The organism is Protofrankia symbiont of Coriaria ruscifolia, from assembly GCF_900634745.1.
Lineage (GTDB): Bacteria > Actinomycetota > Actinomycetes > Frankiales > Frankiaceae > Protofrankia > Protofrankia californiensis.
On the sequence record NZ_CAAAFR010000013.1, the window covers coordinates 1,678 to 46,209 of the forward strand.

Sequence of the window (44,532 nt, forward strand, 5' to 3'; positions counted from 1 at the left end):
CGGCTCTCCCGCAACCTGCGCGACACCGTCACCCTGCTCGAAGAACTCGACCAGGCCGGCGTCGTGTTCCGCTCGGCGACCGAGCCGTTCGACACCGCGACCCCGATGGGCCGCATGCTGCTCCAGATGCTCGCGATGTTCGCGCAGTTCGAGCGCGACACGATCATCGACCGGGTCATCGCCGGCATGGAACGCAAAGCCGCCAAGGGCCTGTGGATGGGCGGCAACCGGCCCTTCGGCTACCAGGTCGACCGCGCCAACTGGAAGCTGCTCGTCGACGAGAAGGAAGCGCCCGTCGTCCGTCTGATCTTCAACCTCTACGTCAAGGACCGGGTCGGCACCCGCGCCATCGCCAAGACCCTCAACGAGCGCGGCCATCGCACCACCACCGGCGGCCCCTGGTCCGGACACCAGGTGCTCCGCGTCCTGGACAACCGCATCTACCTCGGCGAGCTGACCTTCCGCGAGATCACCGTCACCGACACCCACAAGCCGATCATCGAGGCCGGCCAGTTCGCTGAGGCCGAGAAGATCCTCACCATCCGCAGCGACGGACACACCCACCGAGCCGCCAGCGACTCCGACTACTACCTCACCGGCCGGATGCGCTGCCCACAATGCGCCAAAGCGATGCTCGGCTCCAACGCCGGAGGACGCACCCGCACCTACCGCTACTACACCTGCTTCACCCGCCTGCGCTACAGCCGCGACCGCTGCGACGCCCCCCGCCTCGACGCCGACGCCCTCGACCAAGCCGTCCTCACCGCACTCGCCGCCTTCTACCGCGACCACCAGCAGCTCATCGCCGACGCCGTCCACCACGCCCGCCAGCGCCACCACGACGCCCACTCCGACCGCACCGGCGAACTAACCACCGTCCAAGCCGACCTCACCCAGACCGACCAGGCCATCGACCGCTACCTATCCGCCTTCGAGCGCGGCACCCTCGACGAAGAAACCCTCGCCACCCGACTCGCCGCGCTGCGCACCAAGCAGAAGCAGCTCCGGCGCCGACAGACCGAACTCACCGCCCAGATCGACGACGAACCCGTCATGCCCCCACGCGCCACCCTCAGCAAGATCGCAGGCCACATCGATACGATCGTCGAGGTCGGCACCGACCTTCAGCGCAAGGCCCTCGTCGAAGCCCTCATCCACGAAGTCAAGATCCTCGGCCCCGGACGGCTCCAACCAGTCTTCAAAGTCCCCAGACCCGAGCCGACCGAGGCCGCCGCAGCCGCCCTACCAGCCACAACGCCCCCGAAGGGAGCGGTTCGTACAATGCCAAACATGGTGGGCCGCCAGGGGCTCGAACCCTGAACCCAGAGATTAAAAGTCTCTTGCTCTACCTATTGAGCTAACGGCCCGCTGCCCCTGATCGTACCTGCCGCGGCAAGCTCCCACGAAGGCAGGACCCGTGCGCTCGACTCGATCTGCCCCCGTCTGTCGATGGCACGTAATAGCCCCGGTTTACTAGTACTACAGTGCCTACCTTGCGATCATCCTGTTCCGACGCGTCGGGTCGACTCCCCCGGACACCGATGGGGCCCGGCCCGGTTGCCCCGCCGGCCCTGACGCGCGACTATTTCATGCCCGCTGCTGCCGACGACGGGCGGGAACCGGCATGACGTTCGCGATACATGCGGATGGTCTGACCAAACGCTACCGGAGCCGGACCGTGGTGGACTGCCTTGACCTTCAGGTGATGTCCGGTGACCGGTTCGGGTTTCTCGGCCCCAACGGCTCGGGCAAGTCCACGACCGTCCGCATGCTGCTCGGGCTGGTACGCCCGAGCGCCGGAAGTGTCCGGCTGCTCGGCCGGAGCATGCCCCGCCATGCCCGGCAGGTGCTGCCAAAGATCGGCGCACTCGTGGAGGCCCCCGCGTTCCACACCTTCCTGCCCGCCCGGGTCGAGCTGGCTGCGCTGGACTCGGCCGGGCGTGGGGGTGTCCGGCGCTCGCGCCGCAAGCGGATCGAGGAAGCTCTTGAACGGGTCGGGCTCGGCGACGTCGACGACCGGCCCATCAGCAGGTTCTCGCTGGGGATGAAACAGCGACTTGCCCTTGCCGCGGCACTGTTACGTCACCCCAAACTACTCATTCTGGACGAGCCGACGAACGGGCTTGATCCGCAGAGTATCCGGGAGATTCGTGACCTGCTGCTCGAACTGAATGCCGCGGGAACGACCGTCTTCATGTCCTCGCACCTGCTCGCGGAGGTCGAGATGCTCTGCACCGAAACGGCGATCATCTGCGATGGCCGTCTTGTCGCCCACGACTCGCTTGACGCGCTGTGTGGTCCGACCGGCCGGGTGACGCTGCGCACCCCGGACTCCGACCTTGCCGCGCACCTGCTCGAGCGCGTGCTGGAGGCCCGGGAGGGACACTCCCTGATCGCGCGGACGCGGAACCCCATGGCGCTCAACGCCGCGCTGGTCTCGGCCGGTGTGCGGGTGCACGAGCTGGTGGTGGAGCGGCGAACTCTCGAGGATGTCTTCCTCGAGCTGACCGGTAGCGACGGAAGCAGCGGAAGCGACGACTGGGATTCCGCCGTGGGTGAGCGATGATCCGGGTCGAGTTACACCTCCTGTTGATACGGCGGCGGACGTGGGTGTCGGTGTTGATGCTTGCGACGCTCCCGGTCATCGTCGCCGTCTTCATGAAGATCAGCGGGGTCGGTTCGAAACCGGTGGGCCCGGCCTTCCTTGCCGAGGTCGTCCGCAACGGCACGTGGTTCCCGGTCGCGGCCCTCGCTCTCGTCCTACCGTTGTTCCTGCCGGTGGCGGTGCTTCTGCTGGCTGGAGAGGCAATCGCGGGCGAAGCGAACGCCGGTACCCTCCGTTATCTTGTGATACGCCCGGTCGGACGAGGGCGGTTACTGGCCGCCAAGATGATTTCGATCATCGCCTACCTGCTGATCGCGGTGAGCGCGGTGACCTCGACCGCGTTCACGGTCGGATGGGGGCTGTTCGGGCTCGCTCCCATACAGCCGCTGTCCGGTACAGGTCCGCCCTTCTCCCTGCCGGAGGCGGCGGCCCGCATCGGGTTGTCTGCGCTGTTCGTGGCCGCCTCCATGCTCGGGATCGCCGGATGCGGGCTGTTCCTGTCAACGATCGCATCCACACCGCTCGCGGCTACCCTCGGCGCGCTCGGCATCCTGGTCACCGCGGGCGTGCTCGACCAGCTCCCGTCCGCCGAGATCATCCAGCCCTACCTGCCCACGCACTACTGGATGGCGTTCGTCGACCTGTTCCGCGAACCGGTCCCCTGGTCCGGCATGAAACATGGGCTGATGCTCGAGGGAGGCTACGGCACGGCCATGCTCGCCCTGGCCCGGATCGTGTTCGCAACCCGGGACATCACGAGCTGACCCGGAACATCACGAGCCGGTCCAGGAGACCATGAGCCGGTCAGGCCAGGGACGTCACGAGCTGGCCCGGCCCGCGGCGACCGCGGCACGGCGGCTGCCGGCGCGGGTCCGTAGCGGGTCCGGTGCAAGGGCCAGCGCGAACCGCCGCAGGTATTCGTACTCGAGGCTGAGCATCCGTGAAGTGTGGGTGTCGAACGCCTCCCTGGTGCCGTGCAGGAACGTCTCGTGCCGGGTCTCGTGCAGGTGTTCCACTTCGCGGACGAGGTCCTCGTCGGACAGCTCGCCCGGCGGGACGCCTTCAGGACGATGCTTCATACCATCCCCGGTACCCGCCTGGCCTGCTGCGGTCACCTACCGCCAGTCACCACCAGAACGGATCGAGGTCGTCCAGGACGACACCCGCGAGCGCTTCAAGATCATTTTCGACGTGGCTGTGGCGCAGGTAGAAACCAAGGTCCGCGACACGCCGGGCGTAGCCACGGTCGGAGCACAACGGACCCGGGCCGAGCGCGCGCCCCACCAGGTCGATCACCTCCGCCGCACCTGCCTCGATCGTGGCCCGCACCTGCAACGCACGCCGCCGTGCCGACCCGCCGGCATCGTCCGGATCGGCATCGATTTCCCGTGCCGCCGTCTCCAGGACGCAGCGCCCGGCCATCAGCAGTGCGTCCACCCGGCCCAGGTGGGCCAACGCGCGCGCGTCCAGCGGCCGCCCGGGTTGACCGGCGGGCCCATGGTTACCGGCGGAGCCGTATTGGCCGGCGGAATGGTCGGCCCAGCCTTCGTGGTCGGCTCGGCCGAGACGGCCGGCGGCGAACAGCGGACGGGCCACTCCTATCGCGCCACCGAACCAGCAGGCCGCAACCCCTGCCGCGGCATGCCAGAAGACAGGCCGGTCCGTGTACGTCGCGACCGCACCGGACCGGCCGGGCGTCCCGACAGGTCCACCCACCGGGACGGCCTGCGCCCCGTCGAACAGGACGGTCGCGGTGTCGGCACCGGTCATCATCTGGGACGCTCGCCCGCCCGCAGCCACCGCGATGTTGCGATCGTCCAGCCGCACGGCGAACAGCTGGCGTGCCTCCCCGGTCCTGACGGCAGTGATCTCGGCTGTCACCAACGCGTGGGTGAGCAGCCGCGCCCCCGAGCACGATGACCTGGCGCCATGCAGCGTCCAGCCGTCCGGACCCCGGCGGGCAACCAGTGGGCTCACCGCAGTGTCGACGTCCCACACTCCCCATCGTTGATCGCGCTCCGGTGCCGGCCCGCCCAGGTCGTCCAGGATCGTCACTGCGCCGGCGTGCGCGTCCGCCAGCCGTGCCAGCGTGACATCGTTGACAGCGAGATCAGCAAGGGCACGCCAGCGCGTGGCGGTGGAACCCGCCGCGGGCAGCGGAAGATCGAGCCGGCCAGACTCGATGAGCGCGCCGAGCGCCGCGCCCACCAGGGTCGGATCCGACAGATCCGCGGGCAGCGCCCGATCAGGATCCGCGCCCGGCGGAACGTCAAGCGGGATGTCGAACGGGCTGGCCATCGTGACGCTCGTTGTCATCAGGTCCACCTCATGCCATGTGCGTGTGCGGACGGGTGCCCGACGCCGCCGCACGTCCTGCCACCGCCGATCGTGTTACTACAGGTAGCTGTAATGCGGCGAACGGTAATTGATTTGTGTCCCGTCCTGCGGATACCAAACGTGACCCACCCCAGGAGCGCCTACGGTCGGTGACACAACATCCACGCTTGCCCAACGCGTGGCGACAGCACTACGCATGGCAGCAGAACCGGTTAGCGTACCGCTTATATCAGCTAAAACCATAGCAACAGGCCAAGATATGGGGGTGCCACACGATGTCGTGTGATGCCACCATGAATGTGGGCTACCGTCACGGCAGCTACCGTCACGACAGGAAAGGTAACCGCATCGCTTCAGGTCGCCGTGCCCTGCGACAGGCGCCGGGACGGATGTTCCGACCAGTTCTCCACACCCGCGTGGGACACAGCACCACGCTGGTTGTTCAAGCGCTGATCCTTGCAATGGCTGTCGCGGTGGGTGGGCCGATTGCGATGTTGTTCAGGGCAGCGGATCCTGTGAGAGCCGCCCTACAGCTTGGCTCCGCCATCGCGGCGGATACCGGCGACCGCAGGGACGCGGTCATCGCGGACGCCTGCCGTTTCACGAGTGCGGATGACCCGCTCCCCATCGTGTTCACGGCCCGAACGGCCCCGCACCCGGCCGCGAAAACCTATCTGGCCGCAAGAACGAGCCTGACCACAACAGCGAGCCTGGCCGCGGGAATGATGAACGCCGCCGCCCCCGTCATCGCACCACCCACCGGGACGCAACTGGTGGTTGACAGTCATGGCGACGTCCCCGAGCCGGCATCCATGAAGACACCGAAACCCCCGGAGGCAAGCGGTTCCATCACCTTCCATCCAGCCGCTGACCTGCGGGCATCCGTCATGGCGACACGCCAGGCGAAGAGTCTTGCCGGCCCTGATCACTGAGAGCGCCCGAGGGTGCAAGTTGTCCGGTTCCGGTTCCGGCTCACGGCGCCCGGGCCGTATACCTTGCATATAATTACCAGTTTCGTGCACGCGTTACCTGCCCACCGCGGCCGTGCGGCGGACGAGCACCTGTCATCGCCGCTGGATCCGCACCGGCCACCGGCCACCGGCATGGACCGATCGTGGGCATGGACCATGACATCGGGGAGCAGCCATGGCGCCGGTCCGTATCCGGCGTACGACGTTGTGCGCGGTACTGCTGTGTTTCGCCGTTACGTCCTGCCTTGCGGCTGTCTCGTGCTCGGTCAACTCGACGAGCGATGACCGCGAACGCGCCGGCAGAGGTTCAACGAGAATCAGCCAGACCATCGCGCCCATAACCGGCGGTACGGTTCGGGGCGTACGCACCTCCCTGGGCACGTCCTTCTACGGAATCCCATATGCGGCACCGCCGGTCGGCGACCGGCGCTGGCGGCCACCCCAACCCCCCGAATCCTGGCAGGGCGTTCGGGACGCCACGCAGAAAGCACGCCCCTGCCTTCAGGGCAGCCCGAGCGACGGCGGCCTGGGCGAGCAGTCCGACGAGGACTGCCTCTTCGTCAACGTCCACGTTCCTGACACAGGCGCTGATATCGACATCGACGGCGGCCACGATACGAGCGGCAGGACAAGCAGCGGCAGGACGAGCAGCAGCCTGCTGCCGGTGATGTTCTGGATCCACGGCGGCGGTTTCGTCAGCGGCTCCGCAAACGAATACGACGAAAGCGTGCTCGCCGCGGCGGGCAGGGTTGTCGTCGTCTCGGTCGAATACCGCCTGGGCATCCTGGGATACCTCGCCCTGCCAACGCTGAACGCCGAGAGCGGGCAATCGCGGACGGACGACTCCGGAACATACGCGATTGGGGACATCACGGCCGCGCTGCACTGGGTCCACGACAACATCGCAGCATTCCACGGCGACGCCGGAAATGTAATGGTCTTCGGCGAGTCAGCCGGTGCGATCAATACCTGCGCCCTTCTCTCCTCCCCGCCCGCGTTCGGCCTGTTCCATCGTGCGATCGTGCAGAGCGGCCCGTGCACGTGGCCGTTCCCGACAATGCAGGATGCCGAGCGGACCGGGACCGATGTCGCACGCAGACTCGGCTGTACCGATCCCGCCCGGACAGCTGCCTGCATGCGTGCCATACCCGCTCGGACCGTGCTGGCCGCAGCCGACCGGCAGGCCGACATCCTCAGTCCGTTTCCGTGGGCGCCCGTGGTGGGTGGACGGACACTGCCGACGCCGATATCCACAGCCATTGTCACGGGCGCCTTCGCGAGAGTGCCGGTCATCATCGGGACGGTGAAAGACGAGGGACGCGGCTTCACCACCGCCTGGAACGACCGGCCCGGGACAATCACCGACCGGCAGGTGGCCGAAATCCTCGATCGGCATTTCCACGACATGATCGATACCATCCTCAGGGGCTATCCGGCGGGTTCGGCGCCACCGACGGAACGGCTCGCCCGCGTCATCACCGACGCGATGTTCACCTGCCCGAGTGCGACCTCGGCGTCCATGCTGGCCCAGGCCGGTGTGCCGGTCTTCTCCTACGAGTTCGACCTGCCCGACATCGCCCCGTCCATGCCGGACACCCTTGCCGGCGCCTCGCACGGATGGGAAATCGCTTACCTGATCCCGAAGGCCAACCAGAAATGGACCAGCACCGCGCACAGGAAACTGTCCACCACGATGATCGAATACTGGACGCGGTTCGCGGCCACCGGAGACCCGAACATGCCGCCAAACGAAAAAGGTGGCACAGGTGCGGCGGACCGGACAGCCCCCACAGCATCGCCTCCCGTATGGCCGACCCATACCGGGGAGCAGGCACGAACACTGACGATCACGCCGGGCGACATCCATCCGATCAGCACCCTCGCCAGCGAACATCACTGCGAGATCTGGCGGTAGCGCCGGGCCAGGTGCGGCCAGCGACAGCCCCTCCTGCCGCCAGAGGCACCAGGGCGGCCAGGGGCAATAAGCAGCGCAGGTCGAGGACTTCCGGCTTCGGCCGACTTCTGCCTACTCCGTCCGGATGAGACCCTGGACGCACATACCGGTCCCAGGCGAAGGGAGACGATGATGGTCGACGCCCACGCCGTCGTGGACGGGTTCCTGCCGAGCAACCAGGCCCTTCCCTTCACCAACGACTTTCCCAGGCAGCCCGTCCTGAAGATCATGATTCCGGGCATCGGCCGGGTCGCGATCGGGGATGCCAGCCGCGGGTTGTGTGGCGGCATGGTCTACACCACCCGTGATCTTTTCGAGGCGAAACTACTCCCACCCGCGGTGAAGGAACCGCCGTCACCCGGGTCACCTCTTTACCGCTACATCGTCCGCCGGCTGTTCGACAGTTTCGACATCCCGCGTGGCGTCGCCCGCTTCTACCGGCTCATGGCCACGCCGGACGCGGACACCGCCCGATCATCGTTGACGCTGCGCGGCGCCGGGCGGATCACCGTTGTGAACGAGTGGCCGCAGGTGCGGCTCGACCTTGACCGTGGCGTGCTGTCCCCTCTTGGCGTCATCACCTTGCGCTCCTACGACCCCTTCCAGCTCGGGCACAACCACCAGGTGCTCGCCTACGCCTACGAACAGCGGCAAACCGCAGTCACACTGCGGGTCTACGACCCGAACACACCACTGGACCGAGCTGACGCCGTGACGCTGTCGTTCGACGTTGTGCGCCCGAGCGGCCCGGTCCCGATCACACACAACCTGGCCATCGGTGGGCGTCCAGTGCGAGCGTTCTTCCGCACCGGATACCGCTGGACGAACCCGCTGCCAGCGATCACGGCCGGTTGACCTCACGACCTCACCGGATGCGGCGCCGACCCACTCTCCTGGCACGAACGAAACGACCAGCTGACCTGCCGGCTGGCCGACCGATCACCCCCCGACCGCTCGACCCCCCGACCGGTCGACCCTCCGGCTGGTCGACCCTCCGGCTGGCTGGCCGCCCTGACGAACGACCAGCTTGACCGCCCTGCCCCGGCCCACTTCGGTCCGGTTCGGTGAGCCGTGGACGCGAGGCAGTTTGTCGCGACGGCCCACCGTCCCCTATGCTCGACTTGCCTTGCCGACGACAGACACGCTGCGTCCGAGTTGTGAGTCCAGCCCGATCGTTGCTGCCCGCCCCCATCGTCTAGCGGCCTAGGACATCGCCCTTTCAAGGCGGTAGCACGGGTTCGAATCCCGTTGGGGGCACCACGCAGACCCGTGCATGGTCATCTTCCTCCGTTACTACAGGTCAGCTTGTCATCGCAGGCGAGTTCGATCTGCCGGCCCAGCGGAGCGAGCGGTGAACCGGGCGCCCAGCTACGCCAGCCCCACCGTCAAGATGATCATCTTTCTGATCGGCACGGTCGTGGCGCTGAGCTTCCTCTTCGCCTTCGGCAACGTCTGGGCGCTGGGGATCAAGATCGGCGTCCCCATGTACGTGGCTTCGCTCGTGGCGCCGGCCGTCGACCTCTCCGTGATCGCTGGTCTCCTCGCCACCCGCGAACTCGCACAACGAGGGGCGAACGCCGAGCAGATCCGGCCCGTACGCCGGCTCCTGCTCTTCGCGAGTCTGGTTACACTCGCGCTCAACGTAGCCGAGCCATTGATCATAGGCGAGTACGGAAAGGCCACATTTGACAATGTCGGTTCTCTCCTACTTGTCGGGTGGTCGGAAGACGCCATCGCCGCCGCAGTCTCGCTCAACGTGAAGGCGTATGACGTCGAGGCCGCATGGAGGTATGCGTCGCACTTCTCGGGCTCGACCCTGCTCGGGACGACCACGACAGCCCCTACTCCAGTAAGCACATCTATGTCAGAAGTCGGTTTTTCACCAAGACACTTCCGGAGCTGGCTGAACTCGCCCGCAGGATCATCAAGGAATACGGAAGCGACGAGCTGGAGACTATCCTCAATCAGCTTGGACCCACTGGCGTCTCCGGTGAACTCAAGAATCTCATCTTCGCGGCCAACGGCCCGAAACCTCGCCTCGTTCTTCGTGACGCCATCAACAACGTGATCGAGATCGTAGAGAACGCTGAGCACTGCCTTGTCTACGACCAGCCGCTCGGGGAGATGGGACTGTCTTGGCGGGCGCTCACCAACTGGTGGACGCAGACCACGGCCTTTCTGGGTGATGGGAAGGAGAACGCACGCTCCACACGTCTGTGATCGGACCACACCGCCACGCGTGGGTAAGCCTGTCAGGAGGTGAGGATAGAGATACCGTCTCCGAGCAGTTTCAGTCCGAGAACGAAGAACAGGACTGCCATCACGGCGACATTATGCTGGGCTGCCCAGTCTTTCCAATTGCCGAGCGTGGTTTTGGCTCGCTCTCCCCCGAGGAGGAAGACTCCCAGTGGGGCCAGCAGGCCGAGGGTGGCGATCAAGACGAAGATTGCCAGCGATGCTATCTGCTGCCCGACCGGCAGTCCGGCTGAGCCAATCGCGGCGCCCGCGGCGATGGTCAGCGGGGCGTTCTTGGCGTTGAGCGCGGCCAAGGCCGTTCCGAGTCCGAATACCTTGACCGGTGTGAGGCGGTCGATCGCGCCCATCCACTTCGGCAGCTGGGCTTGCGAGGGATCCGCCGGGCGCCGGTGCCATTGCCGGGCGCCGAAGAGGACGAGGAGCACGCCCAGAGCGAGCTTGAGAGCTCCCACCCAGGTGGCCGGGTGATTGTGGGCGGAGGCGCCTCCGGGGGAGGCGATCGCCAGCATCACCGCGCCCAGTGCCGAGAGTCCCAGGATCCAGCCGGCGGCGAACAGCAGTCCGTTGAGGCGTCCCCGAGGCGTGGCGAGTATAAGGATGATCGCGATGATCGGGAGCGGGCTGATCGCGACGCCGGCCGCAAGACCCAGCACGTCACCGAGAACTTTGCCCATGGTTACCTCCAGAGGGAGTCAGGGTGGCGGTCCAGTTGAGCAAGGCTTGGCGGAAGTGGGTGACCCGACCGGCCTGGGCGGGCAGCCGTGGGACTGTCGTTGGACGTGCCCCGGGCCTGCAGAAGGACCCTGGACGTGGGCCGCTGCCTTCCCGAAAACGGTCCTTCTGAACAGCGAGCTCCTCGGCGGTCGGCACCCGTCCAGCAGCTTGACCAGACGTTCCGGACTGCTGAGCGCCTCGTCGCTCAAACCGGCTGACGGTGCAGCCGGGACGGCGCCTGGGCGGAGCGGCGGGTTGTTACGCGGTCGGCTGCGCGGCTGTCTTCTCGGCCACGCGGAAGGGCTGACCGAGAACTGACGACGACGTACTCGGCAGGTCCGCATTCCATCTTCCTGCGCCTTTCCGGATCTGTCCTCGGGAGCTTCTCAGGACGCGAGGACCTTGGCCCTGAGGTGAGGATTTCCGACGACGCCTGGAGTGGTGAGGGCATACGGAACCATGCTGGGAGCCCAGGAACACCAGCACGGCAAAAATAATCATGATATTGGGCGCGCTCAGCCCGTCAGGCATCCTCCACTACGGCCGCCACCGGGTCTACTCGGCGCGGGCCAGCCAACCGGTCCAGAACTACGGAAAGATCTCCTTCCCTCGGCTTGCGGCACACCAACGCACCGCCTGGGGAGGTCCTGTCACCAAAGATTCTGAGGTACGCGCTCACGGCAGCAGGACAGGATTCCTCAGGACCTCCGCGTCACACTGGCCTACGGGCTCACAGCACCACAGAGTGACGACGTCGGACCGGACGGCACCAACATCCTCATCGGGACAGGGTGCCGGCGCAAGCCGGCATGGTCACTGGCCTGCTCGTAGCCCGCCGTGACGCCTTCCCCGAACTCGACAGCAAGCCGGCACGCGAGAATACTCTCTTTCTCCGCACCGTGACGGACGACGCACACCTCTACGGCCTGTGGGGCATGGACCGTAGCCGGCCGGTGTCGGGGAATCGTGAACTGATCAGGCTGGACCCCGCAGTGCCGGAGCCTCTCGAGAATCCGCCCCGGGCAACCACATCACCCATGGCGAGAGATGCGAGGCGGCGCGTGCGCGGTCAGGATTAGTAGTGAGGGCGATGGCGCCCATATTCGAGCGCTTGGCGGCCCCTCGGACCGATCCGTGGCAGGAGAACCTCACGATGACTGCAACGACAGGTGCGGGCCAGTCAGCTCAGCCCGAGCGCCCGGGCATGAAGGATGGGGTCTGTGGCGAGTTCACCGTCTTTACCAAGATCAATCCGGGCCATGCAGATGCGTTGCGTGAGGATCTCGCCAAGATCGCCGGCGCGTCGGCTGACGAGGGGAACCGTGCGGCGATGCGTCAGATCGGCACCCTGCACGACGCACGCCATGTGATATTCGACAACGAGACCCGGTTTATGTTCGCCAGCGTCTTCGACGGCTCCTGGGACACGTACATCGACGACTTCGGCAAGACGGCAGTCGGGGCGAACTTCGACAGGGTCTTCTCACACAGCGAAGGGTTCCCTGGTGTCAGCGATCCAGGGGCGAAGGACTGGTTCGTCGCCCACCAGGAGCCCGCGGGGGTATTCGTCAGCTCCTATCCCGATCTGACCGTTCAGCAGATCTGGAAGGACCAGCGAGTGAACGAGGCGTTCCAGGAGGTGCTGGACACCCCTGAGTTCCGGGCGGCGCTGGAGAACCCGGCCAACGCGGAGTTGCTGGCCACGTCTGCCTTCCAGAAGCTGATGGAGGAAGCCGCGCGCTAGAACCAGGACACAACCAACCCTCAGAGCCGACCCAACATCGGTGGACCGCGTAGGCGGGCGTCGGCCAGCCGCTGCAGGGCTGCCCAGGCTGAGTCCGATGTGGAGGCACGACCGATCATGAACACGGCAGACAGCAGCAGCGCGACCAGCGTGGGCGTCGAGATCGACGACGTGCAAAGCGGGGCACTGCGTCCACGGCCGGTGCCGTACGAGGGAAAGTTCATCTTCCTGCGCGTCGATGACCGCCACGCCGGGCGTGCCCTGCTGCGACGGCTGCTCCCGGTGACCGCGGGTGGTCTGCCCAGCGTGGACCGGAGCCAGGACGCCTGGGTAGCTGTGGCGTTCACCTACCAGGGACTGGAGGCCCTGGGGGTACCTCAGGAGTCGCTGGAAAGCTTTCCGCAGGCGTTTCGTGAGGGCATGGCCGCTCGGGTGGAGCGGATCGGCGACGTGGGCGAGAGCGCCCCGGCCCACTGGGAGGCACCGTTTGGAACAGGCGATGTTCACATCGCGTTGAGCGCCCTCTCTTCCGATACGGCGCAGCTGGACAAGGAGCTGGAGCGGGCCCGCGTCGCCTACCAGGACACGCCCGGTGTCCAGGTGATCTGGCAGCAGGAGGTCCACCAGCTCCCGACCGGGCGCACCACCTTCGGCTTCCGCGACGGCATCAGCCATCCGAACATCGAGGGCGTCGGACTGCCCGGCTCCAACCCGCAGGAAGCCCCCATCAAGGCCGGCGAATTCATTCTCGGCTACCCCGACGAAACCGGCAGCCTGCCGCCCATGCCCAGCCCCGATGCGCTGGGGCGCAACGGGACCTATGCGGCCATACGCAAGATCCACACCAACGTGGCGGCCTGGCGCCGATACCTGCGCGCGAACACCTCCAGCGCCGAGGAGGAGGCACTCCTGGCGGCCAAGATGGTCGGGCGCTGGCCCAGCGGAGCGCCGCTCACGCTGACGCCGGAACACGATGATCCAGAGCTGGGGGCCGATCCGCACCGGAACAACAACTTCCTGTACCGGGAGAACGACGATCGCGGCTTCCGGTGCCCCACCGGTGCGCACATCCGGCGTAACAACCCCCGCGATGCCACCATCATCGGCGACGCACGGATGCACCGCCTCATCCGGCGCGGCACCACCTACGGCCCGCCGCTGCCAGAGGGCGTGCTGGAGGACGACGGCGCAGACCGGGGCCTGGTCGGAGTCTTCATCGGAGCCCATCTGGAACGGCAGTTCGAGTTCATCAAGGCCGAGTGGGTCAACGACGGCAACTTCATCGGCTACCCCGGCGAGAAGGACCCAGTAGCCGGGCATCACGACGGAACCGGAAGCGCCACCATCCCGGAGAAGCCGGTCCGGCGCCGCCTGCGGAACCTGCCCAGCTTCGTGGTCACCCGAGGCGGCGAGTACTGCTTCCTGCCAGGTCTGCGCGCCCTGCGCTGGCTCGCCGAACTGGAGGACTGAGAGCGATTCCTGCCCCCTAAGGCCCCACCACGCTCTCCGAGGAGAGGTCGAAGTCATGGCAGCACAGTTCGTCCCCTACACGCCTGACGTCGAAGACGATGACCCGCACTTCGACCAAAACCTGCAGACGGTGATCGAAAAGACCGAGAACTACATCACCGAGTCGCTCAAGGCCGGTAACACCGGACGGGCCCTCCGCGACGCCCATGCCAAGGGCTACGGGCTGGTCCGAGGGCAGGTGGAGATCCTGGCCGGGCTTCCCCCCGAGTACGCCCAAGGCATCTACGCGACTCCGGGAACCCACGATGCGCTCATCCGCTTTTCCAACGGCTCGCCTCACGCCGGAGCCGACGCGCGACTGGGCAGCGCCACCGGATTGGCGCTGAAAATTTTCGACATCAACGGTCCGACCCTGCTGGAAGACGAACCGGACACAGGCACATTCGACTACGCCAACATCAACGCACCGATCTTCTTCTGCAATACAGTCGAGCACTACCTGTTCATCCAGGAATTGTTTCTGAACGCGTCGGCCTATTTCTTCCAGGGACGACCCGGCGCGCACCGTTTCTTTACCGAGTTTGTGACCGGAAAGGGAACACTGGACCAGGACGACTGGGCCTGGGACGAGTTCCTGGCCTTCCTTCGCCTGTCAAAGATCCCCCCGGTCAACGTACTGCTGTCGAGCTACTGGACGATGGGCGCGGTCAGGCACGGGGACTACATCGCCAAGGTGCGCATCGCCCCCGACCCGCTCTCCGCCGCTGCGGTGGTCCGGCGTGCCATCGACCCGGCCTCCGCGTCGGAGGTCTTCCGACCGGCCCTGCAAGCCGAGTTGCAGGAGCGGCCCTACGCCTTCGACATCCAGGTCCAACTCTGCACCGACCTGGAGCGCATGCCGGTGGAGGACACCACCGTGGAGTGGACCGAACAGCTCTCGCCGTCCGTCACCGTGGCCAAGCTGCGGCTGCCACAGCAGGACATCTCCGACCCGGAAAATCTGGAGAAGATGGACGCGCTGTCCTTCACGCCCTGGCGGGTCACCGCCGAGCACGCGCCCCTGGGCAACATCATGCGGGCCCGCAAGGAGGTCTACCGGCACTCCTCCATCGAGCGCCACAAGCTCAACCAGCAGCCGCGCGCAGAGCCGCGCAGCGCCGACGAGGTACTTGGCCCGGCCCACCATAGCGACGACGCGTCAATCAAGGCGGCCGGCCCTCACGACCCGATGCCGTTCACAGCCTGACCACAGGTCTGGCGGGCATCAGATAGAAGGGCCAGCTAGAGCGCCGGTCAGGTAGCCGTATGTGACCTGTGGTAGGCAGCACGGGTCGGTGGGTGCCGGATGCCCGCCTGTGATCAGAAGGTGCTGTCTGATACGTCCTGGGGTGCGGCGTCCACCGGTGGAGCCCTCGACCGCGGAACAAACCGTGATCAGGCTGGTGCGGCGGGCGAAGCTGTTCGTGTTCCTGTGCCGGTATCGCCACGAGTTGTTCGACAAGGCGTTCCAGACCGAGCTCGCCGAGGTCTACCGCGACAGCCCGAAAGGCCAGCCCCCGGTCCCACCCGCGCAGCTGGCGCTGGCGCTGATTCTGCAGGCCCACACCGGTGTCTCCGACGACGAGGTGATCGAGGCCTGTGTGATGGGCCGGCGCTGGCAGCTGGTCCTGGACTGTCTGGACACCGACCGGGCCCCGTTTTCCAAGGGCGCCCTGTCGGTTTCCGCACCCGGATGATCAACGCCAGGTGGGATCGGCGGCTGATCGAACGCAACGCACCGCAGTCGAGCACACCCTGGCCCATGTCGGCCACTGGCAGGGCCGCCGCGCCCGCTACCACGGGCAGCGCAAGAACCTGTTCGACCTTCGCCGCACCGCGGTCGTCCACAACCTCCATGTCATCGCCCGCCACAGAAACGATCAACAAGCAGCCTGACTACCTGACCGGTGCTCTAGGCGAAGACGTCGGCGGCGGTGACACGGAGTACGTCGTCGGGTAGTTGTCCGGTCACCTCCTCGCGCGCGGCGATCACGTACAGCGGCTCCGGGTCATGTGGGCCAACCAGATTAGAGGCGTGCGCCTTGCGCATCAACGTGCGCAGGATACGGCTTCCTTCTTCGTGCCGGGCCCACTTCACCTCGGAGGCAAGGCTAAGCCGTCCTGCCGGCCCGCTGAGCATGGCGACGTCGATCTCTGCCGGGTCGGTTCCGTACTGGTGCCAGAATCGGCCGACCTCGATCACGGGCGCTACCCGAGGATCATCCGCCATGGTCTGTACGAGATGAGCGCGTACGGCCTCCTCCCACCGGTCGCCCATGAAGTTGTCGAACTCGCTTGCCATGATGTCCGCCACGGAGTTACCCAAGCCCTGGATGATGGCCGCCCGGCGAGGCTCCGCGATCGACAGCCAGAAGGCCAGAAAGTTGTCCGCCACCCGGTAGTACGCCCGCCGTGGGTCCGCATTGCGCCCGACCGGAAGCACCCGTTGGACCAGGCCGAGGTCCGCCAATGCGGCCAGCGCCCGGGTTGGGTCGATGCCCAACGCGTCCTTGATTTCGCCGAACCGGGTGCGCCCGACGGCTATCGCCCGCAGCACCTGCTCCGGGATACGTTCGCGGCGACCGCCGGCGAAGTCCTCGGTGGCGAGGATCAACTGGCCCTCGTTGAGAAAAAGCCCATGCTCGTTCGCGACAAGTCGCGCAAGATTGTCCCGGAATGATGACAACTGGTCCCACAGGTCCAGGTAAAAGGGTATGCCACCGCAGACACCCCATGCCCTGGCACGCTCGGCGGGTGCGAGGCCGGGCAGCATCAACGCCGCTTCGTTGGGCAGAAACGGCCGGACCTGCAGGCGAAGCGTAGCCCGCCCGTAGAGCGGGGCGCGTTCCTCCTGCAACGCCTCCATGGTGCGTACCGCCGAGCCGCACAGGACCAGGCGGACGGGATGGTCGCCCATGCCCTCCCAGATCGCGCGCAGGGCGCTCTCGATGCGCAGATCGCTCTTGATCAGTTCAGGAAACTCGTCGAGGATCACGACCAGCGGCGCTTCTGACGCAGTTTGCCGAAAAAGCTCGAATGCCTCGTCCCAGTCCCGAAACGGACGGCTGGCCAGGTCGCGATTGGCAAGCGCGAGCACCGGAGCCGCGGTCGCCGAGAGCGCGGCAAGCTCCTGGTCGGGCGCTCGGTTGCGTGAGACGTGATAGACAGCCCGCTTACCCGCTGCCCAATGTGCCAGCAGGTGCGACTTTCCGACTCGTCGACGCCCCCACACCACACCAAGCTGAGGCCCCGGTCGCCCGAACCACTCGTCCAGCAAGGACAGTTCCTTGACCCGGTTGACGAAGCGCACCAATATCCCACCCTCGGTAGCGGATCGACCGCTCCACCATACCTGCGACCATCGCAGCATGCGACTATCGCAGCCTGCGCGAGACGCGCTATGGTTTCGCTCCGTCGGTTGCCCAGGCCGTCGAGGGTGAACGTGAGGGTGCGTCGCCACCCGTCGTCTTCGACGCGAGCTACTCCGAGTTCCGCGCCGCGGCCTTCTCGCCCTCCGGGCGCAGCCTGGTCGTGGCCACCAGCGGCGACGTCACGCTGCTGATCCGCGACCTCCCCGACGAAACGTGTGTCTCCGTCCCATCGGTCTGATCAGCTGTGGTCGGGCTCGGGACGGCAGGTTGCCCGACGTGTCCGTCGGTGACGTGCGCGGGTTGCTCGAGGAGATGCGGGCCGCGCCGCCCGGCGGGTGGCCGCGTTACCAACCCCTGGGGCACCTCGACGAGCCGAATCGGTCGGAGGCCGCGGCGGCGTTGCGCGCCGTGCGCCGGCACGGCCCGGACCGGTTGCGGGCCGTGGCTCTGGACGCGTTGGTGCGCCTCGCCGGCCCCTCGGCGCTGGACCCAGCCGATCTCGTCGTGGTCGACCAGCTGATCGGGATTCGACAACGTACCGATCCGCCGGGTCCGGTGATGTCCTGCTGGACCCGCTGGTGGTGCATCCGCGGCGACGACCAGACGGCGGTGATGGCCTTCCTCGGCCTGGCCGGTCGCGCGCGACGGCGTGACCGTGCGCCGCTGCGACAGCGAGAATCCCGACCGGTCGACCGGCGGCCCGCTACCCGTCGAACGGGACTGGATGCTCACCCACGGCCTGCCCCTCCTGGCGCTGCTGCCAGGCGCCGCGGCAACCCCACTCCCACCCGGCCGCTACGAGATCTAGTAGGCCGAGCGCGCGACTGGCTGTCCCGCATCCAGCAGGGCTTGATCCATATCACGACGGTCACGATCCTGGAGGTCGGCTTCTCCGCAAGATCCACTCAGGATCTTCGCGGCAGACTACGCCGGCCACCGGTCTCGGCGATGCCCGTCGAGAACACCACACCCCGCATCGAGTCCAGAGCCGTCGAGGTCCAGGAACTACTCGCCGGCGTCGGACACCATCGCGCGCCGTCCGTCCCCGACCTGATCATTGCCGCCACGGCCGAACTCGCCGGGCTTGTGGTGCTACACGTCGACAAGGACTTCGAACTGATCGTCGCAATCACCGGACAGCCCACCGAGCGGCTCCGCCTGTCGTAACGGGCAGCGGCCGGCCGCGTCCGCGATCATCCCAACGACGGCACCGCGCACTTTGGCGCCTGGTTCACCGCTCGCGCCCAGGGGGACCGACCGTGAAGCTCCCTCAACGATCAATCTTCCCACAGCGAAACCCCCGGTCAGGAGCACACTATTCTGCAGCGAACCCCGTTGGGGGCACTCGGTTCGTCCTGCTCGCTGTGCTCGGCACGGCTTCCCATAAGCCTTGATGCCTGCCCGGGGGGCCGAGCCCCCGAACCCCCACGGCCAGATAGCGCTGCCCACCGGCCGTCAAGACTCCGAGGCCTGATCATGCCGACTACGTGCCCAAGTTTCGGGCGTGACTCCCGAACACACTGGCCGCGAGCCGCCGGTCATCGGCAGACCCGAGTGCGTGTTCACGAGTCACGGTAGTAGCGCCCTTCGGCCTCTGCGGGCTCGTGCCGACCCCACGCACGGTCAGGCTCCATGTTCGGAGCTCAGCTCCGGCATGAGCTGTTCGTCGCATGCCTCACCGAGCGCGTAGCGGCGCAACTCCTTGACCAACTCAGGATCGGCTCGCCGATTGGTGAGGACGACCCGCACGTAGGCAGCCTGTAGGCCGCGCCGGGTCTGCCGACCGAGTGTGGACGTCAGCGATAGACATCTCGGTGGTGGCCGACGGCGACGACCAGGACGATCAATTCCTCGTCCTGAATGTCATACATGATGCGGTAATCGCCAGTGCGCACGCGCCATTCGCCGGTACCGCCCACCAACTGCCGAGCAGCCGGCGGACGAGGATCGTCCGCGAGTAGATCGATCACAGCCTGCACACGGCGTCGTGCCGTGGGGGCGAGCTTGCGTAACTGGCGAAACGCACCGGGAGCGATACTGACCGTGTATCTCATATCAGGCCGAGGTCTGCCTTCACCTCGTCCCAGGGAACGGGTGTCTGCCCGGTGTTCTTCATCTCCTCGCGCGCTTGCTCGGCTTCACGTATGTCAGCCATGTCCTCGGCCAGGGCGAGGATGCGATCCAGATCATCGGCGTCGATGACAGCGGCGACTCGCTGTCCACGGCGGGAGAGGTAGATCGGCTTGTGGTCAGCACGGACCTGATCGATGATCGCAGCCAGGCGCTCCCGAGCCTCGGACACGCTCAGGTCGGGCGACGTAGTCATAGGTCAAAGGTACGGCAGGCCACTCTCCTGTACAAGAAAGGCTCCAAGCGTACATCTTCTGTGCCACCGACATACCTTCACCGCACGACGAGCAAGAAAATACAGAAAATAATCGAAAAACGATATAGACGTCATACACAACCGCTCGGCGAGGAATGCTGTGGCCAGGAAGCAGCTTGGACGGGGTGTGAAGGTACGAATCGGGATCGCGCCGGGAGCGAGCTCCGGCGAAGGCCTCGAGGAAATCGTCGGCCGGCTCGACGAACTCGGGGTCGATTCTCTGTGGCTGTCGGAGGTTGTGTCATCACCGGGCCCGGACCCGATCGTCGGCCTGGCCTACGCCGCCGCGCGGACCCGTCGGCTCAAGCTGGGTACCGGGGTGTCCGTGCTGCCAGGACGCAACCCCGTGCTGTTCGCCAAGCAACTCGCCACGCTCGCGCGCCTCGCCCCCGGCCGGATCCTGCCCGCCGTGGGCCTCGGTCCGGCGCAGCCTGCCGACCGCGATGCCTTTCCCCTTCCGCCTCCCCTTCCGGCGGGACGGCACGGCGGCCCCGGGCAGCGCGGCGCGGTGCTCGACGAGGCACTCATCCTGCTGCGACGCCTGCTGACGGAGCCGTCGGTCACGTTCCACGGCCGGTACTTCGTACTGGACGATGTCAGCATCGGCGCCCTGCCCGCGAAGCCCCTTGACATCTGGCTCGGCGGAGCCGCACCCGCTGCGCTGCGCCGTATCGGCCGGCTCGGCGACGGCTGGCTGGCGTCCCTGGTCACACCGTCCGACGCCGCCGAGGGGATCGCGACCATCACGGCGGCGGCCGATGCGGCCGGGCGGACCATCGATCCCGAACATTACGGGCTGAGTATCGCCGTCGCGCTGAGCGGCGACATCCTCCCGCCCGAGCTTGCCACCACGGTCCGGCGTCGACGGCCGGACGCCGACCCTGCCGCCCTCGTGCCCGTGGGCTGGGACGCGCTACGGCGCCGCATCGAGGACTACGTCGCAGTCGGGGTGAGCAAGTTCGTGGTGCGCCCGGCGACGTCCCCGCCGTCCTGGGCCGACTTCATCGACCAGTTCGCCACCGAACTGCTGCCGATCGAAACCTGACCGGATCCCGCCCCCGCGGAGCGGGGATGGTGGTGCACTGGCCAGTCGGGGTTTCCCCACGTCGTCGCCCTGCTGCGTCCGACGAGCACCACCGACATCACCGCCGGGCAGGTGACATCACACGTCGCACCGACCGCCCCGAACAGCCCTCAGGAACCTTCACGATCTGCCGAAAGGCAACCTTTGCCTACACCCTGCTCCCGGACCAGGCCTAAAACTGTCGTCTATATTCCAATGGTAGCTACTTGGTCGCCCACCGTAAGAGGATGCTTCTGGCAGAAGAATCACATCCAGGATGTGATCGACAATCGCCAGGAGGAATCATGAGTCGTTGGGAACTCGCAAGTCGGACCCGGATACGCGCCTTCCGCGAAGGTCCATTCGTGTTGATCGTCGCCGAAGGCGAGCTGCCCACCCCCGGCTTCGAGGTCGACATCACCAAGAGCCTGTTGCGCATCTTCCCGCAGCAGTTCAATCTCCAGCGCCGCGCGAAGCCCGGCATCTTCCCCCAGCACGTCACGCCGTACCGCTACGCCGAAGCGGTCCGCTATCCTGAAGATCAACATCAGATCACGGTCCATCACGTCGACGGCACCGACCACGTCGACATCGAGCCCGCCGGCAAGGAGCTGGCCGGCTACACCGAAGCCGTCCGCGGCAGCACCGACCGGCCCGCACCGCCGGAAGGAGCAGAGGAAGCCATCGGCCTGTCGCGCACCCTCAGCTTCGACGAGGCATTCGCCAACGCCCTGGCCAACCTGCCGCCCTCGGACGCCACGCACGCCGACGCACTGGCCCGCGTCCAGGTGCTCGAAACCGGTGGTCTGTTCGGCGGCTTCGCCGGTTTCCACCACCTGTTCGTCCGGGTCAGCCGAACCATCACCTGACCATCACCCGACCGTCGCCCGGACGGCAGCAGGCCATACGATCATGGCCCTTGCGCGCTGCCGGAGGCCCAGGTCCCCGGGTCGCTGAGAGCAAACGCCGTGGATCATCAGCTGCGCAGTGGGTCACAGGCGAAAGCGTTCACGCCGTCGCTGAAGGCGACCCGCGGCTGATATTCGAAAAAGTCCCGGGCACGGGCGGACGAGGCGACAACGTGCCGGACGTCACCGGCCCGATATGAGCCGGTGACGACGGGCATGGGCCCACCGAAAGCCTGAGCCAGTACAGAAGCCATGTCGCCGACGGTATGCGGCTCACCCGAGCCGATGTTGAGTGGGATGAGCTCGCCGGGTGCGCCCGGGTACCGCAGCGCGTGCAGATTTGCCTGCGCAACGTCGTGGACGTGGACGAAATCGCGCAGTTGCCCACCGTCTTCGAACACCCGTGGCGGCTCTCCCCGTTCCAGCGCGCTGCGAAAGATCGAGGCGACACCGGCATACGGGGTGTCCCGGGGCATCCGCGGGCCGTAGACATTGTGGTAGCGCAGAGCCAGGACGCTGCCGCCGGTGACAGCGGCCCACGCGGCGGCGAGGTGCTCCTGGGCGACCTTCGTGGCCGCGTAGACGCTTCTCGGATCCAGCGGCGCGTCCTCGGTGACAAGCGTCGACTCCAGTGGCCGGCCGCAGCACGGGCACGGCGGCTCGAACCGGCCGGCATCCAGGTCGGCCGGTAGCCGTAGCCCCGGGCACACCGGCCCGTCGACCGGGCAGCGGTAGCCACCTTCGCCGTAGACCACCATCGAACTCGCCAGCACCAGGCGCCGCACGCCGCGACCGGCCATGGCGGCCAGCAGCACCGCGGTGCCGAGGTCGTTGTGTGTGGCGTAGGCCGGCAGGTCGTCGAGATCGGCTCCCAGACCGACCATGGCCGCCTGGTGGCACACGGCGTCCACGCCGTCGAGCGCAGCCTCGACCTGGGAGCGGTCGGTCACGTCCGCAACTGTCAGCTCGGCGGCGTCGTTCACCTCGGGCCGTATCCGGTGCACCGCCGGCAGCAGGGCATCGAGGATCCTGACCGTATCGCCGGCCGCCACGAGCGTGTCGACCACGTGGGAACCGATGAACCCGGCGCCGCCGGTAACCAGGATGTGCATGTCCGGGAACGCTAACGTCTCCGGAGCACTCCGGATCTTACGAACCGAGGAAGCCGGAGGGAGCCGAGAACCAGCTTCCGGGCATACGTCTTCAGACAGCCGGAAGCGCTACGACGAAGCGGCAGCCGCCCCGGTGATTGTGCACGGTGACGTCACCGCCATGGGCTTCGACGATCCCACGGACGATCGCCAGCCCGATACCGGACCGCACCCGTAGCTGGTGGGGATGATCCCCACCGCCGGGGGTCCGCGCCGCCTCGCCGCGGAAACCGAGTTCGAACAGGCGGGGCAGGTCCTCGGTGAGGATACCGCCGCACCGGTCGGCCACCGCGAGCACCGCCCGGTCCCGCGCGGTGTCCGCCTCGGCGGTGACCTCCACCGTCCCGTCGTCCGGAGTGTGCCGGATGGCGTTGACGAGCAGGTTGGTCAGTGCCCGCCCGACCTCGGTCGCGTCGGCGACGACGAACACCGCGTGATCGGCGGTACCGGTGAAAGTGACACCCTTGGCCCGCGCGATCGGGTCCACGACGGCGATCGCGTCCGACACGAGGTCGGCGAGGCACACCTTCTCAAGGGTCAGCCGGAAGGCGCCGGCCTGCAGCCGGGCCAGTTCGAACAGATCGTCGACCATGCCGGTCAGTCGCTCGGCGTCGGCAAGTATCAGCCGATGGTAACGAGCCGTTGTCTCGGTGTCGGTCACCAAGCCGTCCTGCAGGGCTTCCGCCATCGCCCGGATTCCCGCCAGCGGAGTCCGCAGGTCATGGCTGATCCAGGCCACCAGCTCACGCCGGCTGGCTTCCAACGCCCGCTCGCGGTCACGCGCCTGCACGAGCCGGACGTGGGTCGTGTCCAGGGTGTGTGCCAGCGTGGCGAGTTCGGCCGTCGGGACGCGGCCCGCTCCGTGGTAGTCGGACTCACCGAGAGTGGCAGCGGCATGGGTCAGCGTGGTGGTGGCGGTGACGACCGGCCGTCCCAGCCGCACCGCGGCCGCGGTGGCGACCACCGCCGAGACAGCGACCACGATCAGCACGACCCGCAGGTCGTGGTCGGAGAGGAACATGGCCCGCGCGGTGCCGGCGACCCCCACCGCCACCGCGACCACCGGTACGACCGAGAGCGCCGCCACCGTGGCCCACAGCGGCCGTCTCCGCAGCATGCGCAGCAGTGGCACGCCCGTCAACGCGGCCACGGCTGAACAGGCAAGTGCGATCATCACGACCTGTAGTTCGGCGCTCATGGCATCTCCGGTCCGCCTGACCTCTCGGGTCCGTCGTGTCCCGCACTCACCGGCGCGTTGTCGGCGGGCTGCGGCGGCGCCTGGTCGTACCGGTAGCCGACACCCCACACGGTGACGAGCATCCGGGGGGCGGTCGGATCGTCCTCGATCTTCTCCCGTAGCCGGCGGATGTGGACGGTGACCGTTGAGGGGTCGCCGTAGCTCCACCCCCACACCTGTTCCAGCAGCTCGGCACGGGTGAAGGCGCGGCCGGGATGGCGCAGCAGAAAGGCCAGCAGATCGAACTCACGCACCGTGAGGGATAGGGTCACCCCGTGCCGGGTGGCGGTACGGGCGGCCGTGTCCACGACCAGCGTGCCGGCGCGCAGCACACCGGATGCCGGTGGCGGTGGCTCGGTCGCCCGCCGCAGCACGGACTGCACCCGCAACGTCAGCTCACGCGGTGAGAACGGTTTGGTCACATAGTCGTCGGCACCCGTTTCGAGGCCGGCGATACGATCCGCCTCCTCGTCCCGCGCGGTCAACATGATCACCGGGATCGGCCGGCGTTCCCGCAGCCGGCGGCAGACCTCGATGCCGTCGATGCCCGGAAGCATCAGGTCGAGCACGACGAGATCCGGCACGGTGGTCTCGGCCGCCCGCAACGCCGCAGGGCCGTCCGCGGCGCGGTCGACGTCGAAGCCCGCGTTACGCAGGTACCGGTCGACGACCTCGGCCACGGTCGGGTCGTCGTCGACGACGAGGACACGGGTCACGCCGTCACGATAAGGGCCTGACGACCGGTTGTAACCGGGTCGAACGCTGGCTTCTCCACTTCGTAATGTCGATGGTGCGGGCAGCGGCGGTGTTCCTTGTCCCGTAAGGGTCGATCAGACTCTTCCGTGCCTACAGTCGCGCTCATGCTTACGCAACGTGACAAGACGCGGCCCTCGGTGGACGTCGTCCTGCCATGCCTGAACGAGGCCGGCGCGCTGCCCTGGGTCCTGGAGCGGATGCCACCCGGATACCGGGCGGTCGTCGCGGACAACGGCTCCCACGACGGATCACCCAATCTGGCCCGCGAACGCGGGGCGGTCGTGGTCACCGTGCCCGAACGCGGCTACGGAGCGGCGGTACACGCCGGACTGCACGCCGCGGACGCCGAGGTGGTCTGCGTGTGCGACGCCGACGCATCCCTCGACCCGGCACAGCTGCCCCATCTTGTCGACGGACTGCTGGCTGGACGCGCCGAACTGGTGCTCGGGCGGCGGCGCCCGACCTCGGTGCGGGCCTGGCCGCCGCACGCCCGGCTCGGCAACGCGATTGTCGCCGGACGGTTGCGCCAACGTGGCGTACCCGTCCGCGACCTGGGTCCCATGCGAGCCGCCCGCCGCGAGGACCTCCTGCGTCTGCCGGTCGCCGACCGCCGGTTCGGTTACCCGCTGGAACTGCTCCTGCGGGCAGCACAGGCAGGCTGGCGGATCGTCGAGATCGACGTCGACTACCACCGGCGTGTCGGCAGGTCGAAGGTGACCGGTTCGCCGCTCGGCACAGCCCGCGCCGTGCGCGACATGTCCGCGCTCCTGGCGAGCCTGCGGTGAGGCTGCTCGTGGTGGTGAAGGAACCCGTGCCCGGTCGGGTCAAGACCCGGTTGACGCCACCGTTCAGTCCAGTGCAGGCGGCGGCCGTGGCCACCGCCGCGATCGCGGACACCCTGGCCGCGATCTGCGAGCTGGGCCGTCTTCCCGGCTTCGAGCGGCTGCGGCCCGCCCTCGTCCTCGACGGCGCCGTCGGTCCGTGGCTGCGGATACCGTGGTTGCCGGCTGCGCTCGAGGTGGTGCCGCAGGCGTCCGGGCCGTTCGACGCCCGCCTTGCCGCCGCGTTCGACGGGAGCAGCGGCCCGACGCTGCTGATCGGGATGGACACCCCGCAGGTGACACCGACGCTGCTGGCCGACGCCTGCCTCGCGCTGCGCTCCACCGACGCCGTGTTCGGCCCCGCCGCCGACGGTGGCTGGTGGGCGCTCGGTCTGCGACACCCCGACGGCGAGCTGCTGCGCAGCGTCCCGACGTCCCGCCCGGACACCGGCGCGCGGCAGCGAGCGCGCCTGTCCGAAGCCGGCCTGCGGGTCGCGACCCTTCCGGTCCTGCGGGACGTCGACACCGCGGCCGATGCGGCAGCGGTCGCACGGGTCGCACCAGGTGGACGGTTCGCCGCGACGTTGCGGGGCTTGCAGGCAGGTCACGCCAGCCCGGTGGCGATCCCGTGACCGGCGGCCAGGCGGTCACAACCGTCCACGGCCGGTGCTGTCCGACCGCCGTCTACGAAGCGGGACTACGGTCCGTTGCCGGACGACTATGGATACGCCACACCGACGGGCGGCGAGAATCCCTTCCGGTGGACCGCTGGCGCGGCGGTGTCAAACCGGGTGACGCATTTCTGCTCCGTCGATGTAACGGGCCGACTCTCGACGTCGGCTGCGGTCCCGGCCGCCTTGCCGCGGCGCTGACCGTCCGCGGAATACCCGCCCTCGGCATTGACGTGGCCCCGTTCGCGGTGGAACTCACCCGCCGCGCCGGCGCGGTGGCGCTGCGACGTGATGTGTTCGGCCGGCTGCCCGGCGAAGGACGGTGGGCCGCGCTGGTCCTCGCCGACGGGAACATCGGGATCGGTGGCGATCCGGCCCGGCTGCTGAGCCGCACCACCGAGCTGCTCGCCCCAACCGGTCGGGCGCTCGTCGAACTCGAACCGCCCGGGAGAGCAACCGGCGCGCACCTGATCCGGTTGGAGGGGCCGGACGGCCGGGTGTCGAGGGCATTCCCCTGGGCCTTCGTGGGCGTCGAGGAGATCGCCCACCTTGCCGCGGGCGCCGGCCTGCGCATCATGGAAATCTGGCGCAGCAAGGGCCGCTGCTTCGCCGCGCTGGGCAGCTGACTGTCGGCTGCTCCAGGTCCTGCCGGCTCGGGGAGCTGATCCGCGGGCAGAGCCCGCGGAAGATCCAGAATGTCACGACCCTGCCGGCGGATCAGAATGTGCGGAAGGTCATGGTCCTACCGGCGGATCAGACGGGATGCCGCTGCCTGCCCGCTTCCGCCTGGCACGAACCGCACGGTGGACGATGACGGCCGCGGCGCACGTCCAGACCAGGCCGAGGACGATCCCGAGGTTTCGTCCATACGGCAGTGGGTTGACCGAGGGGTTGTCGGCCGATCCGCCGTAGCCACGCCACAGTGGCAGCGACGCCAGGGCGACCGATCCGCTGACCAGCAACGCTGCCTGCAACACCGCCCGGTACGGTGCCGGGATCAGCCGGCTGAGCACGAAGCCGGCGGCCATCGTCACCGGGACGACCATCAGGTCGTGGGCCAGAATTCCGCCGATCAGCCACGCCGTCGTGTTCGGCGGGTTCGTAGCCGGTTGCCCGTTGATCAGGCCGTGGATTCCGTAACCGATCGCGGCCAGACCGGCGGCCGCCACCAGAGCGCGCAGCACGGCCGCGGCCGCCGTGCCGAGGGTGCGCCGGCGGCCGTCTGTGTACGACCGCCCGTGGGTGTGCGGCACAACAGCATCCCCGTTCACAGCATCACCACCCGGTGCACCCACTTGGTCTGCAGGACACCGGGCCGGTTCGGCGCGATCAGCCGCGCCGGATAGCCGTGATCGATGTCCAGGTCCGCTCCGTTCAGGCCGGTGGCGAGCAGGGTCAGCGGGTCCCGAGCGTGCGGCGGGTGCACCTCGCTGGTCCGGTAGGCCCCGCCCGCCTCCAGGGACTCCACCCGTACCGTCGCGTCCGCGGGGACACCGGCTGCATCCAGCAGGTCCCGCAGCCGAGGACCACGCCAGCTGGCGTCCGCGGCCCAGCCCTCCACACACGTGATCGGCAGCTTCGATTCATGGTGGTGGAACACCCGCAGTTCGTCGAGGGTGAGGACGAACGGACGCGGGCCGACCACCGCCAGCCGGTAGCCCGGGTCACGGGCAACCGCGGTGACCCGGGCCGCCACCGCGGTCTTGTTGACGGGCAGCCTCTGCGGGCCGATGTCGGGCCGGCGCGGCCCGAGCAGGTCGAGCCCGGACAGGCCCGGTACCCACTGGCCGGCTGTCGTCGCCACGATGACCCCGGCGGCACCGGTGACGGCGATACCGAGACCGCGCCGGGACAGACCGGCGCCCGTCCCCGGCTCGGGATCGCTCACCCGGTCGGTCATGTATGACCGGGTGTCCCGGCGGCGGCCCACGTTCGCCCGCACGACCGTGAGCTTCGCGGTGATGTGCACGCCCAGCGCGCCGATCGTGATCCAGGCGACCCAGTAGTGGGTGACGGTGAAGAAGAACCGGAACTGGTACCACTGTGCGATGTTCGCGATCCCGGTGGCCAGCTGGAAGACGGCCCCGGCGATCAACGGCACGATCGAGAGCCGCTCCACGGCGTGAGCGACCGAGCGCACCGGCGGCCACTCCCACAGCCGCGGGTAGACCGTCCACAGCTTCGCCAGCAGCAGCGGGACGCACGCCAGCCCGGTCGTCACGTGCAGGCCCTGCGTCACCCGGTACAGCGACACCGGGCGGGACGGCCAGACGTACCACGACGGCGGGTGCTGCATGAAGTGCGACATCAGCCCGGTCAGGAAACACACCCCGAAGGCGGTCCCGAGCCAGATACCCAGCAACGAGGCCACCCGCGGGTCGTGCAGGCGACTGGGGAAGGCGTCTGCACGTAACGGCCCGTGACGCAGGACCGCGGGCGGTTCCGGGAACCATCCGGTGAGCAGGCGAATGGATGGTCGCACGCATACACGGTAGGTCGACCCGGCCCCGGCTGACCCCGCCGAAGGCTTACGGAACGGAGAAACCGACCGCGGGGGTACCCGGATCACCCAGGGCTGCTGCCAGGGTCGGGTCCATGCCCCACACCCTTCGCGCACCACTCGCGCCGCCGGTGACCCGACTCGTCCCTGCCCCGCGGCCGGGCCGCGCGGCCCGGCCGCGGGCGACGTTGGTCGCAGCCGCCGTCGGGCTGGTGGGCATCCTCACGGTGCAGGCGGTGACTTTATTCCAACCCGGCTACCTGCCCGACCGGGCGGGCGTGCTGTACCTGGCCATGCTCTGGTGGGCGCTCGGCATGACCACCGCGACCCTGCTGCTCCACGCCGCCCCCCGCCGGCTGGCCGTCGGACTGCTGCTCGCCGGCACCGTCACCATTCACGCCGTGGCGCTCACCCACGGCCCGCAACTGTCCGATGACCTCTACCGCTACGTTTGGGACGGCCGGGTGCAGGCCGCCGGTATCGACCCGTACCACTACGGCCCGCTCGATCCCGAGCTCGCCCACCTACGTGATCGCTGGCTGTTCCCGGACCCGGGCGGGTGCGCCGCCATCGAGCGGGGTCCGGGGTGCATCCGGTTGAACTATCCACGGGCACACACCATCTACCCGCCGGTGGCACAGGCATACTTCACCGCGGTGCACCTCCTGCCCGGCCCGCCACGCGAGCACAAGACGCAGCTCTACACATCGCTGGCGTCGCTGGCGCTGGTCGCACTGATGATGACGATGCTGACGGCACGGGGACGGGACCCCCGCCACGCGGGCTTCTACGCCCTCTCGCCGCTCGCCGGCCTCGACGTCGCCTCCGACGCACATGTGGACGTCCTCGCCGCGCTGCTCGCGCTCGGCGGCATCGCGGTACTCACCTCACGACCTCGCACCCGCTCCGCGCCGGCCGGCCCGCCGTCCGCTGCCGCACAGGCGGGCGCGGCCGGCGGACCCGTTGCGGCCGGCGGACCCGTTGCGGCCGGGAGACCCACCCGCCGCCGGACCTGGATCGCCGGGACGCTGCTCGCAGCCGCGGTGGCGGTCAAGCTGTACCCGGCGCTGCTCCTTCCGGCAGCCGCCCGACGCCGCCCGGTCGTCGTGGTCGGGGCAGCCGTCGCGGTCGTCGGACTTTCCTACCTGCCCCACGTCCTGGCCGTCGGAACAGGAGCTCTCGGTTTCCTCCCGGAATACCTCAACGTCGAGGGGTACGGCCAGGGCGACCGCTTCCTGCTGCTCACAGCCCTCGGCATCAACGGGGCCGCGGCCAAGACCGCCGCCGTGTCGGTGCTGGCCGCGGTCACCGCGGCCGTAATGCGCTCCGAGCCGAGCCGGGTCCCCGTCGAACGAGCCGCGCTGTGGCTCGTCGGGGCCGCCTTCCTCGTCGCCACCCCGGTCCAGCCCTGGTACGGCATCCTGCTGGTGGCGCTCGCCATCCTCGCCGGTCGGCTGGAATGGCTCGCCGTCGCGGCCGCCGGTCATCCCGTGTACGTCTCCCTGTTCACAGACCTCCCCGGTGACGCCCGGACGCTACGGGTGTCCTCCTACACCGTCGCCGCGCTCGTCGTGCTCATCGCCACACTGCTGCGCCGGCGACACGGCACCCATGCCTGTCCGCAGGCTGCGATCGTCACAGGTTGAAGGGCAGACCTGCGCGAACGTGAGGATGCCGTCCGGCGTGGCCGGGTGGTCGACGCTTCAGCCGGACTCGACGGCGAGAGCCAGGGGGAGGACCGAGGGGGCGCCGGCCTCGCGCAGCAGGCGGGCCGCGACTGTCATCGTCCAGCCTGTGACGATCAGATCGTCGACGAGCAGCACCGGTCCGTCGAGGTCCCCAAGCCGCTCCCCTATGGCGGCGGGCACGGAAAACGCCTCCCAGAGGCCGGCGAGCCGGTGCGCGCTGTTGTGGGCAGTGCTGGCCACCGGCCCTGCGGCGACGCGGTCGAGGGCACCGAGCAGCGGCAGCCGTCCGATGGTGGCGATGCGTTCACCGAGGCTGCCGACGAGCCTGGGCCGCCGCCGGGACGGTACGACCACGACCGCCGCCGGGCGACGCTGCCAGCCCCAGCCGGCGAGGGTCTTCACCACGGCGTCGACCAGGTCGTCGGGAAGGGTGCTGTCCGGCGCGTCGGGGCGCAGCAGCGGGCGCAGGCGGTTGCCCCAGCCGACACCGCCCAGCCGGGCCAGCGCCCTGCCCGGTTCTGCCGCGGCGGCCGCCGGAATCCGGCCGGCGAGGTTGAGGCCGAGGGTGCGCATCCCCGTCGGCCACATCCGGCGGGGTTCGACGACGACTCCCGGCCTGTGCAGTTCCGCTCGTGCCCGGTCGCGGGATTCCTCCGACGTGTCCGTCGGCCAGCCGCGGCCGGTGCAGCGGTCGCAGCGTCCGCACGGCGCCGCGTACGGGTCGTCGAGCTGGGCGCGCAGGAACTCCAGCCGGCAGCCGGACGTGGCGATGTAGTCGAGCATCGCCTTCTCCTCGTGCGTGCGTGCGGCTGCGACACGGGCGTACCTGTCCGTGTCATAGACCCACGGGGTCCCCGTCGTCTCCCAGCCGCCCTTCACCCGCCGCAGGGCGCCGTCGGTGTCGAGCACCTTCAGCATCGACTCGAGCCGGCCGTGCCCGATGTCGACGGCGGCGAGCAGCGCCTGGGGGGACATTGGCCCGCCCGCGCCGGCGAGCACGTCCAGCACCTGCCGCACGATCCGCTCCGGCGGGAAGGACGTGTCGGCGAAGTACCGCCAGATGTCGGCGTCCTCGGTCGCCGGAAGCAGCACTACCTCGGCGTGGTCGACAGCCCGGCCGGCTCGGCCGATCTGCTGGTAGTAGGCGATCGGCGAGGCGGGCGCACCGACGTGGACGACGAAGCCGAGGTCCGGCTTGTCGAAGCCCATCCCGAGCGCGCTGGTGGCCACGAGAGCCTTGACCCGGTTCGCCAGCAGGTCGGTCTCGGCCGCGATCCGCTCCGCCGGCTCCGTCCCTCCGTGGTAGGTCGTGACGGTGTGTCCCTGGGCGCGCAGGAAAACGGTAAGCTCCTCCGCCGCCGGCTTGGTCAGTGTGTAGATGATCCCGGACCCGGGGAGCTCGGCGAGACGGTCCGCCACCCAGGCGTAGCGCTGCTCGGCGAGCGGAAGCGTGACGACGGCGAGCCGCAGACTCTCCCGGTCGAGCGTTCCGCGCAGCACCAGCGTGCCGGCACCCCCGGCACCCCCGGCCCCATCCGCCTCGCCGGCGCCCCCGGTCTTCCCTGCCACGCCCGCTCCGCCGGCCCGGACGGCACCGCCCCGTCCAGCGGTCGCGGGACCGGACGTACCCAGCTGCTCGCTGACGTCCGCGACGACGCGAGCGTTGGCCGTGGCGGTCGTCGCCAGCACCGGGACGTCCGGACGCAGACCGGCGATCAGGGTGCGCAGCCGGCGGTAGTCGGGGCGGAAGTCATGACCCCAGTCGGAGATGCAGTGGGCCTCGTCGACGACCAGCAGACCGGTGGTGGCGGCGAGTTCGGGCAGGTAGCCGTCACGAAACGTCGGATTGTTCAGCCGCTCGGGGCCGACGAGCAGCACGTCGAGCTCGCCCGAGCGCAGTGCGCCGTAGACCTCGTCCCACTCGGTGACGTTCGCCGAGTGGATCTCCCCGGCCCGGATGCCGAGCCTCGCCGCGGCGGCGGCCTGGTTGCGGATCAGCGCCAGCAGCGGCGAGACGATGACCGTCGGCCCCGGAGGCGTCCCGTCCCGGCCGGCAGCCGTTCTGTCGCACTCCGGAAGCGGGTCGCCGGGCGCTGCGGGAAGGCCACCGGGCTCGGGTTGCGGGCCGCCGGGCTCCGTGAGCCCCTCCCCCGTTCCGCGACCGCGCAGGAGCGCCGTAGCGAGAAAGTAGACCGCCGACTTGCCCCACCCCGTCCGCTGCACAAGCAGCACGCGGCGCCGCCGCCTGACCAGAGCGTCGATCGCCTGCCACTGGTCGTCCCGCAACACCGCCGCGGGGCCGGCGAGCGCGCGCAGCAGCTCCTCGGCTCGGGCGCGAGTCGCGCCGACACCGTGAAAGGATGCGTCGCCGTCCGTCGTCGTTATCGAGCCGTTGGCCGTCATGGCTCGTGTGTACACGACTCCTCCGACACCTCCCTGCCCGACGAACACCCCTGTGGACAACTGTCCTGGCAGCACCCCGACAGCGATCACTGCCCGTACTTCAACGACCCGGACGCACGTTCCCGGGCACCACCCCGGCCGGGGATTGTGCCCCTCGTACAGACTGGCTCGTGGTTGGTGGGCCGCCGGATTCGTAGAGTCGTGCTATGGCGGCGCAGGAGGAGACCGCGCGGGTCGACAGCTGGATCTGGTCCGTGCGGCTGGTCAGGACGCGGTCGCAGGCAACTGCGGCCTGCCGCGCCGGGCATGTCCACCTCAACGGTGAGCGGGTCAAGCCGGCCCATACGGTGCGCACCGGGGACGAGATACGGGTACGCCAGGCCGGGCACGAGCGGACCATCGTCGTCACCCGCGTTCTCAGCAAGCGGGTCAGTGCGACCGTCGCCGGGGAATGCTTCATCGACCGCAGCCCGCCCCCGGCACGCGAGGGTGCCGCGGTTGTGGGTATCCGTGACCGCGGCGCGGGACGCCCGACCAAACGCGACCGACGGGCCATGGAACGCCTGCGTGACCGTGACCGCTGAGAACGCCGGCCCGTCACGATCGTGAATTTACGCCATTGTGGCGATAAGGCGCGCTTGTCGGGTCCCTCGATGATTCGGAGGCCCAGGGAACCTGGACGTCCCGCAACGGATGCGATACACGGCCATGGACGGATGCCGCACGACCCAGCCGGGTACGACTCTTGTCGCCTTGTCGGTCGGCCGTGCACATTCATGCGAAGGGGGAGAGAATGCCCTACGTCACCGTTGGTCAGGAAAACTCCGGCAATATCGATATCTATTACGAGGACCATGGTTCCGGTCAGCCGATAGTACTGATCCATGGCTTTCCGCTCAACGGAGCATCATGGGAGAAGCAGATCCCGATGCTGCTGGACGCCGGCTATCGGGTGATCTACTACGACCGGCGGGGGTTCGGCAGGTCCAGCCAGCCCGTGAGCGGCTATGACTACGATACGTTCACCGATGATCTGAAGACCCTGATCGAAACCCTCGGCCTGCGCGACATCGTCCTGGCCGGCTTCTCGATGGGCACCGGCGAGGTCACTCGCTACCTCGGCGCGTACGGCGCCGACCGTGTCGCCAAAGCAGCCCTGTTCGCGCCGTTGGCGCCATATCTTCTACAGACCGACGACAACCCCGAAGGCGTTCCGGCGACGGTGTTCGAGGACATCAAGCAGGCCATCCGCGACGACCGGTTCGCCTACCAGAAGGATTTCATCGACAACTTCTACAACGTGGACGTCTTCGGCGGCACCTCCCGCATCAGCGAACAGGCCTGGCAGAACAGCTGGATCGTGGCCGTCGGCGCCTCGGCGCTCGGCACGTTGCAGTGTGTCGACGCGTGGTGCACCGATTTCCGCGGTGATGTGTCCGCGCTGTCCAGCGTTCCGCTGCTGGTCGTGCAGGGCACCGAGGACCGCATCCTGCCCATCGACAACACCGGACGCCGGCTGCCGGCCCTCATCAAGGGTCTGCAGTATCACGAGGTCAACGGCGGCCCGCACAATATCGGCTGGACCCACCCCGAGGTTGTCAACCCGCTGTTCCTCGACTTCCTCACCAAGCAGTGACTTCCTGAGCCGTAACTTCCCGACCAGAACAGGAAAGTCTCCGCGAGCTCGGCCTGCGTGCACCGGTCGGGCTCGCATCCAGATCATCCATGATCGTCGTAAATCCGCCTCATCGCCCATCTGGCTGGAGGCGGGATCGTTCGGGGGCAGCCGGGTTAATCATCACAATTTTTTCAAACAGGAAACTAATACTGAAAGTTATAACTCGACAGCGGAGCGTTCTCATAAACTCTGAATACTTCCTGAACTTGCACCTCAGGTGATCAGCTCACTCTAGGAGAGGATCAGACGTACCACAGGGGTACGTCGAAAGGGGTAGACGACGATGCGACCTCGACTCGGCATCATGTTTGCGACGATCGCGACAGTCGGCACTCTGGGCGTCGCAGGCGTCACCGCCGCAGCAACCGCTTCGCCCGGTGCCGCCACCAACCTGATCACCCCGGCCGGAGCGACGACGAGCGTGTCGCCGGCCGATGGTTCGAGCAAGGATACGACCACCCTGGACTCTGATCGGCCGGGACACAGGCACCACCGGCACGGCGGTCCGGGCTGGTGGGCGGACGACGACTTCGACGGCTGGGATGCTTCCCGTCCGCTACACGGCGACGCGACGGTCAGGACGGACAACGGCTACCAGATCGTCGCCTACCAGCGTGGCGAGCTGACCAAGGTGTCCCAGACCTCGGCCACGGTCAAGAGCAAGGACGGATACGAAGCCACCTACGCCGTAACCGGTGACACGGAACTTTGGATCGACGGCGACGATGCCGGCATCGGTGATTTCAAGACCGGAACCACCGTGGTAGTGGCCGCGATCGTCGACGGTGACACCCGGACAGCCCAGCACCTCGTTGCGCCGCAGGACTGACCCGCAGGCGTGCCATCAGCACCATGCCGTCAACATCTGGGCAACCTCGCAACATCACCATGCCCAGTGGCCCAGGCCTCCCGAACCTCCTAGATCGGCTTCCGGCAGGAACCCCGGGCGCGAAAAAAGCATGATCGCAACGCCTTGACCCGCCAGCGTCAGCCCTGGCCTCCGGGAGCAGACGGATCGCGAGCCCAGGTCCCGGCTCGGTCCGAGTTACACAGCCTGCAACTGATCCATACTATGTTGCTGACGGCTTGTAACCGACGGCGCCGTACAGGCTCGGATGGGCATACCACTGGCCCGTCCGAGCCCGCCGCGGACGATCCGCGTGCACGCGTGCACGCACCAACCTCCGGCTCCGGATGGTCCTGCCGTGCTGTACGATTCTGTGCAGCGCTCGATGGAGCCTCAGGGGCACCGCCCCAAGGGACCTGATGGGTGCTGTCAGGCGGGATCTTCTCGTCGGAGAACGGGCACGACGGCAACCAGCCAAGCATGTGATACAACTGAACAGCACAGTATGGTCCTGTGGTGAAGTCTGGAGTTCACGCCGCCCTGTCAAGGCGGAGGTCGCGGGTTCGAATCCCGTCGGGACCGCGCTCGCATCCATCGGATGTCATCGGCGTCACGCTGGTCTCGCCCTTCGATGCGACCTGGTAGGCCCGCATATGACAGGATGGTCGCACCGGGGCAGGTAGCTCAGTCGGTACGAGCGTCCGCCTGAAAAGCGGAAGGTCGGCGGTTCGACCCCGCCCCTGCCCACCACCTCTGACCAGGGGTTTTGCCTCTCCATGGAGATCAACTAGAGCCTTCTGAAGATCGTCATGTAGCAATGGGTGTAGCAACCTAAGGCGGCGGACGGTCCAGGTCTTACCCCGCTGACCTGCATAAATGCTTACACCTGACCGTCCGCCGCGACATTTTGAGTCGTTGCTACACCGAGCGGCCCCGGCGGAGCGCGGACTCACTGCATCGGAGGCAGAGCGCGCATCTGACCTGCGGCGATGCGCGAAGGCGCGGTAGATGACCGTCCGCTGCAGCGACGGATGGTCCACATTTCGCTCTCGCGGTAGTGCGCCAGCGATGGCCGACGTCGGCGACGTACTCGAGGACCCCCGGCTACCACTAACCGACCCATCACCTACCGCCACGACCCATGTGCTGGGTAGTCGGACACTCCCGCCGACAGCGGTCCACAGCGTTCTGGCACAGTGATGTCATGGCTGAGCAGGCTCCGGCCGCTTCGGATAGCCCGATGTCCAGGCGGCGGGAACAGGCGCTTGTGGAGGTGATGCTGCGCCATCAGGTGCAGATCGATCCCGATGACCTCGGTGCTGTCCTCGATCTAGCTGCAGTCGGAATCGTCAACGGCGCCTGGCGCAACAGCCCTGTCGAGGACTGGCACAGCCAGGGCCGGCTGCGTGATGGCGACATGCTGCGGATCAATGCCCAAACCTGCTGGCGGGTGCGTGAGATTGTCCGGCGATGGCGCGGCGACCTGGGACTCGGACCGCAGTCTCTGCGGGAGGCCTGCGATGGTCTTGACAGCGATGCGACCGACTGGCTCGCCGAGCGGATCTGGCGATGGCTGGTTAACCCCGCCAGACGCCTGCCGACAGGACCGACACTGGCCGAACTCGCCGGGAGCGACCTGAACGACTATCGCGACCATGCCGACGAGGCATTAGGCGGATTCGCGGCGATAGCGGAAGAGCGCGGGATGCTCTACGCGTTCTGGAGGGCGGCGGCTCACGGCGGGCTGGCCTGCCGGCATTGGTGGGGAACCCCGGAGTGGCCCGCTTTGGTCGACCGCTTCATGTATGTTCTCGATACCCCTGATGACCCGCACTGGTCGTCCGGAAGGGGATGGCAGGTGACTGTGGAGACAGCGCCACACCAGATCACCGGCCGTGCCGGTCTCCGTCGGCTGCTGATGAGCCGGCCATGGGCTCTCGATTCCGATACGGCGCAATGGGTCGTGGGTGCCGGCATCGGATTTCTTCGCAGCCATGTTCCTCAACTGCCCGACGACGTCCACGAGGCGCTTCCGCAATAGCCTTCCTCTCGAACCTACATATAGCCGCCGTCCCTGACCGGGCAGGCAGCGCTCTACTCGGCGGGCGCGGTCTGACTCGGTTGGGAGCACATACTCCTCAGCCAGCTTCGCCAGGTGTAGGGACAGCGGCCGGGAGAGCGGTTCGTAGTCGTCGTGGAAGCGCAGCTGGTGGGTCAACGCGGCCCACGCCGCGGGCTGGTCCGGGCCAAGGTCGTCCCGCCCGGCGTCCGCGAGAGCCTTTTCGGACAGGCAACCGACGACTGTCAGCTCCAAGTACCGCGGGTTCCAGGCCGTCTTCGCTGGCCCGGTCGGCCAGTCCGGATGTGGGCCTAGTTTCAGCAGGCCTCGTTTGATGACCTTCGTGCTGCTTGATGAGTCCGCGGTGCTCACGAAGACGCGGTTGTCCGTGTCCGCGCCCGGTGCCGCCCACAACCCGGCGGCGAAACCGACCCGGTCGTTGCCGGGCGCGTACCACTGCGGCACCTCCTCGCGGCCGTTGCTGTCCCGGGTCAGCACGAACCGCAGGTCGGGGCCATAGGCAGCGAGTCGTTGGACGTCCGTCCCGCTGAACCCGAGCATGTCGCGGACCAGCGAGTCGTTGCCGATCCACGGCCAGGAGCGGCGAAGGTTCCCAGCGTTCGCGAGCAGCAGCGTCGGCCGGTCGCGCGCCTGGTACAGCACAGATCTGACGAGCCGTTCGATCTCTTCGCGCTGAACCGCGGTGACCGACGGCGTGGGTCGCGTGCCACCAGCGTCGCCGTCGTCCAGGCGGTCCGCCGACGCCTCGATTGCCCCGGCGACCATGTCAGCGTCCCGTGCGAGGTCGAGTTCGGGCAGGGGATCGACCGAGGCGCGCCCGTGCCAGTCGACCTGGTCGAGGCGAGGACTGAACGCCATCGTGTTGGCGATCAGCCGTGGCGTCGAGGCTGCGGCGTCCTGCATCCAGGGCAACTCGGCGCGGATGATCCGCATTGCCTGGACGGCGTGGGGGAAGTCGAGGAAACCGACGGTGGCGGCTTTTCAGGATGCGGGTCTCGTCGCGGCCGTGTCCGTGGTCACGGGTGATCTGTGCTGTCGGGATGTCGGTCCAAGGCAGCCGGGCGAGTCGGGCCCGGAGCGGCGGATAGCTGGGACGACGAGGACCGTCAGCAGCGGACTGAGGGTGTCGACGACGATGAACCGCTTACGGCCGTTGACCTTCTTCCCTGCGTCGTAGCTGCGGGTCACCGCCGTGACGGTCGGTGCTCCTTTGGCGGACTGGGAGTCGATCACCCCTGCGGTCGGCTGTGCCGCTCTGCCCTCGGTGTGGCGGACTGTGGCGCGTAACGAGTCGTGGACGCTGGTCGTGACGCCCTTCTTCTTCCACCGTTCGAAGAAGCCGTAGACGCTCTTCCAGGGCGGGAAGTCCGCGGGCAGCGCCCGCCACACGACTCCGTTGTGGGTCACGTAGAGGATCGCGTTCACGATGCGGAAGGGCAGCGGACTGTCGCGTCTGCCACGCCGGCACCCGGACCAGCTCGTGAGGAGCCTCCGCCGACCGCTCACCCCCTACGCGCCGCGCATACGCCCAGCTCCCCTGCGCGGAAGCCGCGTCCACGCCGCCACCAGAAAGGTGTGAAACGGATAATTCCTGACAATTTATCAGTGTCCCGCAACTTCCTCGCTTCAGATCGGCACAAGGGGCCGCAAGTCCCACGTAGATACGGTCTATAGTCATCAATAGCTCCGCATCTGCGGGTCTTGTGCAGCGTCGCACGCCCTGCGTTTCACGCGCAGAAGTTGTCATCCCGGGTGCGGACGGGCACATCTGCCCGCATCGCGCATCCCTGACGGAAGGTTGACGTGAGATCACATCTGTCCATGCGGACGCGCGCAGCGGGAACAGCAGTGGTCCTGGGCGCCGCGCTGGCGGTGGCCTTCCCGGCCGCGGCGCACGCCAACACCGTGGGCGTCACGGTGAAGTCACCCGGGGCTACCAGCGGTCCTGCAAGCGCTAACTCCGAGATCTCAACCCACGCGGACTGCAGTAGTGGCCTGATCTCCGGCGGTGGGATCAACCAGGCCACCGGCACCGGCAACGGCAACCATGTGATGGGCACCTCGCCCAGCTCCGACGGCTCCACCGAATACACCGGTTCCACCGGGGTTGTCGGCACCGACGTGACGCATTGGCTCGGGATCGGCGGAAGCGGCGGCCAGGTCGACAGTTCCTTCTCCACCACCCCCTTCGCGGTGTGCTTCACCAGCAACCTGATCAACCACACCCAGGTGGTCATGAACAAGACCAACGCGCCCACCAGCGGGTCGACGGTGGGCCTGGTCACTGCGACCTGTCCGGCGAACACGGTCCTGCTCGGCGGCGGGGCGCGTGCCACCCCGGCCAGCGTCGGCAACTTCAAGCCGATCGCCAGCTTTCCCACCTTCAACAACTCCGCACATGACTACGGCCGGAAAGCCGCAGCCGACGGCGAGACCAACCCGAACTCCTGGACCGCCGTCGGGTGGGCCAACGGCACCAACAGCACCAACGAGACCTACGCCTACGCGATCTGCAGTGGAAACAACATCAACATCAGTGGTGTCACCGTGAAGGTCCACTTCAGCGAGGCGAGCGGCCCGACCACGGGGAGCACGGGCCAGAAGGTGACAGTCAACTGCCCCAGCGGGGACGGGAAACTGATCAGCGGGGGCGCCGCCATCAGCGGAGGCAGCGTGACCACGACGGACTTCACCGGACCGGGCTCAGGCGGCGACCACCTTAACGGAAGTTTCCCCAGCGACTCGAGCGGAAACCCGGTCAGTGACGGGACCACCACGGCTGCGTACTGGACAGCCTTCACCCATACCGGGGGGACAAGCTCGCCGAACACCTACTCTGACGTCTGGGCGCTGTGCGCCAACGACGGCGTCTGAGGACACCTGTAACCCCGGTCCGCGGGCGGGCGCGGCACCGAGCATGGCCCGCCCGATGTTTCGTCATGTGACGAAACGCGGTTTCTGCAACACCCACAGCGGGCATGTGGTCCCGGCGTCGCGCGCCGGGACCACGAAACTGTGCGGGTATACAGACGATGCGGTGAAGAAGATCGTGGGCAGGAAACGCGGGGCCCGTGATGCTGGGCGACCCCACGATTCTATGTGGACTGTGGAACGGACCTTCGGCCGGTTGATTTCCTATCGCCGCCGCGCGACTACGAAACCCTGCCTACCGCTCCAAAGCAATGATCCACGTTGTGGTGGCCAATATCATGGCCCGCCGCCTCGCCGGCACATCAACCCCGACCTGGCAGGAAGCAGTTCGGGACCCTGGAACCCTCGTTCCGGGGAGCATAGGATCCGTTATGAAATAACAAACGCACGCTCGGGGGCGTCTTCACAGGTCACGGGCCTGCGGGAAGCGCGAGATGCGCAGGTTATTTGATTCCGACTACATAGCCAAGAGGGTGTTTGGTCTTGGGTTTTTGTTTGGTTCACGAATACGCTACCAGAGGGGGCTGATCATCATACGCAATCGTCGTGTCTTTGTGTGGTCTGTTTCGGTGCTAGGCGTTGTGCTGAGTATGGGGCTGGCCAGTTCCGCGGCAGCGGTGTCCTCGTCGAGCGCCTCTCCGAAAAAAGCCTGTGGGAGCTCAGGCGTCCTCGACAAGAAGACATGCACCTACAGCACGGTCGGGTCAGACACCTTCACCGTGCCCAACGGCGCAAAATGGGTCGAGATCACGGTGGTCGGCGCCCAGGGCGGGCATTACTTTATTTCCGGTGACGCCAGTCATGGCGGCTCGCCGGTAGGTGATATCACCGGCCGTCCGGGTGGGGGCGGCGGCCAGGCGTACGGCGTGATAGCGGATCTGTCCTCAGGCCAGGTACTGCAGGTCGATGTTGCCGGTAAGGGCACTGACGGCACGGCGGCGAGCCGGTCTGGCGGGAAGAACAACGGACCCTCCGGGGGGCAGGGCGCCGTGGGAGGCTTCGGCGGCTCCAACGGTGGTGTAGCAGACGGTAAGGGGGACGCCGCCGGGGCTGATGGCGGGACCGCGCCTCTCAACGGTGGTAACGGCGCCGGTGGCGGCGGTTCCTCGGATGTACGGATCGCTGCTGCTGGCTGCGCGAAGTTGACGTGCGCTCTGGCGGACCGGGCACTGGTCGGTGCAGGCGGCGGCGGAGGCGGCGGCACTGGTGGCCAGGGCTACGCGCTGGGCGGTGCCGGCGGCGCCGGTGGCGGTACTGCCGGCGCAGCTGGTGGTGCCGTCGTAGATGGTGGCCACCCGGGGACTCCTGGGGGCGGTGGAACCCAGACCGCAGGTGGGACCGGGGGGCTCAACGCCGGGCGGCACGCGACTCCGCCTCCGCCCGATCCCAACGATCCGCGTTTCGGCGGTGATGGCACCGATGGCCGCTCTGGGTCAGGCGGCGCCGGGGGCGTGGGAAACCAGGCCTGCCTGGGTGTGCACACCCCGCCCTGCCGGAACCCCGATGATCCGGCCGCGGGCGGTGGCGCCGGTGGCGGCGGTGGTGGTGGGTACTTCGGTGGTGGCGGCGGCTCGGGAGGTGGTGGCCTCACGGTCGGTGGCGGCGGGGCAGGCGCCGGTGGAGGCGGGGGAAGCTCCTTCGCCGCACCGACAGTGAGCTCTGTTGCCCTGACCGCTGGTGTCAACGCCGGGACCGTCAACAAGGGCGACGGCGAGGTCATCATCACGTGGGGTTCCTCGCAGGAGCCCAAGTCCACGAAGCCGTCCACGCCTCCGACACCGACACCGAGCCCGACATCGAGTCCGACACCGAGTCCGAACCCAACGTCGAGCCCTGCTCCGAAGCCGGCAGCGGCCACCGCCTATGTGATCAACAATTTCGGGAACACGGTCACCCCGATCGACGTGACGACCAATATGGCCGGTGCCCCGATCCGGGTAGGTGCAAGCCCCAGAGGGCTTACGGTCACACCTGATGGCAGGACCGTCTATGTGACGAACCGGGCTGACAACACGGTGACGCCGATCGAGGTGGCCACCAACACCCCTGGTGCCCCGATCCCGGTCGGTCAGTTCCCGTTCGGGGTCGCAGTGACTCCCGACGGCCGGACCGCTTACGTGGTGGACAACGCCAGCGATGACGTGACGCCGATCGAGGTGGCCACCAATACTCCCGGTGCCCACATCCCGGTCGGGGACGACGCACACTACGTCGCGATCACCCCCGATGGCAGGACCGCCTACGTCACCAACGCCGCAAGCAACACGGTGACGCCGATCGATGTCGCCACCAACACCCCCGGCACCCCGATCCCAGCCGGGAACAACCCGCAGGGAATTGTGATCACACCCGACGGCAAGACCGTGTACGTCACGGACAACGCCGACGCTGCCAGCGCCACCGTGACACCGATCAATGTGGCCACCAATACCCCCGGCAAACCGATTCAGGTCAGCGACCGCCCGGTCGGGATCTCGATTACGCCCGATGGCCGAACCGTGTACGTCACCAATGAGCGTGACGCCGTGGTGACGCCGATCGATGTGGCCACCAACACCCCCGGCACTCCTATCTCCACCGGAGGCATCGAACCGTTCTACATCGCGGTCACGCCGGACGGCGTGGCCGCCTATGCGGTCAACCGCGACAGCGACACGGTGACGCCGATCGATGTGGCCAGCAACACCGCCGGCACCCAGATCCCCGTCGGTGACCGGCCGGTGGGGATCGCGATCAGCGCACCACCGAAGGCCGTCCCGCCCCCGCCGGTGTGCGGGACGACCGGTGTGCTGTCCGGGACGACAACAATGACCTGCACCTATCACAACATCGGATCGGACACCTTCACGGTGCCCGCGGGAGTGAGCTCGGTCGAGGTCGTGGTGACCGGCGCCCAGGGCGGGCACTACTTCATCGCTGGTGACGCGGCACACCCGTCCCCGGCAGGGGACATCACCGGGCGTCCCGGAGGTGGCGGTGGCCAGGCGTCCGGGTCGCTGACGGGGCTGAAGGGCAACCAGGTCCTGCAGGTGGATGTGGCGGGCAAGGGCGCCAACGGAACCGGGGCCTCGCGCTCGGGCGGAATGAGCAATGGCCCCTCCGGCGGATCGGGAGCACTCGGCGGATTCGGTGGGTCCGACGCCGGCGTGTCAGGTGGGCCTGGTGATGGCTCCGGTGCGAACGGCGGAACAGCGTTCAACGGTGGTAACGGCTCCGGCGGCGGCGGTTCCTCCGACGTCCGCGTGGCCGCGGCGGGATGTGTCGCACGGAAGTGCGACCAGTCCACCCGGGTGCTGGTCGGTGCCGGCGGAGGCGGTGGCGGCGGCGTCGGCGGGCAGGGCAACGCGCTCGGCGGAGCCGGGGGTGCCGGCGGCGGTGACGTCGGCGGTGACGTCGGCGCCGACGGTGGGTCGACCGTCGATGGTGGTAATGCCGGACTCCCGGGCAAGGGCGGCACCCAGACCACCGGAGGCGCCGGAGGGCTGAACGCGTGCCGGCACGGTGCTGGGAATCCCCCGACCACCGATCCGCTGACTGATCCGCGCTGCGGCGGGGACGGTCCTGAAGGCACGTCCGGTGCCGGCGGTGCCGGCGGGGCCGGGAACCTGCCCTGCACCGGGGCGCACACCCCGCCCTGCCTGGACCCGACCGCCACCACGTCCGGTGGTGGCGCGGGCGGCGGCGCGGGCGGCGGCTACTTCGGTGGTGGCGGCGGCTCCGGTGGCGGCGGCACCTTCGGCGGCTACGGTGGCGCCGGCGGCGGGGGCGCGGGCGGGAGCTCGTTCGCCGCGTCGACCATCGAGAACCCCGTCCTGACCACCGGGGTCAACTCGGGCACGGTCAACGACGGTAACGGTGAGGTCACGATCACCTGGACTCCTCTCGGTATCTCGGCTCCGGCTCCGATCGTGACCGCCATGCTGACCCCGACCCCGACCTCAACCCCCATAC

At 68.0% G+C, this 44,532-nt stretch carries 38 protein-coding genes, 4 tRNA genes and 3 pseudogenes; 28 read left to right on the forward strand and 17 right to left on the reverse strand.

All coding sequences use genetic code 11. The features are described from left to right. A partial coding sequence (locus CV1CTNOD_RS01100) for a recombinase family protein (protein WP_242606262.1) occupies positions 1 to 1,320 on the forward strand: 1,320 nt, incomplete at its 5' end. On the opposite strand, the gene CV1CTNOD_RS01105 is transcribed toward CV1CTNOD_RS01100, so the two are convergent. Next, positions 1,292 to 1,367: transfer RNA gene (locus tag CV1CTNOD_RS01105), tRNA-Lys, on the reverse strand. The genes CV1CTNOD_RS01100 and CV1CTNOD_RS01105 overlap by 29 nt on opposite strands. A 257-nt stretch (positions 1,368 to 1,624) precedes the next feature. On the opposite strand from CV1CTNOD_RS01105, the gene CV1CTNOD_RS01110 reads away from it, so the two are divergent. Both CV1CTNOD_RS01110 and CV1CTNOD_RS01115 read left to right on the forward strand, forming a co-directional pair. Then, entirely contained in the window at positions 1,625 to 2,566 is a 942-nt protein-coding gene (locus tag CV1CTNOD_RS01110) for an ABC transporter ATP-binding protein (protein WP_131784347.1), read from the forward strand. Continuing rightward, entirely contained in the window at positions 2,563 to 3,369 is an 807-nt protein-coding gene (locus tag CV1CTNOD_RS01115; protein WP_131784348.1) for an ABC transporter permease, read from the forward strand. The genes CV1CTNOD_RS01110 and CV1CTNOD_RS01115 overlap by 4 nt, the downstream gene beginning before the upstream one ends. Before the next feature lie 54 nt (positions 3,370 to 3,423). Here CV1CTNOD_RS01115 and CV1CTNOD_RS01120 read toward each other — a convergent pair whose 3' ends face one another. Both CV1CTNOD_RS01120 and CV1CTNOD_RS01125 read right to left on the reverse strand, forming a co-directional pair. Then, on the reverse strand, positions 3,424 to 3,684 hold the full coding sequence (locus CV1CTNOD_RS01120; RefSeq protein ID WP_131784349.1) for a DUF6158 family protein: 261 nt from the start codon (positions 3,682 to 3,684) through the stop codon (positions 3,424 to 3,426). Between the two features lie 46 nt (positions 3,685 to 3,730). Next, positions 3,731 to 4,921 (reverse strand): acyl-CoA dehydrogenase, encoded by a 1,191-nt coding sequence (locus tag CV1CTNOD_RS01125; RefSeq protein ID WP_131784350.1) that lies wholly within the window; start codon positions 4,919 to 4,921, stop codon positions 3,731 to 3,733. A 536-nt stretch (positions 4,922 to 5,457) separates the two neighbouring features. Here CV1CTNOD_RS01125 and CV1CTNOD_RS01130 point away from each other — a divergent pair. The 6 genes from CV1CTNOD_RS01130 to CV1CTNOD_RS24295 all read left to right on the forward strand — a co-directional run bounded on the left by CV1CTNOD_RS01130 (position 5,458) and on the right by CV1CTNOD_RS24295 (position 10,087). Further along, positions 5,458 to 5,874: a hypothetical protein gene (locus CV1CTNOD_RS01130; RefSeq protein ID WP_131784351.1), complete on the forward strand. Its 417-nt coding sequence runs from the start codon at positions 5,458 to 5,460 to the stop codon at positions 5,872 to 5,874. Positions 5,875 to 6,088: 214 nt separating this feature from the next. After that, positions 6,089 to 7,828 (forward strand): carboxylesterase/lipase family protein, encoded by a 1,740-nt coding sequence (locus tag CV1CTNOD_RS01135; protein WP_131784352.1) that lies wholly within the window; start codon positions 6,089 to 6,091, stop codon positions 7,826 to 7,828. 171 nt (positions 7,829 to 7,999) lie between these two features. Further along, positions 8,000 to 8,722 carry a hypothetical protein gene (locus CV1CTNOD_RS01140; protein WP_131784379.1) on the forward strand — a complete coding sequence of 241 codons (723 nt, stop codon included), beginning with the start codon at positions 8,000 to 8,002 and terminating at the stop codon, positions 8,720 to 8,722. Between the two features lie 329 nt (positions 8,723 to 9,051). Beyond that, positions 9,052 to 9,127: transfer RNA gene (locus CV1CTNOD_RS01145), tRNA-Glu, on the forward strand. Positions 9,128 to 9,218: 91 nt separating this feature from the next. Continuing rightward, on the forward strand, positions 9,219 to 9,935 hold the full coding sequence (locus CV1CTNOD_RS01150) for a hypothetical protein (RefSeq protein WP_131784353.1): 717 nt from the start codon (positions 9,219 to 9,221) through the stop codon (positions 9,933 to 9,935). After that, the gene (locus tag CV1CTNOD_RS24295) at positions 9,932 to 10,087 is read left to right on the forward strand and encodes a hypothetical protein (RefSeq protein WP_165485255.1); all 156 of its coding nucleotides are present in this window, start codon (positions 9,932 to 9,934) and stop codon (positions 10,085 to 10,087) included. The genes CV1CTNOD_RS01150 and CV1CTNOD_RS24295 overlap by 4 nt, the downstream gene beginning before the upstream one ends. A 32-nt stretch (positions 10,088 to 10,119) precedes the next feature. Here the strand turns inward: CV1CTNOD_RS24295 and CV1CTNOD_RS01155 are convergent, their stop codons facing one another. Further along, positions 10,120 to 10,797 (reverse strand): GAP family protein, encoded by a 678-nt coding sequence (locus CV1CTNOD_RS01155; RefSeq protein WP_131784354.1) that lies wholly within the window; start codon positions 10,795 to 10,797, stop codon positions 10,120 to 10,122. A gap of 1,130 nt (positions 10,798 to 11,927) precedes the next feature. Here CV1CTNOD_RS01155 and CV1CTNOD_RS01160 point away from each other — a divergent pair. From CV1CTNOD_RS01160 to CV1CTNOD_RS01180, 5 genes and pseudogenes are all read left to right on the forward strand, one after another. Next, positions 11,928 to 12,581 (forward strand): hypothetical protein, encoded by a 654-nt coding sequence (locus CV1CTNOD_RS01160; protein ID WP_347402871.1) that lies wholly within the window; start codon positions 11,928 to 11,930, stop codon positions 12,579 to 12,581. Positions 12,582 to 12,698: 117 nt separating this feature from the next. Then, the gene (locus CV1CTNOD_RS01165) at positions 12,699 to 14,051 is read left to right on the forward strand and encodes a Dyp-type peroxidase (protein ID WP_131784356.1); all 1,353 of its coding nucleotides are present in this window, start codon (positions 12,699 to 12,701) and stop codon (positions 14,049 to 14,051) included. A gap of 55 nt (positions 14,052 to 14,106) precedes the next feature. Continuing rightward, a complete protein-coding gene (locus CV1CTNOD_RS01170; RefSeq protein ID WP_131784357.1) occupies positions 14,107 to 15,297 on the forward strand; it encodes a catalase family protein in 1,191 nt (396 codons plus the stop codon). Between the two features lie 130 nt (positions 15,298 to 15,427). Then, positions 15,428 to 15,822 (forward strand): annotated as a pseudogene (locus tag CV1CTNOD_RS01175) (transposase); the annotation flags it as partial. Next, positions 15,798 to 15,986: a hypothetical protein gene (locus tag CV1CTNOD_RS01180; protein WP_131784359.1), complete on the forward strand. Its 189-nt coding sequence runs from the start codon at positions 15,798 to 15,800 to the stop codon at positions 15,984 to 15,986. The pseudogene CV1CTNOD_RS01175 and the gene CV1CTNOD_RS01180, both read left to right, overlap by 25 nt. Positions 15,987 to 16,002: 16 nt before the next feature. Here the strand turns inward: CV1CTNOD_RS01180 and CV1CTNOD_RS01185 are convergent, their stop codons facing one another. Beyond that, positions 16,003 to 17,400: an ATP-binding protein gene (locus CV1CTNOD_RS01185; RefSeq protein WP_165485257.1), complete on the reverse strand. Its 1,398-nt coding sequence runs from the start codon at positions 17,398 to 17,400 to the stop codon at positions 16,003 to 16,005. Positions 17,401 to 18,277: 877 nt separating this feature from the next. Here CV1CTNOD_RS01185 and CV1CTNOD_RS27525 point away from each other — a divergent pair. Next, positions 18,278 to 18,628 (forward strand): annotated as a pseudogene (locus CV1CTNOD_RS27525) (PIN domain nuclease); the annotation flags it as partial. Between the two features lie 456 nt (positions 18,629 to 19,084). Here CV1CTNOD_RS27525 and CV1CTNOD_RS27200 read toward each other — a convergent pair. The 3 genes from CV1CTNOD_RS27200 to CV1CTNOD_RS01200 are packed head-to-tail and all read right to left on the reverse strand — an operon-like array spanning position 19,085 to position 19,787. Beyond that, a complete protein-coding gene (locus CV1CTNOD_RS27200) occupies positions 19,085 to 19,210 on the reverse strand; it encodes a hypothetical protein (RefSeq protein WP_278043844.1) in 126 nt (41 codons plus the stop codon). Positions 19,211 to 19,257: 47 nt separating this feature from the next. Then, positions 19,258 to 19,515 (reverse strand): type II toxin-antitoxin system RelE family toxin, encoded by a 258-nt coding sequence (locus tag CV1CTNOD_RS01195; RefSeq protein WP_131784361.1) that lies wholly within the window; start codon positions 19,513 to 19,515, stop codon positions 19,258 to 19,260. Then, entirely contained in the window at positions 19,512 to 19,787 is a 276-nt protein-coding gene (locus tag CV1CTNOD_RS01200) for a type II toxin-antitoxin system Phd/YefM family antitoxin (RefSeq protein ID WP_131784362.1), read from the reverse strand. Before CV1CTNOD_RS01200 ends, CV1CTNOD_RS01195 begins: the two co-directional genes overlap by 4 nt. A gap of 187 nt (positions 19,788 to 19,974) precedes the next feature. Between CV1CTNOD_RS01200 and CV1CTNOD_RS01205 the strand changes: the two genes are divergently transcribed. Together CV1CTNOD_RS01205 and CV1CTNOD_RS01210 are read left to right on the forward strand one after the other, a co-directional pair. Beyond that, positions 19,975 to 20,892 carry a TIGR03854 family LLM class F420-dependent oxidoreductase gene (locus CV1CTNOD_RS01205; protein WP_131784363.1) on the forward strand — a complete coding sequence of 306 codons (918 nt, stop codon included), beginning with the start codon at positions 19,975 to 19,977 and terminating at the stop codon, positions 20,890 to 20,892. A gap of 383 nt (positions 20,893 to 21,275) precedes the next feature. After that, a complete protein-coding gene (locus CV1CTNOD_RS01210) occupies positions 21,276 to 21,779 on the forward strand; it encodes a hypothetical protein (protein ID WP_131784364.1) in 504 nt (167 codons plus the stop codon). A 107-nt stretch (positions 21,780 to 21,886) separates the two neighbouring features. Here CV1CTNOD_RS01210 and CV1CTNOD_RS01215 read toward each other — a convergent pair whose 3' ends face one another. The 3 genes from CV1CTNOD_RS01215 to CV1CTNOD_RS01225 all read right to left on the reverse strand — a co-directional run bounded on the left by CV1CTNOD_RS01215 (position 21,887) and on the right by CV1CTNOD_RS01225 (position 24,922). Further along, entirely contained in the window at positions 21,887 to 22,930 is a 1,044-nt protein-coding gene (locus CV1CTNOD_RS01215; RefSeq protein WP_131784365.1) for an NAD-dependent epimerase/dehydratase family protein, read from the reverse strand. Positions 22,931 to 23,021: 91 nt separating this feature from the next. Beyond that, positions 23,022 to 24,167 carry a sensor histidine kinase gene (locus CV1CTNOD_RS01220; RefSeq protein WP_131784366.1) on the reverse strand — a complete coding sequence of 382 codons (1,146 nt, stop codon included), beginning with the start codon at positions 24,165 to 24,167 and terminating at the stop codon, positions 23,022 to 23,024. After that, positions 24,164 to 24,922: a response regulator transcription factor gene (locus tag CV1CTNOD_RS01225; RefSeq protein WP_131784367.1), complete on the reverse strand. Its 759-nt coding sequence runs from the start codon at positions 24,920 to 24,922 to the stop codon at positions 24,164 to 24,166. The genes CV1CTNOD_RS01220 and CV1CTNOD_RS01225 overlap by 4 nt, the downstream gene beginning before the upstream one ends. A 144-nt stretch (positions 24,923 to 25,066) precedes the next feature. Between CV1CTNOD_RS01225 and CV1CTNOD_RS01230 the strand changes: the two genes are divergently transcribed. The 3 genes from CV1CTNOD_RS01230 to CV1CTNOD_RS01240 are packed head-to-tail and all read left to right on the forward strand — an operon-like array spanning position 25,067 to position 27,080. Beyond that, the gene (locus CV1CTNOD_RS01230) at positions 25,067 to 25,747 is read left to right on the forward strand and encodes a glycosyltransferase family 2 protein (RefSeq protein WP_131784368.1); all 681 of its coding nucleotides are present in this window, start codon (positions 25,067 to 25,069) and stop codon (positions 25,745 to 25,747) included. 11 nt (positions 25,748 to 25,758) lie between these two features. Next, the gene (locus tag CV1CTNOD_RS01235) at positions 25,759 to 26,415 is read left to right on the forward strand and encodes a TIGR04282 family arsenosugar biosynthesis glycosyltransferase (RefSeq protein ID WP_131784381.1); all 657 of its coding nucleotides are present in this window, start codon (positions 25,759 to 25,761) and stop codon (positions 26,413 to 26,415) included. Then, positions 26,412 to 27,080 (forward strand): class I SAM-dependent methyltransferase, encoded by a 669-nt coding sequence (locus tag CV1CTNOD_RS01240; RefSeq protein WP_131784369.1) that lies wholly within the window; start codon positions 26,412 to 26,414, stop codon positions 27,078 to 27,080. Before CV1CTNOD_RS01235 ends, CV1CTNOD_RS01240 begins: the two co-directional genes overlap by 4 nt. A gap of 108 nt (positions 27,081 to 27,188) precedes the next feature. On the opposite strand, the gene CV1CTNOD_RS01245 is transcribed toward CV1CTNOD_RS01240, so the two are convergent. Both CV1CTNOD_RS01245 and CV1CTNOD_RS01250 read right to left on the reverse strand, forming a co-directional pair. Beyond that, the gene (locus CV1CTNOD_RS01245; RefSeq protein WP_242606263.1) at positions 27,189 to 27,725 is read right to left on the reverse strand and encodes a hypothetical protein; all 537 of its coding nucleotides are present in this window, start codon (positions 27,723 to 27,725) and stop codon (positions 27,189 to 27,191) included. Further along, on the reverse strand, positions 27,722 to 28,936 hold the full coding sequence (locus CV1CTNOD_RS01250; RefSeq protein ID WP_131784370.1) for a molybdopterin-dependent oxidoreductase: 1,215 nt from the start codon (positions 28,934 to 28,936) through the stop codon (positions 27,722 to 27,724). The genes CV1CTNOD_RS01245 and CV1CTNOD_RS01250 overlap by 4 nt, the downstream gene beginning before the upstream one ends. A 113-nt stretch (positions 28,937 to 29,049) precedes the next feature. On the opposite strand from CV1CTNOD_RS01250, the gene CV1CTNOD_RS01255 reads away from it, so the two are divergent. Further along, the gene (locus tag CV1CTNOD_RS01255) at positions 29,050 to 30,600 is read left to right on the forward strand and encodes a hypothetical protein (RefSeq protein ID WP_131784371.1); all 1,551 of its coding nucleotides are present in this window, start codon (positions 29,050 to 29,052) and stop codon (positions 30,598 to 30,600) included. A 57-nt stretch (positions 30,601 to 30,657) separates the two neighbouring features. Here the strand turns inward: CV1CTNOD_RS01255 and CV1CTNOD_RS01260 are convergent, their stop codons facing one another. Then, on the reverse strand, positions 30,658 to 33,045 hold the full coding sequence (locus tag CV1CTNOD_RS01260) for a RecQ family ATP-dependent DNA helicase (protein WP_131784382.1): 2,388 nt from the start codon (positions 33,043 to 33,045) through the stop codon (positions 30,658 to 30,660). A gap of 206 nt (positions 33,046 to 33,251) precedes the next feature. On the opposite strand from CV1CTNOD_RS01260, the gene CV1CTNOD_RS01265 reads away from it, so the two are divergent. The 5 genes from CV1CTNOD_RS01265 to CV1CTNOD_RS01285 all read left to right on the forward strand — a co-directional run bounded on the left by CV1CTNOD_RS01265 (position 33,252) and on the right by CV1CTNOD_RS01285 (position 36,320). After that, the gene (locus tag CV1CTNOD_RS01265; RefSeq protein ID WP_131784372.1) at positions 33,252 to 33,629 is read left to right on the forward strand and encodes an RNA-binding S4 domain-containing protein; all 378 of its coding nucleotides are present in this window, start codon (positions 33,252 to 33,254) and stop codon (positions 33,627 to 33,629) included. Between the two features lie 209 nt (positions 33,630 to 33,838). Then, a complete protein-coding gene (locus CV1CTNOD_RS01270) occupies positions 33,839 to 34,681 on the forward strand; it encodes an alpha/beta fold hydrolase (RefSeq protein ID WP_131784373.1) in 843 nt (280 codons plus the stop codon). Positions 34,682 to 35,006: 325 nt separating this feature from the next. Further along, complete coding sequence (locus CV1CTNOD_RS01275; RefSeq protein ID WP_131784374.1) at positions 35,007 to 35,552, forward strand: hypothetical protein; 546 nt, start codon at positions 35,007 to 35,009, stop codon at positions 35,550 to 35,552. A 525-nt stretch (positions 35,553 to 36,077) separates the two neighbouring features. Continuing rightward, positions 36,078 to 36,152: transfer RNA gene (locus CV1CTNOD_RS01280), tRNA-Asp, on the forward strand. A 91-nt stretch (positions 36,153 to 36,243) separates the two neighbouring features. Next, positions 36,244 to 36,320 (forward strand) — tRNA-Phe (locus tag CV1CTNOD_RS01285). A gap of 919 nt (positions 36,321 to 37,239) precedes the next feature. On the opposite strand, the gene CV1CTNOD_RS01290 is transcribed toward CV1CTNOD_RS01285, so the two are convergent. Further along, positions 37,240 to 38,583: an RNAseH domain-containing protein gene (locus CV1CTNOD_RS01290; RefSeq protein ID WP_131784375.1), complete on the reverse strand. Its 1,344-nt coding sequence runs from the start codon at positions 38,581 to 38,583 to the stop codon at positions 37,240 to 37,242. Positions 38,584 to 38,736: 153 nt separating this feature from the next. After that, positions 38,737 to 39,156: pseudogene (locus tag CV1CTNOD_RS01295) on the reverse strand (transposase); the annotation flags it as partial. A 297-nt stretch (positions 39,157 to 39,453) separates the two neighbouring features. On the opposite strand from CV1CTNOD_RS01295, the gene CV1CTNOD_RS01300 reads away from it, so the two are divergent. Beyond that, the gene (locus CV1CTNOD_RS01300) at positions 39,454 to 40,524 is read left to right on the forward strand and encodes a hypothetical protein (protein ID WP_131784377.1); all 1,071 of its coding nucleotides are present in this window, start codon (positions 39,454 to 39,456) and stop codon (positions 40,522 to 40,524) included. Positions 40,525 to 41,465: 941 nt separating this feature from the next. Here CV1CTNOD_RS01300 and CV1CTNOD_RS26090 read toward each other — a convergent pair. Beyond that, a complete protein-coding gene (locus tag CV1CTNOD_RS26090; RefSeq protein ID WP_242606264.1) occupies positions 41,466 to 41,876 on the reverse strand; it encodes a hypothetical protein in 411 nt (136 codons plus the stop codon). Positions 41,877 to 42,032: 156 nt separating this feature from the next. On the opposite strand from CV1CTNOD_RS26090, the gene CV1CTNOD_RS27205 reads away from it, so the two are divergent. Then, positions 42,033 to 44,532: YncE family protein (locus tag CV1CTNOD_RS27205; protein WP_278043845.1), on the forward strand; the 2,500-nt coding region annotated here is incomplete at its 3' end.

Coding starts and splice junctions, on each gene's coding strand:
- CV1CTNOD_RS01260 (WP_131784382.1), bottom strand. CDS start 33,045: ATGACGGCCAACGGCTCGATAACGACGACGGACGGCGACGCATCCTTT.
- CV1CTNOD_RS01255 (WP_131784371.1), top strand. CDS start 29,050: ATGCCCCACACCCTTCGCGCACCACTCGCGCCGCCGGTGACCCGACTC.
- CV1CTNOD_RS01170 (WP_131784357.1), top strand. CDS start 14,107: ATGGCAGCACAGTTCGTCCCCTACACGCCTGACGTCGAAGACGATGAC.
- CV1CTNOD_RS01165 (WP_131784356.1), top strand. CDS start 12,699: ATGAACACGGCAGACAGCAGCAGCGCGACCAGCGTGGGCGTCGAGATC.
- CV1CTNOD_RS01200 (WP_131784362.1), bottom strand. CDS start 19,787: ATGACTACGTCGCCCGACCTGAGCGTGTCCGAGGCTCGGGAGCGCCTG.
- CV1CTNOD_RS01115 (WP_131784348.1), top strand. CDS start 2,563: ATGATCCGGGTCGAGTTACACCTCCTGTTGATACGGCGGCGGACGTGG.
- CV1CTNOD_RS01155 (WP_131784354.1), bottom strand. CDS start 10,797: ATGGGCAAAGTTCTCGGTGACGTGCTGGGTCTTGCGGCCGGCGTCGCG.
- CV1CTNOD_RS01265 (WP_131784372.1), top strand. CDS start 33,252: ATGGCGGCGCAGGAGGAGACCGCGCGGGTCGACAGCTGGATCTGGTCC.
- CV1CTNOD_RS01270 (WP_131784373.1), top strand. CDS start 33,839: ATGCCCTACGTCACCGTTGGTCAGGAAAACTCCGGCAATATCGATATC.
- CV1CTNOD_RS01110 (WP_131784347.1), top strand. CDS start 1,625: ATGACGTTCGCGATACATGCGGATGGTCTGACCAAACGCTACCGGAGC.
- CV1CTNOD_RS01275 (WP_131784374.1), top strand. CDS start 35,007: ATGCGACCTCGACTCGGCATCATGTTTGCGACGATCGCGACAGTCGGC.
- CV1CTNOD_RS01220 (WP_131784366.1), bottom strand. CDS start 24,167: ATGAGCGCCGAACTACAGGTCGTGATGATCGCACTTGCCTGTTCAGCC.
- CV1CTNOD_RS01290 (WP_131784375.1), bottom strand. CDS start 38,583: ATGCGGATCATCCGCGCCGAGTTGCCCTGGATGCAGGACGCCGCAGCC.
- CV1CTNOD_RS01160 (WP_347402871.1), top strand. CDS start 11,928: ATGGCGCCCATATTCGAGCGCTTGGCGGCCCCTCGGACCGATCCGTGG.
- CV1CTNOD_RS01195 (WP_131784361.1), bottom strand. CDS start 19,515: ATGAGATACACGGTCAGTATCGCTCCCGGTGCGTTTCGCCAGTTACGC.
- CV1CTNOD_RS01215 (WP_131784365.1), bottom strand. CDS start 22,930: ATGCACATCCTGGTTACCGGCGGCGCCGGGTTCATCGGTTCCCACGTG.
- CV1CTNOD_RS01120 (WP_131784349.1), bottom strand. CDS start 3,684: ATGAAGCATCGTCCTGAAGGCGTCCCGCCGGGCGAGCTGTCCGACGAG.
- CV1CTNOD_RS01230 (WP_131784368.1), top strand. CDS start 25,067: ATGCTTACGCAACGTGACAAGACGCGGCCCTCGGTGGACGTCGTCCTG.
- CV1CTNOD_RS01140 (WP_131784379.1), top strand. CDS start 8,000: ATGGTCGACGCCCACGCCGTCGTGGACGGGTTCCTGCCGAGCAACCAG.
- CV1CTNOD_RS01125 (WP_131784350.1), bottom strand. CDS start 4,921: ATGACAACGAGCGTCACGATGGCCAGCCCGTTCGACATCCCGCTTGAC.
- CV1CTNOD_RS01135 (WP_131784352.1), top strand. CDS start 6,089: ATGGCGCCGGTCCGTATCCGGCGTACGACGTTGTGCGCGGTACTGCTG.